The organism is Actinomadura sp. NPDC048394 (genome assembly GCF_040651755.1).
GTDB lineage: Bacteria > Actinomycetota > Actinomycetes > Streptosporangiales > Streptosporangiaceae > Spirillospora > Spirillospora montaniterrae.
On the sequence record NZ_JBEZJL010000036.1, the window covers coordinates 1 to 57443 of the forward strand.

The following is a 57443-nucleotide window of genomic DNA, read 5'->3' on the forward strand; positions in this document are numbered from 1 at the left end:
CCCGGCGCGGCGGCGGGGCACCGGCCGCCCCCTGCGCAGACGCGGGGCGGCCCGCGCCGACGAGGTGACAGCGAGGAGCGCGCAGATGACGACCGTCGCGCGGCAGAAGAGCCCCGAGCCGGGGCCCGAGGCGTCCGGCTCGAGCAACGGGCGGCCCGCAGGGCGCCGGGCCAGGTCCCGGCCGCCGGGGGAGCCCCGCTCCGTCGGCTGGCTGTACGTGCTGCCGGCCCTGGTGGTGTACGGGGCGTTCCTGCTGTGGCCGCTGGTGCGGGGGGCGCAGTTCTCCCTCTACCACTGGGACGGCATCGGCCCGGCGACCTGGGCGGGGCTGTCCAACTACACCGCGACCTGGACCGACCCGACGCTGCGAGGCGCGTTCGGGCACCTGCTGGTCCTGATCGTGTTCTACGCGATCCTGCCGTGCTGCATCGCGTTCGTGCTGGTCGCCGTCATGTCCCGGACGAAGATCCGCGGCCTGACGTTCTTCCGCACCGTGCTGTTCATGCCGCAGGTCATCGCGATGGTCGCGGTCGCGGTGGCATGGCAGTGGGTGTACTCGACGCACGGGCCGATCAACACCGTCCTCGGCTGGCTGCACGACCTCGGCCTGCCGGACTGGCGGCACGGCTGGCTCGGCGACTTCACCTTCGCGCTGCCCGCCATCGGGCTCGTCGGCACCTGGGTGGAGATCGGCCTGGCGCTGGTGCTGTTCCTGGCCGGCGTGCAGAAGATCCCCCGGGAGCTGTACGAGGCGGCGCGGATCGACGGCGCCGGGGCGGTCCGGGAGTTCTTCACCGTCACCCTGCCGGGGCTGCGGCGCGAGCTGTCGGTCGCGCTGACGCTCACCACGATCATGGCGGTGCGCAACTTCGACCTCATCTACATGGCCACCGCCGGCGGCCCGGGCGACTCCACGAAGGTGCCCGCCTACGAGGTCTACAACCGCACGTTCAACACCGGCGAGGTCGGCCTCGGCTGCGCCATCGGCGTCACGCTGGCCGTGCTGGCGTTCGCGATCACCGCGGGCATCGGCCGCCTCGTCGAGGGGAAGGGCGAATGAACAGGCGTTACGAGCGGATCCTCAACCACGCCGTGCTGGCGCTGTTCGCGGTGGTCGCCCTGTTCCCGATGATCGGCATCGTCGCGCAGGCGCTGAAGCTGCCCGGGAGCCTGTCGTTCGACACCTTCCGGGTCGCCTGGAACGAGGGCCACTTCGCCGCCTACCTGCGCAACAGCGTGATCGTCACCGCCGTCACGGTGGTGCTGGCGAGCGTCTTCTCGATCATGTCCGGGTACGCGCTCGGCGTCATGCGCTTCCGCGGCGCGGGCGCGGTGTTCCTGCTGTTCCTCGCGGGCCTCACGATCCCCACCGAGGCCGTCGTCGTGCCGCTGTACTTCGACCTGCGCTCGGCCGGGCTGGACAACACCTACGCCGGGCTGATCCTGCCGCAGGTCGCCATGTCGGTCGCGTTCGGCACGTTCTGGATGCGCGCCTACTTCCGCAGCGTCCCCCCGTCGCTGATGGAGGCGGCCCGGATGGACGGCGCGTCGAGCTGGACGACCCTGTGGCGGGTGCTGGTGCCGATCGGCCGGCCCGCCATCCTCACCATGGTCGTGCTGATCACCATGTGGACCTGGAACGAGTTCCTGCTTCCGCTGGTGATCGTCAACTCCGACGAGGGGCTGCGCACCGCGCCGCTCGGGCTGTCGTTCTTCCAGGGCGCGCACAAGACCGACTACTCGCTGCTCATGGCGGGCGCGCTGATCATCGCGGCGCCCATCGTGATCGTCTATGTCTTCCTGCAACGGCGGTTCATTGCAGGGATGCTCTCGGGGGCCATCAAGGAGTAGGGAGTCCGGGGCCGCCCCCCAGCGGCCCCGCAACGGAACAGGAGAGTTCATGCGAAGACTCGCCCTACCCGCCGTCCTGTCCGCCGCGCTGGCGGGCTCGGCCATCGCGCTGGCCGGCCCGCCCGCGCAGGCGCGGACGGCACCGTCCGACCGCACGGCACCGTCGGAACAGGGCCGGTTGGACGTGCTGTTCGTCGGGGCGCACCCCGACGACGAGTCCGGAACCCTGTCGACGCTCGGCCAGTGGAACGAGTTCGACAAGGCGAGGACGGGCGTGCTGACCGTCACCCGCGGCGAGGGCGGCGGCAACGCCGCGGGGACGGAGGAGGGCCCGGCGCTCGGCCTGCTCCGCGAGGACGAGGAGCGCCGCGCGGTCGGCAAGGCGGGCGTCACCGACGTCCACAACCTCGACAAGGTCGACTTCTACTACACGGTGAGCGCCCCGCTCACCGAGGACACCTGGGGCCACGACGACACCCTCGCGAAGGTCGTGCGGATCGTCCGCGAGACCCGGCCCAAGGTGATCGTGACGATGAACCCGGCGCCGCTGCCCGGCCAGCACGGCAACCACCAGGAGGCCGCGCGGCTGGCGACCGAGGCGTACTACGCCGCCGCCGACCCGAAGGCGTTCCCGACCCAGTTGAGCAAGGAGGGCCTGAAGACCTGGGCGCCGGGACGGCTGTTCCAGGGCGGCGGGGCGTCCGGGCCGACCGGGCAGGAGTGCGCCGCCAAGGTCACCCCCAGCACGCCCGCGTCGGTGGCGTACGGGGTGTGGGGCGGCCGGACGTCGGCCCGCAACGGCGGCAAGACGTGGGCGCAGGTCGAGCGGGAGGCGCAGCGGCTGTACGTCAGCCAGGGCTGGGCCGGGTTCCCGGACGCGCCGTCCGACCCGTCCAAGATCGGCTGCGACTACGTCACGCAGATCGCGAGCCGCGTGCCGTTCACGCTCGGCAACACCGACCCGTCGGCTCCGCTGGAGGGCGCGGTCACGCCGGGCAAGGGCGGCCTGCCGCTCGGCACGCAGTTCTTCCTGACGGCGCAGTCGTACGGGGTGACGCCCGGCGGCGCGTTCAAGGTGACGGCGCATGCCAGCGCGCCCGAGCAGCTGAAGAACGCGCGGGCCGCGCTCTCCGTGCCGGCTGGTTGGAACGTGACAGGAAGCGGTGACCTGGGCAAACTCGGGTCGAGTGAGCGGACTGCGACGTTCACCGTGACGCCGCCCGCCGGCGCCTCCGTGGGCCGCGCGCAGATCTCCGCGACGCTCACCTCCGGCCGTGCCACCGGCCAGACCGCGACGATGGTGAACGTCCAGCCGCCGGTCACGGGCCAGCAGCAGCCGCTGCCCCGCGTCGACGACTTCGACACCTGGGCCACCAAGACCGGTGTGCCCGCGCTCATCGGCCAGATGAAGCGCGTCCTGACGGTCGGCTCGGGCAAGTCCCGCGACGTGCGGGTGGACCTGGTGAACACCACCTCGTCCGCGCAGTCCGGCACGGTGAAGCTGGACCTGCCGAAGGGCTTCTCCGCCGACGCCGCGTCCAAGCCGTACACGCTCGCGGCCGGCGCGAAGGGCACGGCCACCTTCAAGGTGACCAACACCGACGCCTCGCTGCCGACCTCCAACGAGGGCGGCTCCGGCGGCGACTACGACTACACCATCACCACCACCCCGTCGTCCGGCCCGGCCGACGTGGAGACGGCGGCGCTGGAGCTGGTCCCGGTCGCCGAGATCCCGAAGGCGTCCGCCGCCCCGAAGATCGACGGCAAGGAGGAGGCCGGCGAGTACACCGGCGCCGAGCTGAACCTGTCGCGGGTGTGGGAGGGCGACGCGTGCACGTCGGCCGCCGACTGCTCGGCGACCGGCAAGGTGACCTGGACCGACGACGCGCTGAACGTGCTGGTCAAGGTCCGCGACGACAAGCAGGGCACGGTCCTCGGCGCCGACGACTGCAAGCGGCACTGGCGCACCGACTCGGTCGAGATCGGGATCGACCCGCGCGGTGACTCGGAGAACACCTCGACCACCTTCAAGACCGGCATCTTCCCGCAGATGGCGGACGGCAAGCCGTGCTTCGAGCGCGACGCCGACGCCCACCAGGGCGGCGCGGACGCGGCGCCCGGCATGCAGGTGGCCGCGACGGTGAACCAGCCGTACGACGGCTACACCATCGAGGCGAAGATCCCGTTCAAGGACCTGCCGACCGCCGTGGACCCGGCGCGGATGGGCCTGAACGTCTTCGTCTACGACTCCGACACCCAGGACAAGACCGGCCAGACCCGCATCGGCTGGTCGACCTGGGGCGGCGTGCAGGGCGACCCGTACCGCTGGGGCCAGACGACCCTGCCCGGCTACACACCCGACCCGAGCCTGCCCACCACCCCGCCCGCGCCGGTGATGCCGACCGACGCGGCGGCCTCGGTGAACTCGCCCGAGTCGATCGAGCAGGCCGTCCGGACCGGGATCCCGCTCGCGGGCGGCCCGGCGGCGCCGCGCTCCGACAGCGCGGGCATCTCCGGCACGCCGAAGGTGTCCGGCGGTTCGACGACCTTCCGGCTGCGGGCGACCGGCCCCGGCACCGCGCACGTGACGGTCTGGGACGGCAAGGTGCTCGGCACGAAGACGGTCGAGGTGAAGCGCGCCGGCTCGCAGTCCGTGACGGTCACGGGCGCGAGCGGCCTGCTCGCCGTCGCGTTCGAGGCGGCGAAGGGGGGCACGGCGAGCAGCATCGCCCGGCTGAGCCGGTGAACGAGCGCCGCCGCGCCGGGTTCGCGCCCGGCGCGGCGGCGTCCGCCCGCGGGCCGGGCCGGGCGCGCCGGGGGACGCGTCCGGCCCGGTCAGCGGCCGACGAGCGTGTGGGAGAAGGAGTACCGGTCGGCCCGGTAGACGTGGTCGCCGTACTCCACGGCGGTGCCGTTGTCGTCGAAGGCGGTGCGGGTCATGGTGAGCAGCGGGGTGCCGCTCCGCTCGTCCAGCAGCCGCGCCTCCGCGGCGGTCGCGGCCCGCGCCCCGATCGTCTGGTGCGCGATCCGCAGGTTCACGCCGGCCGCGCGCAGCGTCTCGTACAGGCCGTGCTCGGCGAGGTGCTCGGCGGTGACGTCGATCAGCCCGGCGGGCAGCACGTTGGTGAGCAGCGCCAGCGGCTCGCCGCCGGTGAGCCGCAGCCGGCGCAGCCGCAGCACCTCGGTCCCGGCGGGGACGCCGAGCCGCTCGGCGGCCTCGTCGCCGGCCGGGGCGGGGCCGAACTCCAGGACGCGGGTGCGCGGCTCGGCGCCGGCCGCGGCGAGGTCGTCGTGCAGGCTGGTCAGCTCGATCGGGCGGCGGACCTGCGCCTGGACGACCTGGGTGCCGACGCCGCGCTTGCGGACGAGGAGCCCCTTGTCGACCAGGTGCTGGATCGCCTGCCGGACGGTCGGCCGGGACAGCCGGTACCGGGCGGCGAGGTCGAGCTCGTTGTCCAGCCGGGCGCCGGGCGGCAGCTCGCCGGACCGGATGGCGGCCTCGAGCTGCTGGGCGACCTGGAAGTACAGCGGCACCGGGCTGGCGCGGTCCAGCGTGACCGTCGGTCCGTGCACGCGCGGCTCCTTTCACGGGGTCGCGACGCAGCTTAGTCCACCGGCCGTCCGGAGATATTTAAGTCCTTATGTCAGGACATAGTGTTGACAGATGTTGGATCGTTCCATGAGACTCGGTCGCGATTCACGGCCGGAAGGGGTGCGATGAGGATCGGGCTCGCTGGAGCGGGACGGATCGGGACCGCGCACGCGGAGACGCTGCGCGCGCTGCCCGGGGTCGCGGAGGTCGTCGTCGCCGACGCCGACCCGCGCCGGGCCAGGGAGGCGGCCGCCAGGCTCGGCGTCCGGGCCGCCGACGACGTCGGCGCGCTGTTCGCCGCGGGGCTGGACGCGCTGGTCGTCGCCGCCCCGACGGACGCGCACGCCGGCCTGGTGGTGCGCGCCGTCGAGGCCGGGACGCCGGTGTTCGTGGAGAAGCCCGTCGCCCCCGACCTGCCGGGGACGATCGAGGTGCTGGAGGCGGTCCGCGGCGCGGGCGTGCCCGTGCAGGTGGGCTTCCAGCGCCGCTTCGACCCCGGCCACGTCGCCGCGCGGGACGCGGTGCGCTCGGGCCGGCTCGGCTGGGTGCACACCGTCCGATCCTGCACGCTGGACCCGGTGCCGCCGCCGGACGCCTACATCCCCGGCTCCGGCGGGCTGTTCCGCGACTGCTCGGTGCACGACTTCGACGCCGTCCGGTTCGTCACCGGACGCGACGTGACCGAGGTGACCGCGACCGGCGCCAACCGCGGCTCGGCCGCCTTCGCCGAGGCCGGCGACGTCGACACCGGCGCGGCGACGCTGACCCTGGACGACGGGACGCTCGCGCTCGTGTCCGCCACCCGCTACAACGCGGCCGGCTACGACGTGCGGCTGGAGGTCCTCGGCTCGGAAGGCGGCGTCGTCGCCGGGCTGGACGACGGGACGCCGCTCTCCCCGGCGGCGGGCGGGATCCGCCCCGCCGGGCCGGCGCACACCGGGTTCCTGGAGCGGTTCGCCGGTGCCTACGCGGCCGAGCTGGCGGCGTTCGCCGAGATGGTCGCGGGCGGCACGGCCAGCCCGTGCCCGCCCGAGGAGAGCCTCGAGGCGCTCTACATCGCGGAGGCGTGCGAGATCTCGCGCCGCGAGCGCCGCACCGTCACGATCGAGGAGGTGCGCCGATGACGCCCGCGGGCGGAGCGCCCCACGACCTGGTCACGATGGGCCGCGTCAGCGTCGACGTCTATCCGCAGCAGGTGGGCGTGCCGCTGGAGGACGTCGAGACGTTCGGCAAGTACCTCGGCGGCAGCCCCACCAACGTGGCGGTCGCCGCCGCCCGGTACGGGCGCCGCACCGCGGTCGTCACCCGCACCGGCGCCGACCCGTTCGGACGGTTCGTCCACACGGCGCTCAAGGGCTACGGCGTGGACGACCGGTTCGTCACCGAGGTGCCCGGCCTGCCGACGCCCCTGGCGTTCTGCGAGATCTTCCCGCCGGACGACTTCCCGCTGTACTTCTACCGGTACCCGAAGGCGCCCGACATGGAGATCCGCGCCGGCGAGCTGGACCTGGACGCGATCGCCGCCGCCCGGATCTTCTGGGCGACGGTCACCGGGCTGTCGCAGGAGCCGAGCCGCGAGGCGACGGTCGCCGCGCTCGCCGCCCACCCCGGCACCACCGTCCTCGACCTGGACTACCGGCCGATGTTCTGGGAGTCGCCGGAGGAGGCCCGCGCGCGCGTGCAGGACGCCCTGCGGCACGCGACCGTCGCGGTCGGCAACCTCGACGAGTGCGAGGTCGCCGTCGGCGAGCGCGAACCGCGCGCCGCCGCCCGCGCCCTGCTGGACCTCGGCGTGTCGGTCGCCGTCGTCAAGCAGGGCCCGCGCGGCGTCCTCGCCGCGTCCGCGGACGGCGCCGTCGAGGTCCCGCCGACGCCGGTCGAGGTGGTCAACGGTCTCGGTGCCGGGGACGCGTTCGGCGGCGCGCTCTGCCACGGGCTGCTCAGCGGCTGGGACCTGGAACGGATCGTGCGTTTCGCCAACGCGGCCGGGGCGATCGTCGCGTCCCGGCTGGCCTGCGCCGACGCCATGCCCACCGCCGGCGAGGTCGAGCGGCTGCTGGCCGCCCGGCCCGCGCCGGACCCCGGCAAGGAGGTCACCGCGTGAGCGCGGGAACGTTCGCCGAACGCTACGCCGCCCTCGCCGAGATCAGGGCCGCGCACCCGGAGGCGGTGGCGCGCGCCGCGGCCCGGCGGGTGCGGCCGTCCGGCCCGCCCGGCGCGTCCGGCCCCCTGATGATCATCGCGGCGGACCATCCGGCGCGCGGCGCGCTGCGCGCCGGATCCGACCCGCTGGCCATGGCCGACCGCCGCGACCTGCTGGAGCGGATGTGCGCGGCGCTCGCGCGGCCGGGCGTGAACGGCGTCCTCGGCACCCCCGACGTGCTGGAGGACCTGCTGCTGCTCGGCGCGCTGGACGGCAAGCTCGCCGTCGGCTCGATGAACCGGGGCGGCCTCGCCGGCGCGTCGTTCGAGATCGACGACCGGTTCACCGCCTACAGCGCGCCCGCGATCGCGGCCGCCGGGCTGGACGGCGGCAAGATGCTGCTGCGCGTCGACCCCGCCGACCCCGCCACCGCCCGGACGCTGGAGGCCTGCGGGCGCGCGGTCACCGACCTCGCCGCGCACGGGCTGATGGCGATGGTCGAGCCGTTCATGTCGGCGCGGGGCGAGGACGGGCGCGTCCGCAACGAGCTCACCGCGGAGGCGATGATCCGCGCGATCGCGATCGCCTCCGCGCTCGGCGCCACGTCCGCCCGCACCTGGCTCAAGGTGCCGGTCGTGCCGGACATGGAGCGGGTCATGGCGGCCTCCACGCTGCCCGCGCTGCTGCTCGGCGGCGAGGTGTCCGCCGACCCGGACGCCGCGCTCGCCGGCTGGCGGAAGGCCCTGGAGCTGCCGACCGTCCGCGGCCTGGTCATCGGCCGCAGCCTGCTGTACCCGCCGGGCGGCGACGTCGCGGCGGCGGTCGACGCCGCGGTGGCGGCGCTGTGAACACCCGCGAGGAGGATCGGATGACCGTGGACGTGGCGCCGGCGGACGCCGGATGGACCTACTCGGGCCTGCGCGTCCTGACGCTCGGCCCCGGCGAGGAGACGACCGTCGGGACGGGGGACGCCGAGACGCTCGTGCTGCCGCTCGCCGGGTCGTGCCGCGCCGCCGTCACCGTCCCGGGCGAGGAGGCGGTGACGTTCGACCTGCGGGGGCGCGCCGACGTCTTCTCCCGCGTCACCGACTTCGCCTACGCGCCGCGCGACGCGACGGTGGTCGTGTCGTCGCGGGACGGCGGCCGGTTCGCGCTGCCGTCCGCCCGCTGCGAGCGCCGCCTGCCGCCGCGGTACGGCCCGGCCGAGCAGGTGCCGGTCGAGCTGCGCGGTGCCGGGACGGCGAGCCGCCAGGTGAACAACTTCTGCACGCCGGACGCGTTCGAGGCGGACCGGCTCATCGCCTGCGAGGTGCTGACGCCCGGCGGGAACTGGTCGTCCTACCCGCCGCACAAGCACGACGAGCGGACGGCGACCGAGTCGGTGCTGGAAGAGATCTACTACTTCGAGGTCGCGGACGGCCCCGGCGGCCGTCCAGGCATGGGCTACCAGCGGGTGTACGGCACCGCTGACCGCCCCATCGACGTGCTGGAGGAGGTCCGGACCGGCGACGTCGTGCTGATCCCGCACGGCTGGCACGGGCCGTCGATGGCGGTGCCCGGCTACGACCTCTACTACCTGAACGTGATGGCGGGCCCGGGGGAGGAGCGGGCCTGGCGGATCTGCGACGACCCGGCGCACGCGTGGGTCCGCGGCACCTGGGCGGACCAGGCCGCCGACCCGCGCCTGCCCATGACGTCGGCCGCCGGCCGCGAAAGCTGAGGCGACCGCGGCCGGGGGCTTCGCCGGGGAAACGGAAAAGCACCAGCGTCCCTTGATCCGGACCGCCGTGACGGCGTTTCCGGAGTTCTCGCATGGTGGTGACAAAAACGCCCGCGAGAAATGTGCCCGGAGGGCCAAGTGGCGGCGCGCGGGCGGCGGCTAGCTTCCAATCCTTGCGTTTTCCGAGACGACCGCGAGGTGACGGATGACAGCTGCGCGCCGGGCCGACGGAACTCCCCGGGTGGTGGTCACCGGGTTCGGCGTGAAGAGCCCGGCGGGCGGCACCCCGGACGAGGTCGTCGCCGCCGTCTTCTCCGGGAAGTCGCAGGCCGTCCACGTCCAGGAGTTACTGGAGGCGGGGACGGCGGTCTCCTACGGGTGCCCCGCGCAGCCGTTCGAGGAGGAGCGCTACTTCACCCGCCCAGAACTGCGGCGACTCGACCGCATGACACGCCTCGGCGTCGCCGCCGCAGAGGACGCGCTCGCCGACGCGGGCCTGCGCGGGCCGGACGCCCCCGCGCCCTGGCGGCGCGGCGTGTACGTCGGGACGGCCGCCGCGAACCTCGCCTCGGTGGTCGCGCTCGGCGGGCACGAGCACGCCGGGACGCTGCACCGCGTCCCGGTCCCCGCCGTCCCGATGATCATGCCGAACGCTACCGCCGCGAACATCTCGATCCGGCACGGGTGCGAGGGCCCGTGCCCGACGTACTCGACCGGCTGCGCCAGCGGCGCCACGGCGATCGGCGAGGCCGCCCTCGCGATCCGCGCCGGCCGGATCGACGCCGCCGTCGCGGGCGGCGTCGACGCGATCCTCACGCCGTTCGTGATGGCGGCGTTCGCGCGCATCGGCACGCTCGCCCGCCGCGACGACGCGCCGCACTCCGCGAGCCGCCCGTTCGACGCCGGCCGGGACGGGTTCGTCGTCGGGGAGGCCGCCGCGTTCCTCGTGCTGGAGCGCGCCGACCATGCCGCCGCCCGGGGCGCCCGCGTGCACGGCGAGATCGCCGGGTACGCCGCCGCGAGCGACGCCGCGCACATCGTCGCGCCGCGCAAGGACGGCCGGGTCGCCGCCCGCTGCATGGCGGCGGCGCTCGCCGACGCGCGCCTCGGCCCGCGCGACATCGGACACGTCTCCGCGCACGCCACCGGGACCCGGAGCAACGACGGCGCCGAGGCCCTCGCGATCGACCGCTGCTTCGGCGGCGACGCCCCGCCCGTCACCGCCACCAAGGGCGTGACCGGCCACATCCTGGGCGCGGGCGGCGCCCTGGAGGCCCTCGTCGCGCTGCGCTGCGGCGCCGCCGGGCTCGTCCCGCCGACCGCGAACTTCGCCGGGCCGGACGCGGAGACCGGGCGGATCGACGTCGTCCACGGGGAGGCGCGCACGATCCCCGCGTCGGCGCCGGTGCTGTCCAACTCGTTCGGTTTCGGCGGCCACGACGCCGCGCTCGTCCTCACCCCCGCCTGAGCACGCGCCGGAGCGGGGCGCGCCCGACACGGGGCGCGCCCCCACGAAGCAGGGCCGCCGTCAGCGGCCGGGGTTCTCCAACTGGAAGAAGTTGCTCTGCGCCCCGTCCTTCTTGTGCTCCTGGAAGATGAAGTCGAGCTCGCGCTCGTCGAAGGTGCGGAACCAGTCGTCCCAGGAGATGTGCTCCAGGTTCTCCCCGCCGTACCCCGGGAAGTCGAACAGCAGCCGGCCGGGCCTGCCCCCGTAGTCGCTGCCGGGCACGCTGCACGGCTCGGCGCCGCGCTCGTCGGCCCACTGGCGGATCACGTCGTGGTCCGTGGTGACCAGGCTCTGGCCGGGGCGCTCCTCGTGCTGGTCCGGTGCGGTGATCCGCCGGTCGTACTTGTGCTCGCCGCGGATCGGATGGTTCTGCCCGCCCATCGGGTCCCCCTTCCCTCACGGATGTGCGGCCGGCCCCGTGGACCGGGCCGGCCCGGGCGTCCCAGGGGACGTACCCATACATCTCGGACTTAACGGGCAGGTCAGCGGGTGGTGGCGAGCGGCTCGCCGCGCTGCCGGCTGCGCGGCGGGCGCCGGCGCCCGGTCCGGCCGACGACGGCCCCGGCCGCGAGCAGCACCGCGCCGACCGCCGCCGCGCCGACCGGGACGGCGATCCGCAGCAGGTTGATCTTCGACGCGCCGTCCTCCGACTTGTCCTGCAGGGACTTCTGCGACTCCGGCGTCATCCGCAGGTCCATCTGCCCCACCACGAGGCGGCCGGGGCCGCTCTTCGGCTGCAGCGTGGACAGCACCTTCTGCTCCTGGTCGATCGGGTTGCCGGTGCGCGGATCCACCCAGTACGTGGCGTCCGCCTGGTAGTAGCGGTCGACCGGGACCGCGGGGCTTCCCTTGGCGCGGCCGAGCAGCTCGCCGGGCACGTCCGGCAGGGGCTTGCCCGCGACCTTGGTGTTCGGGATGTGCTGGACGAACCGCCACGCGTCGATGCCGTGCACCCGCTCCTTGCCGACGTAGACGGCCGGCCAGGCCCGGCGCGTCGCGGGGTCGTAGACCGGCTTGTCCTTCTTGGTCGCGTTCACCGGCCAGAACAGCCCGAGCCCCGACTGGCGCGCGGACACGTTGCCGTCCACCGACGCGCCGCAGCAGGCGGTGAGCAGCCCGGTGCGGCGGTCGAACGCGACCCGCTGGTTCTGGATCTCGATCGTGGTGCCGCGCGTGACGTCCTGGATCATCGTCGCCGAGTCCCAGACGGCGACGTCGCCGTGCGAGGACGTCACGTCGCCCCGGACGGTGTTGGTGGCGACGACGGTCGCGCCGGTGACCTGCCTGGCGGACGCGGCGTCGAAGTAGGTGGCGTTGTCGGCGCGCAGCCGGGTGACCTGGTAGACGTCGGTCGGCGCGGCGATCAGCCGGGGGGCGACGTAGAAGCGGACCAGCACGGCGGTGATCAGGAGGAACGCGCCCAGACCTGTGAGCACCATGCCGATGACGTTGCGCAATGCCGCCTCCTCGTCGTTCCCTGCTCCCTCGTCCCCGATCGCCGGGCGGTGCGCCCGGTCCGCACATCGTCCGCCAAGAAGGCGACGAAATGAATGCATATGGACGGGAAACCGAAAATTTGTGCGGACGCCCAGCGCCGCCCGCCCGCGTTTGTGCCCCCGCGAAGGACCCGGATCCGGTCCGTCCGGACGCCGCCCGCGCCGGAGGCCCGCCCGCCTGACCTCGGCCTCGGGTGTGAGCGCCAGTTAACGCGGGGGTGACGTTCGGGACCCATACGAGAAATAAGCCTCTCCGAGGATCAAGGCATGGAAGCCCGCAACGAACCGGACATGCACCTGGTCGTGGTCGGCCACGGACCGGCCTCGCACCGGCTGGTGGAGGCCCTGCGCGAGCGCGACGCCGCCGGGACGTGGACGGTCACCGTCATCGGCGAGGAGCCGCGCACCGCCTACGACCGGGTGGCGCTGACCACCCACCTGGAGGGCGCCGACCTCGCCTACCCGGCGCACGGCGGCGAGGTCTCCGTCGTCACCGGCGAGCAGGTCACCGCGATCGACCGCGCCGCCCGCACCGTGACGACCTCGGCCGGACGCACCGTCGGCTACGACGCGCTGGTGCTGGCCACCGGGTCGGCGCCGTTCGTTCCGCCGGTGGAGGGCCGGGACCTGCCCGGCGTGTTCGTCTACCGGACGATCGACGACCTGGACGCCATCCGCGAGTACGCGCGCGGCCGGGAGACCGGCGCGGTGGTCGGCGGCGGCCTGCTCGGCCTGGAGGCGGCCCGCGCCATCCAGGGACTCGGGCTCCGCAGTGGCGTGGTGGAGGTCGCGCCGTGGCTGATGCCGCGCCAGCTGGACGAGGGCGGCGGCGCGATGCTGCGCCGCCACATCGAAGCCCTCGGCATGGCCGTGCACGCCGGGGAGCCGATGGAGCGGCTGGAGGCGGGCGCGGACGGCGCCGTCGCGGGCATCGCGCTCGCCGGCGGGCGGCGGATCGACGCCGAGGTCGTGGTGTTCTCCGCGGGCATCCGGCCGCGCGACGAGCTGGCCCGCGGCTGCGGGCTGCCGGTGGGGGAGCGCGGCGGGATCGTCGTCGACGCGTCCTGCCGCACCGAGGACCCGGCGATCTGGGCGATCGGCGAGTGCGCGCTCGTCGGCGGGACGGTGTACGGCCTGGTCGGGCCGTGCTTCTCGATGGCGGAGGTCGTCGCCGACCGGCTGCTCAACCCCGAGAGCACCGCGGCGTTCGAGGGCGCCGACATGTCGACGAAGCTGAAGCTGATGGGCGTGGACGTCGCCAGCTTCGGCGACCCGTTCGCCGGCCCCGACCAGGGCGCGCTCGGCGTCACCTACACCGACCCGGTCGCCGGCGTCTACAAGAAGCTCGTGGTCAGCGACGACGCGAAGACCCTGCTCGGCGGCGTGCTGGTCGGCGACGCCGAGTCCTACGGGACGCTGCGCGCCTACGTCGGCGGGGACCTGCCCGGCGCCCCCGAGCAGATGCTGTTCGGCGGGACGGAGGCGGCGGGCGGCGACCTGCCCGGCGCGACCGTCATCTGCTCCTGCAACAACGTCACCGCCGAGACGATCCGCGGCGCGATCGCGGCGGAGTCCCTCACCGACGTGCCCGCGGTGAAGGGCTGCACGAAGGCCGGGACGAGCTGCGGCAGCTGCGTCCCGCTGGTCAAGCGGATCCTGGACGCCGAGCTGACCGCCGCCGGCATCGAGGTCAGCAAGGCGATCTGCGAGCACTTCGACTACAGCCGCGCCGAGCTGTTCGACATCATCCGGGGCGGGCGGGTCACGAGCTTCACCCAGCTCGTCCAGGAGCACGGCCGCGGCCGGGGCTGCGACATCTGCAAGCCCGCCGTCGCGTCGATCCTCGCCAGCCTCGGCAACGGGCACATCCTGGAGGGCGAGCAGGCCGCGCTGCAGGACACCAACGACCACTTCCTGGCCAACCTGCAGAAGAACGGCACGTACTCGGTCGTCCCGCGGGTCCCCGGCGGCGAGATCACCCCGGAGAAGCTGATCGTCATCGGCGAGGTGGCGCGCGACTTCGGCCTCTACACCAAGATCACCGGCGGGCAGCGGATCGACCTGTTCGGCGCCCGCGTCGAGCAGCTCCCGGAGATCTGGAAGCGGCTCGTCGACGCCGGGTTCGAGTCCGGGCACGCCTACGGCAAGGCGCTGCGCACGGTGAAGTCCTGCGTCGGCTCCACCTGGTGCCGCTACGGCGTGCAGGACTCGGTCGCGATGGCGATCCGGCTGGAGCTGCGGTACCGGGGGCTGCGCGCCCCGCACAAGCTGAAGTCGGCCGTGTCGGGCTGCGCCCGCGAGTGCGCGGAGGCGCAGAGCAAGGACTTCGGCGTCATCGCCACCGAGAACGGCTGGAACCTCTACCTCGCCGGCAACGGCGGCATGCGGCCCCGGCACGCCGACCTGTTCGCCTCCGACCTGTCCGACGAGGAGCTGATCCGCACCATCGACCGGTTCCTGATGTTCTACATCCGCACCGCCGACCGGCTGCAGCGCACCGCGAGCTGGCTGGAGGCCCTGGACGGCGGCGTCGACTACCTGCGCGAGGTGATCGTGGACGATCGGCTCGGCATCTGCGCCGAGCTGGACGCCGCGATGGAGCGGCACGTGGCCGCCTACTCCGACGAGTGGCGCGACACCCTCGCCGACCCCGACCGGCTCCGCCGGTTCGTCTCGTTCGTCAACGCGCCGCAGACCCCCGACCCGAGCATCGAGTTCGAGGTCGAGCGCGAGCAGATCAAGCCCGTGCTCCTCCCGCTGGAGGTCAAGTGAACCGCGAACGGATCGTCGTCGTCGGGAACGGGATGGCCGGGGCCCGGTTCGTCAGCGAGCTGCGCTCCCGCGACCCGGGCGTGCCCGTCACGGTGTTCGGCGCCGAGACGCAGCGGCCCTACAACCGGGTGCTGCTCTCGAACGTCCTCGCCGGGATGACCAGGCCCGACCACATCAGCCTGGTCGACGCGGCCTGGTACGCCTCGCACGGGGTGGACGCCCGGCTCGGCGTGGAGGTCGTCCGCGTCGACCGGGAGGCGCGCGCCGTGCACGCCTCCGACGGCACCGTCACCCGCTACGGCACGCTCGTGCTGGCGACGGGCAGCACCGCGTTCGTCCCGCCGATGCCGGGTCTGGAGGACGGGCTGCCCGGCGGCGCGCTCGTGTTCCGCACGCTCGACGACTGCCGCCGCATCTCCGAGCTGGCCGAGTCGGCGAAGAGCGCGGTGGTGGTCGGCGGCGGCCTGCTCGGGATCGAGGCGGCGCGCGGGCTGATGGGCCGGGGGCTGGAGGTCACGGTCCTGCACCTGGCCGGGCACCTGATGGAGCGCCAGCTCGACCCCGCCGCGGGCAAGGTGCTGGCGCGGACGCTCGCGAGCCTCGGCATCGGCACCCGCGTGCAGGCGAACGTCGCCGGGCTGCGCACCACCGGCGCCGGCGACGACCGCAGGGTCACCGGAGTCGAGCTGGCGCTGCCGGACGGCGGGCGGGAGGTCCTGGACACCGACCTGGTCATCCTGTCGTGCGGGGTCCGGCCCGAGGTGTCGCTGGCCCGGGACGCCGGCCTGGCGATCGGCCGGGCGGTGGTCGTGGACGACGAGCTCCGCTCGGTCACCGACCCGTCCGTCCGCGCGATCGGGGAGTGCTCGGAGCACCGCGACGAGGTGTACGGCCTGGTCGCGCCCGCGTGGGAGCAGGCGACCGTGCTGGCCGGGCTGCTCGCCGGCACCGACCCGGCCGCGCGCTTCACCGGCGCCCGGCAGATCACCCGGCTGAAGGCGGCCGGGATCGAGCTGGCGTCGATGGGGGAGACGCACTTCGGCGACGACGACGACGGCGTGGAGGTCGTCCGGTTCAGCGACATGGCGCGCGGCACCTACAAGAAGGCGGTGATCCGCGACGGCCGGCTGATCGGCGCGATCCTGCTCGGCGAGACGTCCGCGGCGGGGACGCTCACCCAGCTCTACGACCGGGCCTCGCCGCTGCCGTCCGAGCGCCTCGACCTGCTGTTCCCGGGGCTCGGCGGCGCGCCCGAGGCTGCCTCGCCGGTCCGGATGCCGGACGCGGCGACGGTCTGCAACTGCAACAACGTCAGCAAGGGGCAGATCCGCGCCTGCTGGCAGGACGGCGCCCGCACCGCCGACGAGGTCTCCCGGCGGACCCGCGCCGGGACCGGCTGCGGGAGCTGCCGCGACGCGCTGGAGGGCATCGTGTCCTGGCTGGACGAGCAGGAGTCGGTGGACGCCTGAGGAGCTAACTCGAACAAACTTGTTCAAATTTCACGCTGAGCGGGCTACGCTAACCCGAACAATGGTGTTCGAGTTAGGAGTTCGCCGTGCACGACCATCCGGCCGCGCCGCCCCCCGCGCCCATGCACGCGCCGCACACGCACCCGGGCGCGCCGCCCGCCGATCCCCGCCGGTGGCGGGCCCTTGTCCTGCTGTGCGTCGCCCAGTTCATGCTGATCATCGACGTCACCGTGGTGAACGTCGCCCTCCCGTCCGCCGCCGCGGACCTGCACCTCGGACGCGGCGCCCAGACCTGGGTGGTCACCGCCTACTCGCTGTGCTTCGGCGGCCTGCTGCTGCTCGGCGGGCGGCTCGCCGACGCCATCGGCCGCAGGCGCGCCTTCCTGCTCGGGCTCGCGCTGTTCACCGCCGCGTCCCTGGTCTCCGGCCTCGCGGGGACGGGCGGGGTGCTCATCGCCGGGCGCGCCGCCCAGGGCGTCGGCGCGGCGCTGCTGTCCCCGGCCGCCCTGTCGATCGTCACCACGACCTTCCACGGCGCCGAGCGCAACCGGGCCCTCGGCGTGTGGGCGGCCGTCGGCGGCACCGGCGCCGCGGTCGGCGTGCTGGCCGGCGGGCTGCTCACCAGCGGCCCCGGCTGGGAGTGGGTGTTCTTCGTCAACGTCCCGGTCGGGCTCGCCGTGCTGGCGCTGCTGCCGTCGGCCGTGGCGCACGTCCCGCCGGTGCGCCGCCCGCTGGACCCGGGCGGCGCGGCCGCCGCCACGCTCGCCGCCGGATCACTCATCGACGGGCTGGTCAAGGCGGGCGAGGACGGCTGGGGATCGGCGCAGGCGCTCGTCCCGATCGGGGCCGCCGTGGTGCTCGCCGCCGTGTTCGTGGTGATCGAGCGGACCGTCCGGTCCCCGCTCGTCCCGCTCGGACTGCTGCGGCGCCGGACGGTCGCGTCCGGCAACGTCCTCATGGTGGCCGCGTCCGTGCTGCTGCTGTCGGGATTCTTCCTCTGCTCGCAATACCTGCAGAACCTGCTGGGCTTCTCCGCGGTGGAGACGGGCCTGACGTTCCTTCCGGCCGCCGTCGGCACGATCGTGGGCGCCCACCTCGCCTCGCATCTGGCCGGCAAGGCCGGCGGACGCCCCGTCGCCGCCGCCGGGTTCGCGATCGCGGCGGCGGGCGTGCTGCTGCTGGCGCGGGTCCCCGCCGGGGGCCACGCCTGGCCGGACGTCGTGCCGGGCTTCGTTCTGCTGGCCCTCGGCGCGGGCGCCGGGTTCGTCAGCGCCACCACGACCGCGATGAGCGGGATCGGCCACGAGGAGGCCGGGCCGGCGTCCGGCGTCGTCAGCACCGGCCACGAGATCGGCGGCGCCCTCGGCGTCGCGCTCGCCACCGCCCTGGCCGGCGCGAGCGTCGGCGGGCACGGCGCCGGCGGGTTCCACACCGCGTTCGCGGCCTTCGGCGTGCTGGCCGCCGCCGTCGCGCTGCTCGCGCTCGTCCTCGTGCCGCCGGGTCGTCCCGGCCCCGGCGACGGCCCCGTGTTCGCGCACTGACGGCCCGTACGCTGATCCCATGACCTCCGCGACCCGCCGCCGCGCCGACGCCGAGCGCAACATCGAGGCCATCCTCGACGCCGCCCTCACCCGCCTCGGCCGCGACCCCTCGGCCAGCATGACCGAGATCGCCCGGGCCGCGGGGGTCGGGCGGGTCACCCTCTACGGGCACTTCCCGTCCCGGGAGGCGCTCGTGGACACCCTGTTCGACCGGTCGCTGGCCGACGCCGACGCCGTCCTCGGCGCCGTCGACGTCGACGCAGGGCGTGCGGACGAGGCCCTCGCCCGCCTCGTCCGCTCGTCCTGGCGCGTCCTGGACCGGCAGCGGACCGTGCTGACGGTCGCGCTGCGGGTGCTCGGCCCCGAACGGGTCCGCGGCCGGCACGCGGACGTCCTCGCCCGCGTCGAGCGCCTCCTGCGGCGCGGCCGCGACGAGGGCGTCTTCACCGCCGCCGCGCCCCCCGGATGGCAGGTCACCGCCGTCTACACGCTGATGCACGCGGCCGCGCAGGAGGTGGACGAGGGCCGCCTGGACGCCGCCGACGCCGCGGAGACGCTGGTCTCGACGATCTTGGGCGCCCTCGGCGGCGGCCCGCCCGGGAGCGGCCGGTAGGCTCCGCCGCATGGCCGTCTACGCGCTGGGAGACCAGGTCCCCGACATCCATCCGACCGCGTACGTCCATCCGGGCGCGACCGTCATCGGGTCGGTGACCCTCGGCGAGGGCGCCACCGTCTGGCCCGGCGCCGTGCTGCGCGGCGACTACGGGACGATCACCGTCGGCGCCCGCACGTCCGTCCAGGACGGCACGGTCGTGCACACCACCGAGGAGTGGCCGACCGTCATCGGCGCCGACTGCGTCGTCGGCCACAACGTCCACCTGGAGGGCTGCGTCGTCGAGGACCGGTGCCTGATCGGGTCCGGCTCCGTCGTACTCAACCGCGTCCGGGTGGGGACCGGGGCCGTGGTGGGCGCCGGGGCCGTCGTCACCGAGGACGCCGTCGTCCCGCCCGGGCACACCGCCCTCGGCGTCCCCGCCAAGCCCAGGCCCGGTGGGATCGACGAGAAGTGGCACGCGGAGGCGGTCGCGATGTACGTCGCCAACGGCCGCCGCTACGCCGCCGAGCTCAAGCGGATCCGGGACTGACGCGGGGGAGGCGCACATGCTCGACGGACATCCGCTCATCGACGCCCACGTCCACACCGCGCGGCTGCCGACCCTGCCCCCGGCATGGCGGCAGTGGGCCGAGGAGTTCGGCTCCGCGCACCCCTGGCAGGACCTCTACGACGACTCCGGCACGCTCGTCCCCGAACGGGTCGACGCCTACTTCGAGGCCGAGGGCGTGGACGTCGCGCTGCTGCTGTGCGAGTACAGCCCCAGGACCACCGGCTACCAGCCCATCGAGGACCTGGTGCCGCTGCTCAAGCACAACCCGCGCCGCTTCAAGCCGGTCGCCAACGTCAACCCGCACCTGCACTACCCGATCGACGCCGAGCTGGAGCGCCAGCTCGGCTTCGGCGCCGTCGCGCTCAAGCTGCATCCGGTGCACGGCGGGTTCTCCGTCGCCGACCCCGAGCTGTACCCGGCGTACGCGCTGTGCCGGGACGCGGGCCTGCCGGTCGTCGTGCACTGCGGCACCAGCTCCTTCCCCGGCTCGGCCAACCGGTACGCCGACCCGACCCCGATCGACGACGTGCTCCGGCTGTTCCCCGGGCTGACGTTCGTGCTGGCGCACGGCGGGCGGGGCTGGTGGTACGACGCGGCGGCGTTCCTCGCGCTGTCCCGCGAGGAGGTGTGGATCGAGCTGTCGGGGCTGCCGCCCCGCCGCCTCCCCGAGTACTACGCGCGGCACGACCTGAAGCGGCTGGCGCGCAAGTTCGTCTTCGGCACCGACTGGCCCGGCGTCCCCGGCATCGAGCGCAACGCGCGGGCGATCGCCGGCCTCGGGCTGGACGAGGAGACCGTAGCGCTCGTCCTCGGCGGCAACGCGATGCGGGTGTACCGCGGCCTCGCCGACGATCCGGAGCCAGGACAGGTCGCCGGCGGCTGATTCGGGCGTCCGAAACCGGGACGCCGTTTCGCGGGCGCCCGAACGGTGATCGGGACGGTACCCGCGGGACGCCCGGCGCGTCCCGAACCCCCAACCGGAGGACGCCATGCTCGCGATCGTCGCCGCGATCGTCTTCGCCCTCGCCCTGCTGTTCGACCTCGCCGACGTCTCGTCGGACGCCATCAACAACGGGACGCTGACCGTCCTCGGCCTGCTGCTCCTGTCGCTGCACTTCGCGGGCGTCGGCACCGGCCGCGACTGGCGGCACTACACGCGCCGCCGCCGGCGCCGCTGACCTCCTCCTCCGCCGCTCGCCGCCCGGCGCCCCGCCCGGCGTCTTTGTGATCTACAACGTAAAGGCGCCGGGCCGGTCACTCGGCGGGGTCGCGCGCGAACGCGCGGAGCGCCCCCGGCGCCACCACGGTGATCCGCCGGCGGCCCGTCCGGACCAGGCCCGCGCGGCGCAGCACCGCCAGCGCGCGGGCGACGGTCTCGCGCGAGGCGTCCATCCAGCTGCCCAGCTCCTCCTGCGACAGCGGCGGCCCGATGTCCACCGACCCGTCCGGGGCCGGCGGCGCGTACGCCGCCGACAGCTCGGCGAGATGCGCCAGCAGCATCGCCAGCCGCCGCGGGCCCTGCGCCGACACGTTCGCCTGCACGCGCCGCCCCGCCTCGTCGAGGCGCCGCACGAACGTGCCGCTGACCAGCCGCCACGCCGCCGGGTGGGCGTCCAGGAACGCGGTGAACCGGGCGGCCGGCACCACCAGCCCGCGGACGGGGGTGAGCGCGGTCACCGTCGCCGACCGGTGCCGGCTGCCGAGCACCGCGCTCTCGCAGACCAGGTCGCCGGGGCCGCGCACGGCCAGCACCACCTCGTGGCCGTCCGGCGTCGTGGACGTCACCTTCGCCCAGCCCGACCGGATGACGATGATGTGGTCGGAGTCCTCGCCCTGGTAGCACAGCGGCGCCCGCGCCGGGTAGTTGCGCGGGCGGGCCGCCGCCTGCAGCGCGGCGCGCTGGACCGGGTCGAGCTCGGCCCAGAAGCCGTCGCCGCCGGGCGGGGAGGGCGCGGCGAGGCCGCGGGGTGGGGTCCTGGTGTTCACGGGGTGCCGGCTTTCCGAGCCCCGCGGGGCTCACGGTTCGGGACGGACGGGCGCGCGCCGGTGCGCGCCGCATGGTGAACCGGTACCCGCGGCAGATGGGGGGAGTGGGGCGGTGAGGCCCAGTGCCGCGGATACCGGTCCGCTCGTGCGGCCGCCGCGGCCGGACCCGGTGCCCGGTCGACGGCCGTCATCGCCCGTCCCGCGGCGGCGTGCGTGCTCTCCGCATGTCCCTAGGAGAACCCCTCATTGATCCACATGCTGCGCGCGCGGGCGCACCGCGTCTGCGTCATCTGACACTTTCGGGGAAAATTGCAGCCGAGAATTCTCCGCCCCGAGACCCGCGCGCATTCCGGGACCGGGCGCGGCGGGCGGGCTAGCGGGACAGGGCGTTCAGTAGCCGGTTGACGGGGCTGGAGAGGTTCCACGTGTCGGCGAGCTCCACGAGCGCCTCGGCGTCCCGCGGTTCGGCGGGCAGCCGGTCGTCCAGCTTCGCCAGCTCCGGCGCGTCGATGTCGGTGACGACGCGCACCACGGTCTCGGCGGACGCCAGGTAGTCGCGCGCCGCCTCCATCCGCTTGCGGGCGCCCGCCGGGAACCCGTCGGTGATCCCCGCGTCCAGCGCCGCCAGGATCCCGTCGACCGACCCGAACCGGGTGATCAGCGCGGCGGCGGTCTTGTCGCCGACGCCCGGCACCCCGGGCAGCCCGTCGCTGGGGTCGCCGCGCAGCGTCGCGTAGTCGCCGTAGCCGCGGCCGGGGATGCCGTACTTGGCCGCCACCTCCGCCTCGCCCATGACCTGCAGGTTCCGGATGCCGCGCGCGGTGTACAGCACCGACACCGGGCCGGCGTCGTCGACGAGCTGGAACAGGTCGCGGTCGCCGGTGACGATGTCGACCGGGCCGTCCGCCGCGCCCCGCACGGCGAGGGTGCCGATGACGTCGTCGGCCTCGTAGCCGGGGACGCCGGCGCGGGCCAGCCCGAACGCGTCCAGCACGGCGTCGATGACGGGCAGCTGCGCCTCGAGCGCGTCGGGGGTCTGGTCGCCGCCGTCCTCGGCGACGCGGTGCGCCTTGTACGACGGCAGCGCCTCGACCCGGAACGCGGGCCGCCAGTCGGCGTCCATGCAGCAGACGAGGCGGTCGGGGGAGCGGTCCTGGACGAGCCGGGCGATCATGTCGATCAGCCCGCGGACGGCGTTCACCGGCGTGCCGTCCGGCGCCGTCACCGACTCGGGCACCCCGTAGAAGGCGCGGAAGTACAACGACGGCGTGTCCAGCAGCATCAGCCCGCTCATGGCCTCATGCTCCCACGCGCCCCCGACATCCCGGCGGCGCCACGGCAGGACGCCCGGACGCGCCGCCCGAGCCGCCCGAACGGCCCAGGCGGCTCGGGCGGTTCACGTGACCTGGACGGCGAGCACGCACGTGTCGTCGTCGGGGTTGGCGGCGCCGAGCGAGCGCAGCACGTGGTCGATGACGGCGTCCGGCTCGGCGCCCGGCCGCGCCGCGGCAGCGGCCAGCAGCATCCGGAACCCGTCGGCGAGGTCGCGGTCGCGGCGCTCGACGAGCCCGTCGGTGTAGAACAGCAGCAGGTCGCCGCGGTGCAGCCGGGTGATGACCGACGCCAGGTCCGGGGCGTCGTGCGCGCCGAGCAGCACGCCTTCGGGGGCCTCCAGCAGCGCGGCGGCGCCGTCGCGGACCAGCAGCGGCGGCGGGTGCCCGGCCCGCGCCCAGGTCAGCACGCGGGGGCCGGGCTCGTAGCGGGCGGCGACCGCGCTCGCGGTCGGCGGCCGGTCCCGCCCGCGCGCGGGCCCGTCGAGCGGCGTCCGGTTCAGCAGCATCCGGTTCAGCGCCGCCAGCAGCCGGTCGGGCGCCGCGCCGGTGCAGGCCAGGCCGCTGAGCGCGTTGCGGACGCGCGCCATCCCGGCCGCGGCGGGCGGGCCGTGCCCGGCGACGTCGCCGATCGCGAGGAAGACCTCGCCGTCCGACAGTGCCGCCGCCTCGTACCAGTCGCCGCCGACCCGCGTCCCGCCGCACGCGGGCAGGTAGCGGACGGCGGCGCGCAGGCCCGGCAGGTCGCGGGGGCCGCGGGGCAGCGGCAGCAGGGCGCGCTGCAGCTCGACGGCGGTGCGCCGCTCCTCGGCGAGGCGGAGGTGCTGCCGCGTCAGCCGCAGGCGGGTCGCGGCGAGCAGGTCGTCGCGGCGGCCGCGCGCGGCGTCCTGGAAGACGACGCGGAGCGCGGCCGGCTCGCCACCGGCGTCCAGGACGGGCTCGGCCATCGCCCGCAGGTGCCGGACGGCGCCCCCGGCGCGGACGCGGAGCTCCACGTCGGCGGGCTCGCGGCGGCCGAGCAGGGCGCGCGTGAAGTGCTCGGCGTGCGGCAGGTCGGCGGGGACGACGTGCTCGGCGAGCCGGTCCAAAGCCACCGGCCCGGCGGCGGGGTCCCGCCCGAACAGCTCGTACAGCCCGGCGGACCAGCGGGCCTCGCCGGTGGCCAGGTCCCAGCGGGCCCAGCCGAGGCCGCCGAGCCGCTCGACGAGCGCGAGCTGCGCGGCCGGATCGGCGTCGTCGGCCGTGTCGGCGGCGTCGCTCCGCGGCGCGGCGCGCGGAAGCGGCACCTCGCTCCGCCCGGGGAGCCGTCCGGGCGCCGGAGCGGCCGGGAGGCGGTCTCGGCACGGGGTGTCCGGGACGGCGCCGAGCAGCAGCGCGGCCGCCGTCTCCGGCTCGACGCCCGCGCCGGCGGCGAGCTCCAGCAGCCGGTCGTAGGCGGTCTCCACGTCGCAGCCGAACCGCTCGGCCAGCACGCCCTTCGCTTGTTCGACGGTCGCCTGCTCGACGGTCGCCTGCTCGACGGCGGCCTGCCCGGCGGGAGCGGGGGCCGGGGCGGGGACGCGGGCCGCCGCCGTATCCTCGCGTCCGGCGGTGTCTCGGGTGCGCCGCATCGGCTCAGCCGCGGCGCCGCGCCGCGGGCGGGCCGGGGCGGCGGCGGGACGGCGTTGTTGGGATCCTGGTGCGGTATCCGAGGCGGTGCGAACTGTGTCGGAGCACGGACAGAATGTAACAGGAGCAGGTCACAGGGGAGGAGGAAGCGGTGATCCGCGGCGCGGCCCACGCCCGGCGGCGGGGCGGCCCGGCACCGCGACCGGTATGGAGACGGATGTGACAACGGAGTTGTATCCGCGCGAGCGGCTGGGGCGGGTGCGCGAGGCGACCGCGAAGGCGGGCCTCGGCGCGGTCCTGCTGACGCCCGGCCCGGACCTGCGCTACGTCACCGGCTACGACGCCAAGCAGCTCGAGCGGCTCACCTGCCTGGTGGTGCCGGCGGACGGCGAGGCGTTCCTGGTCGTGCCGCGGCTGGAGCTGCCGGCGGCGCAGGAGTCGCCCGCGGGCTCGCTCGGCGTGGAGCTGGTGCCATGGGACGAGACCGACGACCCGTACGCGCTGGTCGCGCGCCGCCTGCCGGGCGGCCTGGCGTCGGTGGGCGTGGCGGACCGGATGTGGGCGGTGATGGCGCTGCGGTTCCGCGCCGCGATGCCGGGCGCCGAGCAGGTCGCGGCGGGCGGGGTGCTGCGGGAGCTGCGGATGCGCAAGAGCGCCGCCGAGGTCGCGGCGCTGCGCGAGGCCGGCGCGGCGATCGACCGGGTGCACCGGCGCGTCCCGGAGTTCCTGCGCGCGGGCCGGACGGAGCGGGAGGTCGGCCGGGACATCGCCGACGCGATCATCGCGGAGGGCCACGAGGCCGTCGACTTCGTCATCGTCGGGTCGGGCCCGAACGGCGCGAACCCGCACGCCGAGCTGTCGGACCGGGTGATCCGGGCCGGTGAGCCGGTGGTCGTCGACATCGGCGGGACGATGCCGAGCGGCTACTGCTCGGACTCCACCCGCAACTACTGCGTGGGCGAGCCGCCCGCCGACTACGCCGCGTACTTCGCGGTGCTGGAGGAGGCGCAGCGGCTGTCGCGGGAGGCGGTCCGGCCGGGCGTGACGCCGGAGGCGGTGGACGCGGCGGCCCGCGACGTCATCGCGGCGGCGGGGCACGGCGAGCACTTCTTCCACCGCACCGGGCACGGCATCGGCCTGGAGTCGCACGAGGACCCCTACATCGTGGCGGGCAACCGCGAGCCGCTGGAGCCGGGAATGGCGTTCTCGATCGAGCCGGGCATCTACCCGGGCCCGCACGGCGCGCGGATCGAGGACATCGTCGTGTGCACCGAGGACGGCTACGAGGCCATGAACGTGACCGAGCGGGGATTGGTGGTCGTCGGCTGAACCACCGGCCCCCGGGGCCGTCCGGGAGATGAGGGCGCGAAGGCGCGGGCGTTTTTCGTCCGCGCCTTCGGCTTGTTTTCGGTTGGCGGAAAATGACCCGGAAACGGGTCGGTAACGATCTCTGCACCAAATGCGTCAGGCGGTGCCGCGCGTATTGCGGTCCGGCCGCCCCGCCCTGTACCACCTTGTTTCAAGTTACGCCGGGGTAGCGCTTGTCAAGCAGAGGAGACGCCGTGGCAGAGGTCGACCTGACCAGCGTCGGGAAGGTCTATCCCGACGGGACGCGGGCCGTGACCGACCTGAACCTCAGCATCGCCGACGGCGAGTTCCTGGTGCTCGTCGGGCCGTCGGGGTGCGGCAAGACGACCGCGCTGCGCATGGTCGCCGGCCTGGAGGACATCTCCGAGGGCACCGTCACGATCGGCGGCCGCGCCGTCAACCGGGTCCCCGCCCGCGACCGCGACGTCGCCATGGTCTTCCAGAGCTACGCGCTCTACCCGCACCTGTCGGTGCGCGACAACATCGGGTTCGGGCTGTCGCTGCGCAAGCTGCCGAAGAAGGAGATCCGGGAGAAGGTCGACCACGCCGCGGAGATCCTCGGCCTGACCGACCACCTGGACCGCAAGCCGCGCAACCTGTCCGGCGGCCAGCGCCAGCGGGTCGCGATGGGCCGCGCGATCGTCCGCGAGCCGCAGGCGTTCCTGATGGACGAGCCGCTGTCCAACCTCGACGCCAAGCTGCGCGTCCAGATGCGCGCCGAGATCGCCCGCATCCAGCGCGACCTCGGCGTCACCACGATCTACGTCACGCACGACCAGACCGAGGCGATGACGCTCGGCGACCGGGTCGCGGTGATGAAGAAGGGCGAGCTCCAGCAGGTGGCACCGCCGCAGGAGCTGTACGACCGGCCGGCGAACCTGTTCGTCGCCGGCTTCATCGGCTCACCCGCCATGAACCTGCTGCACGGCACGCTGTCCGGGGACGCGGCGAACCCGCGCCTGGAGATCGGCGGCCAGACCCTGGCGCTTCCGGCCGCGGTGCTGCACGAGCGCCCCGGCCTCGCGTCCTACCTCGGGCGCGACGTCGTCGTCGGCATCCGCCCCGAGGATATGGAGGACTCCGAGCTGGTGGAGGCGCCCGAGGGGTCCGGGCTGTCCTCCACCGCCGACCTCGTGGAGGCGATGGGCTCGGACGTGCTGGTCCATTTCGCGGTCGAGGCCGCCCAGGTCGTCACCGAGGACACCAAGGAGCTCGCCCGCGACGCGGGGACCGACGTGCTGGGGCACATGGAGCGGCCCCGCACGGACCTGGTCGCGCGGTTCAGCCCCCGCACCCGCGTGAAGGTCGGCGACCCGGTGACGATCCGCGTCGACACCGGTCGCCTGCACTTCTTCGATATCGAGTCCGGCGCGTCGATCTGGGGATCGGACGCGGCCGGTTCGCCCAGGAAGGATGAGGGATGAGGGTCAGCAGAGGGATGGGCCGCCGGACGGTGGGCGCCGCCGTCGCGGCGGGACTGCTGGTGTCGGCCGCGGCCGCGTGCGGCGGTGGCGACGACGACAAGGGCGGCGGCTCGAAGACCTCGGCCGGGGGGACGGAGCTCAAGGGCGTCACCGTCTCGGTGGCCGCCAAGTGGACCGGGACGGAGGAGACCAACTTCCGCAAGGTCCTGCAGGCGTTCGAGAAGCAGACGGGCGCGACCGTCCAGTACGCCTCGACCGGTGAGAACACCGACGCCTACCTCGGGCCGAAGCTGGCCGCGCACAACCCGCCGGACGTGGCGATCCTGCCGCAGCCGGGCCTGATGCAGCAGTACGCCGCGAAGGGCCAGCTGAAGCCGCTGGCGAGCGACGCCGAGGCGGAGGTGACGCAGAACTTCTCGCCGTACTGGAAGGACCTCGGCTCCTACCAGGGCAAGACCTACGGCGTGATCGCCAAGGCGGCCTACAAGTCGATCATCTGGTACCGGCCGCAGGCGTTCTCCGACGCGGGCGTGCAGCCCCCGGCGGCGTGGGCGGACCTGGTGAAGGACGCCGGCACGCTGCAGGACTCGGGGACCACCCCGTTCACGCTGGCCGCCGGCCCGCAGGACTCGTGGACGCTGACGGACTGGTTCGAGAACGTCTACCTCTCGCAGGCCGGCCCGGACAACTACGACAAGCTGGCCAAGCACGAGATCAAGTGGACCGACCCGACGGTCGCCAAGGCGCTGCAGACGCTCGCCGAGATCTGGGGCAAGCCGCAGTTCCTCAACGGCGGCGTCGCCACCGCGACCAAGACCAAGTTCGACGAGTCGATCACGCAGGTGTTCGGCCAGAACAAGGCCGCGATGGCCTACGGCGGCGACTTCGCCGCGGCCAACATCGCCACGACGAAGGCCAAGGTCGGCACCGACGCGAAGGTGTTCGCGTTCCCGAAGGCCGGCGACACCGCCCCGGCGATCCTCGGCGGCGACGTCGCGGTCGCGATGAAGGACGGCAAGGGCGCGCAGGCGCTGATGAAGTTCCTCGCCTCCCCGGAGGCCGGGAAGGTCTGGGCCGGGCTCGGCGGCTACCTGACGCCGAACAAGTCCGTCCCGCCGGACGCCTACTCCGACCCGATCGCCAAGCAGCTGATCCAGCAGATGCAGCAGGCCGGCGACGCCGCCCGCTACGACATGTCGGACCTCGCGCCCGCCGCGTTCGGCGCGACGCCGGGCGCCGGCGAGTGGGAGGCGCTGCGCCAGTTCGTGAGCAAGCCGACCGACGTCAAGGGGACGCAGGCCAAGCTGGAGGCCGCGGCCGCCAAGGCGTTCAAGTAGGGGAGCGGACGACCCCGGATGAAGCCTTCGAATGAGGGGGTGCCGCCGGCCGCCACGGCCGGCGGCGCCGCCGCCGTCACCGGCCCGGCCGCGCCGCGCCGCGGGCGCGGCGCGCGAGAGCGGCTGACCCCGCCGTCCTGGCTGGCGCTGCTGTTCCTGCTGCCCGCGCTGCTGCTGCTCGGCTTCCTGGTCGTGTACCCGATCGTCTACTCGGTGATCCGCAGCTTCTTCGACGCCTCGGGCGGCTCGTTCGTCGGCTTCGACAACTACACCGGGGTGTTCCAGGGGCACGACGACCTCGTCGCGGTGCGCAACACCGTGGTGTGGGTGGTGGTGGCGCCCACGCTCGTCACGATCATCGGGCTGTTCTTCGCCGTCCTCACCGAGCGGATCAGGTGGGCGACGGCGTTCAAGCTCGTGGTGTTCATGCCGATGGCGATCTCGTTCCTCGCCTCCGGCGTCATCTTCCGGCTGGTCTACCAGCAGGACCCCGACCAGGGCGTGGCGAACGCGGCGCTGGTCGCGATCCACGACACCTTCAAGTCGGGCACGACCTACCCGGGCGCGGGCCCGCGCACCGGCGGCGACCAGCTCGTCCACGAGCAGGGTGGCGCGGTGCTCGGGTCCAGCCCGGTATCGGCGGGGCAGACCGCGCTGCTGCCCCTCGTCAAGGTCAAGCCCGAGTACCTGCCGAAGGACGCGAAGCCCGCCGCGCAGCCACCGGCGGCCAAGGCCGGGCAGGTCACCGGGACCGTCTGGTTCGACTTCACCAAGGGCGGCGGCGGCGAGCTGAACAAGCCGAACGCCGGCGAGTCCGGGCTGCCGGGCGTCAAGGTGGAGGCGGTGCGCGGCGGGAAGGTCGTCGCGACGGCGACCACCGGCAAGGACGGCACGTTCACGCTGAAGAAGGTGTCGGGCGCCGTCACGGTGCGGCTGCCGAAGAGCAACTTCACCGCCTCCTACGGCGGCGCCGAATGGCTCGGCAGCACCCTCATCACGCCCGCGATCATCGGGTCGTACCTGTGGGTGTGGTCCGGGTTCGCGATGGTGCTGATCGCCGCGGGCCTGGCCGCGATCCCGCGCGACGCGCTGGAGGCGGCCCGGGTGGACGGCGCGACCGAGTGGCAGGTGTTCCGGCGGGTGACGATCCCGCTGCTCGCGCCGGTGCTGATGGTCGTGCTGGTCACGCTCGTCATCAACGTGCTGAAGGTCTTCGACCTGGTGTTCATCATCGGCGGCGGCGATCCGAACGCCAACGTGCTGGCGCTGGAGATGTGGACCAAGTCGTTCGGCGGCGGCAACGACCCCGGGGCGGGCAGCGCGATCGCGGTGCTGCTGTTCCTGCTGGTGCTGCCCGCCATGCTGTTCAACATCCGGCGACTGCGGCAGGAGCGGAAATGAGCACCGCGGACGGCACTGACGTCACCCCGGACGGCGCGCCGGGCGGCGACGGCGGCACGGGCGCCGGGACCGCCGCCGCGCCGGACAAGAGCGGCCCCGCCAACGGCGCGGCGGGCGCGCCGCGCCGGAGCCTGGCGTCGCGCCTGGTGGGCCGGGCCGGCGGCACCGTCGCGCAGGTGCTGCTGGTGCTGGTCGCGCTGTTCTGGCTGGTGCCGACGTTCGGCCTGTTCGTGGAGTCGCTGCGCTCCACCGAGGACAACAACGCCGGCGGCTGGTGGAAGGTGTTCTCCCACCCGTCCCAGATCACGACCAGCGCCTACAGCTCGCTGCTGGACAAGCCCGACTTCGTCGACTCGTTCTGGAACACCGTGCTGATCACGGTGCCGGCGACGGTGCTGGTCGTCGCGATCGCCTCGCTGGCGGCGTACGCGTTCGCGTGGCTGGAGTTCCCCGGCCGCGACTGGCTGTTCCTGATCGTCGTCGCGCTGCTGGTGGTGCCGGTGCAGGTCGCGCTGCTGCCGGTCGCGAAGCTGTACGGGAACATCGACGTCGGCGGGTTCAAGATGTACGGCTCGATCACCGGCGTGGTGCTGTTCCACGTCGCGTTCGGCCTGCCGTTCGCGATCTTCCTGCTGCGCAACTTCTTCGCCGCGATCCCCCGGGACCTGCTGGAGGCCGCCCGGATGGACGGCGGCTCGGAGTGGACGATCTTCCGGCGGGTGATCTTCCCGCTGGGCGGCCCGGCGATCGCGTCGCTCGGCATCTTCCAGTTCCTGTGGGTGTGGAACGACCTGCTGGTCGCGCTGGTGTTCGCCAACACCGGCGCGCAGCCGATGACCAAGTGGCTGCAGTCGCAGATGCGGCAGTTCACCGGCAACATCGACATCCTCGCGCCCGGCGCGTTCCTGTCGCTGCTGGTGCCGCTGGTCGTGTTCTTCGCCTTCCAGCGCTACTTCGTGCAGGGCGTCCTCGCCGGCTCGGTCAAGTAGCGGACGCACCGCCGCCGCAAAGCGGAGATACGAGAAGGCCCGTGCGGGACGATCCCGCACGGGCCTTCTCGCGTCGTCAGCGAAGGGGCCGGGTCAGCCGGCGGCCTTCTTCAGGTCGGGCGCGGCGGCGGCCGCGGCACCCGGGTGCCCGATCGCGAGGCCGCTGGCCGGGTCGAAGAAGTGCAGCCGCTTGGTGTCCACGGCCAGGTCGATGTCCTGCCCGGGCCGCACGTGCGACCGGGAGTTGACGCGGGCGGTCCACAGCGCCTTGTTGTCCACCAGCGGGATCGCCATGTCGGCGTCGCCCTCGGCGGCGTCCTCGGCGAGGTCGGCGGTGTCCTTGTGCTCGACGGGCGGGGCGTCGATGGTGAAGATGACGTTGATCTCGCTGCCGAGCTCCTCGGTGACGCTGCTCTTCACCGACATCGGCGCCCAGTCGGGGTTGGCGTGCGCGGCGTCCTCGAAGTCCGACGGCCGGACGCCGAGGATGACCTCGCGGCCGATGTAGTCGCGCAGCGCGGGCCGGTCGTTGAGGATCGCGTCCGGCACCGGCAGCGTGAAGCCGGCGAACGAGACCTGCGCGCCGCCGTCGCCGCCGCCGAGCTGCGCGGTGACGAAGTTCATCGCGGGCGAGCCGATGAACCCGGCGACGAACATGTTGACCGGGTTGTCGAACAGCCGCTGCGGGGTGTCGACCTGCTGCAGCTTGCCCTCGCGCAGCACGCACACCCGCGAGCCGAGGGTCATCGCCTCGATCTGGTCGTGGGTGACGTACACGGTGGTGACGCCGAGCCGCTCGTGCAGCTGGCTGAGCGAGGCCCGCATGGACACGCGGAGCTTGGCGTCCAGGTTGGACAGCGGCTCGTCCATCAGGAACGCCTGCGGCTCGCGGACGATCGCGCGGCCCATCGCGACCCGCTGGCGCTGGCCGCCGGACAGGGCGGCGGGCTTGCGGGACAGGAACTGCTCGAGGCCGAGCATCTTCGCGGCCTCGCGCACCTTCTGCTTGATCTCCGACTTCGGCGTGCCGCGCAGCTTCAGGCCGAACGCCAGGTTCTGCTCGACGGTCATGTGCGGGTAGAGCGCGTAGTTCTGGAACACCATCGCGATGTCGCGGTCCTTGGGCGCCAGGTCGTTCACCACCTGGCCGCCGATGGAGATCTTGCCGCCGCTGATCTCCTCCAGGCCGGCGATCATCCGCAGCGCGGTCGACTTGCCGCAGCCGGACGGACCGACCAGCACCATGAACTCGCCGTCCTCGATCGTCAGGTCCAGGCCGTCCACCGCCTTGACCCCGCCCGAGTAGATCTTGTCCACCCGGTCCAGCTTGATCTCGGCCATCCCGCCCCCTCTTGGAAACGTTTCCCGTCCACCCCTGTCCAGCAGGGCTTTCGCTCAATGGCTGGAGTAAACATCATGGAATCGTTTCCATGGGAGAGTTGATCAGGATAAGATCCGAGATCTGCGGATATGGAGGGGCGGTCAGCCGGTGGGGGACGGACGGTCGGCGACGATCAAGGACGTGGCGGCCGCGGCGGGCGTCGGCATCGCCACGGTCTCCCGGGTGTTCTCCGGCGGCTCGGTCAGCGCGGCCACCCGCGAGCGAGTGCTCGCCGCCGCCGCCGAGCTCGACTACCGTCCGAGCGCCCTCGGCCGCGGCCTCAAGCTGCGCCGCAGCGGCGGCATCGGGCTCGTCCTGCCCGGCGTCACCGACCCGTTCCACGCCGAGCTGCTCGCCGGCGTGCTGGCCAGCGCCCGCACGCTCGGCGGGCACGTGATCGTGGAGGCGTCGGACGGCGACCCCGAGCGGGAGGCCGAGATCGTCGACCGGCTCGTCGAGCAGCGGGTGGACGGGATCATCGCGCTGCCCGCCGGGGACGCGGCCGACTGGCGCGCCGCCGTCCGGGTCTGCTCCAGCGTGGTGTTCGCCGACCGGGTGCTGCCCGGGCTGCCCGAGATCCCCGCCGTGCTCGCCGACGACGCCGGCGGCGTCCGGTCCCTGGTGGAGTACCTCGCCGGGCTCGGGCACCGGCGGATCGCCTTCCTCGGCGGCGCCGCGCCCGGCGAGCGGCCCGGCGTGCGCGAGCGCGCGTTCCGCGACGCGCTGGCCCGGCTCGGCGTCCCGGTGGAGGAGGACCTGGTCGTCGCGGCCCGGCCCGCGCGGGACGCCGCGTACGCCGCCGCGGCGGGCCTGCTGCAGCGCCGCGCGGACGTCACCGCGGTGCTGGCCGCCGGGCACCTGCTGGGCGAGGCCGCCGTGCTGGTCGCCCGCGAGCTCGACCTGCGCGTCCCCGCCGACGTGTCGATCGCGATGGTGGACGACGTGGCGTGGGCGGAGCTGTGCGACCCGCCGCTGACGGCGGTGGCGCGGCCGGGCCGCGACATCGGCCACCGGGCGTGCGAGCTGCTGCTGCGCGACCAGGCCCGGCGTGGCCGGGGCCGCCCGCTGCTGCTGCCGACAGAGCTGGTGGTGCGGGGGAGCTGCGGCGCGCTGCGCGGCTCCCGGCGCTGACCCCGGGCCCGGCTGGGCCCGCTCCCTCCGGGGAACGGGCGATTAGAGCTGATCTGTGATCTGCCGGGGTCACGTCCACCGGCCGCGGCACGCTAGATTTCCCGCGTGGAGGAGATCGATCGTCAGATCATGGCGCTGCTGGCCGACGACGGGCGGATGAGTTTCACCGATCTGGCCAAGCGGACGGGCCTGTCGGTGTCGGCGGTGCACCAGCGGGTGCGGCGGCTGCAGAAGCGCGGCGTCATCCGGGGCTTCACCGCCCAGCTCGACAACGAGCAGATCGGGCTGCCCCTCACCGCGTTCGTGTCGATCAAGCCGATCGACCCGGCGGCGCCCGACGACGCCCCCGACCGGCTGGCGCACCTGGAGGCGATCGAGGCCTGCCACTCGGTGGCGGGCGACGAGAGCTACATCCTGAAGGTCCGCGTGGCGTCCCCCAACGAACTGGAGGAGCTGCTGCAGCAGATCCGGGCCGCGGCGAACGTCGCCACCCGGACCACCGTCGTGCTCAGCACCCCGTGGGAGGGGCGCCGCCCGGCGCTGTGAGGACGCGCGCGGGCGGCCGCCCCCGACGGCGGCGGCGCGCGCTCACGAGCGCGGGGCGAAGGCCTCCAGCGCCTCGCGGGCCAGGTACATCGAGTCCCACGGGTCGGCGTCCGGGCCGGTCAGCTCCGGGTCGAAGTTCAGGTCGACGAACAGCTCGGTCACGCCCTGCTCCTCCAGCGCGGCGAAGTCGGCGATGATCTGCTCGTAGGTGCCGGTGAGGGGGCGCCGCTCGTCCTCGGGCGGCGCGGCCTCCTCGGTGCGCACCCGCACCGCGCCCCGGCAGACGAACCGCAGCGCCGCGGCGTCCCGGCCGGCCTTGGCCGCCGCGTCCCGGACGATCTCGATCGAGCGGCCGATCGCGGCGAGGTCGGCGCGGCTGGAGCTGACCCAGCCGGCCGCGAGCCGCCCGGCGCGGCGCAGCGCGCCCTCGGACGCCCCGCCGAGCAGGATCGGCGGCTCCGGCTGCTGCAGCGGCCGCGGGTCCATGGTGACGGGCGGGACGTCGTAGAACTCGCCGTGGAACTCGCTGACCTCGCCGGGCTCGCCCGTCCACATCGCGCGCAGCGCGGCGAGGAACTCCTCGGCGCGGGCGCCGCGCCGCTCCATCGACGCGCCGACCGCGGCGAACTCCTCGGGCATCCAGCCGTTGCCGAGCCCGAGGTCGAGCCGCCCGCCGGTGACGTGGTCGAGGGTGATCGCCTGCTTGGCGAGCATGGCGGGGGAGTAGAACGGCATGTTCGCCACGGCGACGCCCAGCCGCACCTGGCTGGTGTAGCCCGCGAGGTACGCGAGCGTGACCAGCGGGTCGGGCACGTTGCGGTAGGTGTGGTCGGCCGAGCCGGCCGGGTTGACGACGCGCTGGAGCGTCCACAGGGAGTGGTAGCCGAGCTCCTCGGCCCGCTGCGCGATCAGCACCTGGTTGGCCGGGGTGGACCACGCCCCCGTCACCGGTACTGCGAACCCGATCTGCACGGCGCTCCTCCTCCTCGTCGGGCCGCACCTTACAGCGTCAAGGGCGGGGCCCGGGCGCGGCTTGGTCAAAGCGCCGAATCTACCGGACTCGCGGCCGCCGGAACGCCTCCCGCAGCGCCGCGTGCGCGGCGGGCGGGGCGGCGAGGTGGTCCAGGCCGAGCAGCGCGGCGCCGAGCAGCGGCGGATCGTCCGGGACGATCAGCCGGGCGTGCGGCGCGAGTTCGGCGTAGCGCTCGGCGACCGCGTCCATCAGCAGCGGCCGGCGGGCGGCGAGCACGCCCCCGCCGAGCACCACGTCGGCGGGGGAGTCCAGCAGGCCGAGGCGGCGCAGCGCGACCGAGCCGAGAAGGGCGATCTCCTCGGCCAGCCGCAGCACGACCCCGCGCGCCACCGCGTCGCCCGCCTCGGCGGTGCCGATCAGCACCGGGGCGAGGCCGGTGAGGCGGCCCTCGTCGAACTCGCCGAGGTGGACGCCGAGCCCGACGTCGATGGCACGGTCCACGCCGAAGTGCTCGGCGACCGCGCCGGTCAGCGCGGTGCGCGGGCCGCGGCCGTCCTCGCCGCGGACGGCGTGCCAGAGCGCGGCGCGGCCGAGCGCCCCGCCGCCGCCCCAGTCGCCGGTGTGCTCGCCGAGCGAGGGGAAGCGGGCGGTGCGGCCGTCGGGCGCGACGCCGGCGCAGTTGATGCCGGCGCCGCAGACGACCGCGACGCCCCAGCCCTCGCTGACCGCGCTGCGCAGCAGCGCGAACGTGTCGTTGCCGACGACTGCGGTCGGCGCGATCCCCCGGGCCAGCAGCAGCCCCTCGAGGCGCTCCTCCTCGCCCGGCAGGTCGACGTTGGCCATGTACGCGGCCAGGTGCACGACGTCGCCGGGCGGGACGCCCGCCTCGGCGAGCGCGGCGCCGATGACGGCGGCGAGCGCGTCCACGGCGCCGTCGAGCCCGGCGGCCTGCGGCCGGAACCCCGCGCCGCGCGCGGTCGCGAGCAGCTCCCCGTCCGTCCCGGCGACGGCCGCGTCGATCTTGCTGTTGCCGCCGTCGACGGCGACCAGCACCCCGCGCCGGCGGCGCGCCGGCACTGCCGCCATCAGGCGGCCCACGGCAGGTGGGCGCGGTTCGCGGCGACCAGGTCGCGGGCGAGCCGGTCGGCGAACTCGAGCTGCCCGACGAGCGGGTGGGCCAGCAGCGCGTCCGCGACCCGGTCCACACCGCCGCGCAGCGCCGCGTCCAGCGCGAGCTCCTCGTAGCCGGACACGTGCGCGACCAGCCCGGAGAACAGCGGCTCGAGCGGCGGGACGGGCAGCGGCACCGGCCCGGACGAGGTGATCCGCGCGGGCACCTCGACCACCGCGCGGTCGTCCAGGAACGGGAGCGCGCCGTTGTTGCGGACGTTGACGACCTGCACGTCGCCGCGGCCGGTGAGCAGCGACACGGCGAGCTGCACGGCGGCCTCGGAGTAGTAGGCGCCGCCGCGCTCCTCCAGCCGCGCGGGCTTGGTGTCCAGCGCCGGGTCGGCGTACATGGCGAGCAGGTCGCGCTCCAGCGCGGCGACCTCCTCCGCGCGCGTCGGCGCGCCGCGCTGCTCGCGCACGACGCGGTCGTGCTCGTAGAAGTAGCGCAGGTAGTACGACGGGACGGCGCCGAGCCTGCGGACGAACGGCTCGGGCAACCCGCTCATGGCGGCGAGCTCCCCGGCGTGCCGCTCCAGCAGCTCGGGCAGGACGTCGCGGCCGTCCAGCGCGATCGAGCGCACCCAGGTCAGGTGGTTGAGGCCCGCGTGGCCGAGCGCGATCCGCTCGGGCGCCGCGTCCAGCAGCGCTGCGGCGCGGCGCTGCACGCCGATCGCGACGTTGCACAGGCCGACGGCGCGGTGCCCGGCGTCCAGCAGCGCGCGGGTGACGATGCCGACCGGGTTGGTGAAGTCGATGATCCACGCGTCCGGGGCGCGGGCGGCGACGCGCTCGGCGATGTCCAGCACGACCGGGACGGTCCGCAGCGCCTTGGCGAGCCCGCCCGCCCCGGTGGTCTCCTGCCCGACGCAGCCGCACTCCAGCGGCAGCGTCTCGTCGACGCGCCGGGCGGCCTGGCCGCCGACGCGCAGCTGGACCAGTACGACGGCGGCGCCGTCCACGGCCTCGTCGAGGTCCCCGGTCGTCACGACCTTCGCCGGGTGCCCGGCGCGGGCGAGCATCCGCGCGGCGAGCCCGCCGACGAGCTCCAGCCGCCGCGCGTCCGGGTCGGCGAGGACCAGCTCCGACACCGGAAGCGCGGCGCGCTCGCGGGCGATCCCGTCGACCAGCTCCGGGGTGTAGGTGGACCCGCCCCCGATGACCGTCAGCTTCAACCCTTCACTCCCGTCAACGTCACACCCTGGATGAACACGCGCTGGGCGAGGAAGAACACCACCAGCACCGGCATGATGGTCAGCAGCGTCGCCGCCATCGTGAGGTTCCACTCGACGTGGTGTGCGGCGCGGAACGTCGCGACGCCGATGGCGAGCGTCCAGTTCTCCGGCTTGGCGTACACCAGCGGCCCGTAGTAGTCGTTCCAGCAGTAGAAGAACTGGAACAGCGCGACGGCCGCGAGCGCGGGCTTCGCCATCGGTAGCACGACCCGCAGCATGGTCCGCAGTTCACCGCAGCCGTCGACGCGTGCGGCGTCGGCGTACTCGCGCGGGATCGTCACCAGGAACTGGCGCAGCAGGAAGATGGAGAACGCGTCCCCGAACGCCTGCGGGATGATCAGCGGCCAGAGCGTCCCGGTGAGGTGGAAGCGGGACCACACGATGTACAGCGGCACCATCGTCACCTGCGGCGGCAGCATCATCGCCGAGATGACCACGACGAGCGCGAGGTTGCGGCCGCGGAACCGGAAGCGGGCCAGCGCGTAGGCGACCGGGACGCTGGACACCAGCATCAGCGCCGTCGACAGCGCCGCGTACACGGTGCTGTTGACCGTCCACCGCACCATGTCGCCGCTGAAGGCGCGGCGGAAGTTCTCGAAGTGCCATTCCTTCGGCCACAGCGAGGTGCTGAGCGCCTGCGAGTCGCTCATGACGGCGGTGAGGAACATGAACGCCAGCGGCGCCAGGAACATCACCGCCAGGACGATCGCGGCGGCGTGCGTGGCGATCCACATCAGCGTGCGGCGGCCGCGCCCGCCGTAGGCAAGGGAGGTCACTGCGCCTCCTCTCCGGCGAACGCGCGGAACCGCCGCAGCAGCAGGAGCGTGAACGCCATCGCGATGACGAACATGACCAGCGCGAGCACGCACGCGTAGCCCATGTTGAACTGCCGGAACCCCTCGTCGTAGAGCCACTGCGGGAACGTCAGCGTCGACCCGCCGGGGTAGCCGGGCGCGAACTGGGTGCCGGGCAGGTCGGCCTGCCCGGCGGCGACCTTCCCGGCGACCATCGCCTGCGTGAAGTACTGCAGCGTCTCGATCACGCCGGTGACGGCGGCGAACGCCAGCACGGGCGAGACGGTCGGCAGCGTGATGTGCCGGAACCGCGCCCAGGCGCCGGCGCCGTCGATCGCGGCCGCCTCGTACAGCGAGCGCGGCACGTTCAGCAGCGCCGCCAGCAGGATGATCATGACGTCGCCGACCGCCCACAGCCCGAGCAGCGACAGGCCGGGCTTGGCCCACGCGGCGTCGTTGAAGAAGTCCGGCAGCGAGAACCCCAGGTGCCGGGCGATCACCGGGAACGGGCCGGTGCCGGGGTTCAGCACGAACACGAACGCCACGGTCGCCGACACCGGCGGGATCAGGTACGGGACGTAGAACACCGCGCGCAGCAGGTTCCCGCCGCGCCTGATCCGGGTGAGCAGCTGCGCGACGCCGAGCCCGAACAGCACCCGCAGCGGGACGAGCACCGCCACCAGCCACAGCGTGTTGCGCATCGCCGTCCACGCGTCGCCGTCGTGCAGCAGGTACCGGTAGTTGTCCAGCCCGACGTACTTCAGCGTGAACAGGTTGTAGCGGGTGAAGGAGAAGTAGACGGTCGCGGCGAGCGGGTAGGCGAAGAACAGCCCGAACCCGGCCAGCCACGGCGACAGGAACGCCAGCACCCTCAGCCGCCGGCGGCGGCCGGCCCGGGACACCGTCCCGAGCCGGCCGCGCCGCAGCGGCAGGCGCAGCGAGCCGGAGGCCACGGCGTCAGCCCCCGGCCAGCTTCAGCGACGCGTCGACCTTCCCGTCGAGGTCCTTCAGCGACTTGTCCAGGTCGCCCGCCTTGCCGGGCTCCCACTGGTCCTGGACGAACTGCTGGAACTTCACGACGTAGTCGTTGCCGTTCGGGGTGGGCGGCGTCGTGGCGCTCGCCGGGTTCTTGAAGACGTCCAGGAACGTCTTGAACTGCGGCGGCAGCGTGAGGCCGGGCGAGGACAGCGAGGCGATCGTGGTGGGGACGTTCCCGAGCGCGTTGGCGAAGGTGACGAGCGCGCCGGTGTCGGTCGTCAGGTACCTGATGAACTCCCATGCGGCGGCGCGGTGCTTCGCGCCGCGCGGGATGCCGATGACGGTGCCGGTGACGAAGCCGCTGCCGTAGCGGGCGTCCTGCCCGTCGGGGACGGGCGCGGGGGCGGTCCCGTAGTCGACCTTCGGCGCCTCCTCCTGCATGAACTTGGTGCGCCACTCGCCGTCGACGGCCATGGCGACCTTGCCCTTCTCGAACGGGTTGGACGACTCGAACTCCTGGCCCATCGAGTGGAGGAACTTCTTGACGTTGTCGTAGCCGTACCAGTCGATGAGGCTCTTGTCCCACTGCAGGTAGGCCTTGACGGCGGGGTCGGCGGCGAAGGCCGCGTGCCCGTCGGGGGTGAGCCACGTCGCGCCGAACTGGGTGGCGAGGTGCTGCACCTGGTGCTCGTAGTACTGCGCGGACGGCATGAACCCGGCGACCTTGATGGTCCCGTCGGGGTTGCGGACGGTGAGCTTCTTGGCCAGCGCGGTCAGCTCGGAGAACGTCCGCGGCGGCTGCTCGCCCTTCATCAGCGCCTTGTTGTAGTAGAGCCCGTAGGCGTCGGCGAGCAGCGGCATCGCGCACCGGCGGCCCTTGTACTGGGTGTACTGCTGCACGGGTTTGGGGAACTGGTTCAGGTCGAGCTTGGAGCCGGCGATGTCGCCGGACAAGTCCTGCCACGCGCCGCTCTGGCACCACTGCCCGACGCTGTCGGTGGTGAACGACGACACCACGTCGGGCGGGTTGCCGCCGCGGATCGCGTTGGTGATGCGGTCGTCGGTCTGGTCCTTGACGAGCTTGACGGTGATGTTGGGGTGCAGCTTGTGGAAGCCCGCGACGGCGTCCTGGAACGCCTTCACCTCGTGCGGGGCGCTCCAGCCGTGCCAGACCTCGATGGTCTGCTTCTCCCCAGCCTTCGGGCCGCCGGACTGGCCGCCGCTGCCGCCGGCCGTGCAGGCCGTGAGGCCGAGCCCGGCGGCGGCCAGCGCCGCGGCGAGCCGGCGCGTTGTCGATGTGCGCACTCCGGTTCTCCTTCGGGGGAGGGGACGGCCGGTGCCGCCGTCCGCTGTGGGGGAGCGGGGGGATGGGCGCCTGTCAGGGATGGGCGCGTGTCAGGAACGGGGCGTGTCGGGGACGGTGGTGGAGAACACCTCGTCGCGGGTCTCCTGGAGCGCCTGCTGGAGCGCGCCGGCGAGGACCGGGTTGCCCTCCAGGGAGCTGAGCCGCACCGCGGGGCGCGGGATCGTCAGGCTGTGCAGGTGCTGCTGGACGCGCGCGCGCAGCGGCTCGCCGCCGGCGCGCAGGACGTCGCCGGTGAGCACGACCAGGGCCGGGTCGAGGACGGCGACGACGGTGGCGAGGGTGGCGCCGAGCCGGGTCGCCAGCTCGGTGAGGGCGCGTTCGGCGCGGGCCCCGGCGTCGGCGGCGGTGCGCGTGCCCGCCCGGCCGGTGCCCGCCTCGCCGGCCTCGCCGACCTCGGCGGCGGCGCGGCCGAGCGCGGTGGCCGCGTCCCGGCCGCGGAACCCGTGCTCGCGCATCAGCTTCAGCACCGCCGCGCCGCCGGTCAGGCTGTGCACGCCGCCGGTGTGGGTGCGGCGGACGTCGCGCATCAGCGGGGCGCCGACGGCGGGCGCGTACCCGATCTCGCCGGCGCCGCCGGTCGCGCCGCGGTGCAGCGCGCCGTCCAGCACGACGGCCATGCCGACGCCGTCGGCGACCCACAGCAGCACGAAGTCGCGGGCGCCGGCGGCCTGCCCGCCGGCGCGCTCGGCGAGCGCGGCGAGGTTGACGTCGTTCTCGATGGCGACCGGGACGCCGAGGCCGCCCGCGAGGGTGCCGGCGAGGTCGGGGATGTGCCAGCCGGGGATGTGCGCGGCGTAGCCGAGCCGTCCGGTGGCGGGGTCGATCGCGCCCTGGATGCCGATGACGGCCCGGTGCAGCGCGGTGCGGGCGAGGCCGGCCGCCGCGGCGGCCTTGTCCAGGGCCTCGGCCATCCGGGCGACGACGTCCACGCCGGTGCGGGAGGGGGTGGGCAGGGTGTGCTCGCCGACGACCGTCCCGGTCAGGTCGGCGACGCTGACCCGGATGCGGGCCGGGGTGACGTCGGCGCCCGCCACGTGCGCGGCGGCCCCGTTGATCCGGTACAGCTCGGCGGTGCGTCCGGGCAGCCCCTCGCGCACGCCGTCCCGCACGACGAGGCCGGCGTCCTCGAGCCGGGCGAGCAGCTGCGAGGCGGTCGGCTTGGAGATGCCGGTGAGGTCGGAGATCTGCGGGCGGGTCAGCGGGCCGCGGGCGAGCAGCGCCTCCAGCGCGGCGCGGTCGTTGATGGCGCGCAGCAGGCTCGGGGTCCCCGGGACGGGCGCGGGCACGGCGGCTCCCTGTGGTCCGGCGCGGAGTTAAGAAGGTTTCCTAACTTGGAGGAGAAAGTAAGGACTCTTAACGAACACGTCAAGACCCTGGGAGCGGCCGGTTCCGGGCCGCGGGTACGGAAGGGCGCCTCGGGGCGGCGCCGGTAGGGGCGCTTAGGGGGCGCTGAAGGCGGGGTGGGGCGTCAGGGGGCGGCGACGATGAAGCCGACGTTGCCGAACCCGATCTCGTCGCCGGGCCGCACGCGGGCCGGGCCGGTGAGGCGCCAGCCGTTCACCCGGGTGCCGTTCATCGACCCGAGGTCGGACACCATCCAGCCCTCGTCTGCCTGGTACAGCTCGGCGTGGAAGCGGGAGACCGTCAGGTCCGTCAGCACGAACTGGCAGGCGGGCGCGCGGCCGACCACGATCCGGGACGACCCGGCGGGCGGCAGCACGAAGCGCGGCAGCCGGGGGCCCCGCCACGCCGCCTCGATCCGCGCGGTCACCTGCGAGACGGTCGCCACCAGGCCGGTCAGCCGGCCGACGACGCGGCTGGTCGGCGGCAGGTCGTGCACGATGTCGTCGAGCTCGGCGCGGCTGCGCGCCTGCAGCACCTGGTCGACGCGGCGTTCGAACGTCTCGTGCGACATCCGGCCCTCGGACACGCGGTCGCTGAGGACGCGCAGCACCCGGTCCCGCTCGGTGTCGGACGCTCGCACCGGGTAAGAGGAGGGCTGACCGTCCATGGCTGTGAGTATCCAGTCCCCGTCGTCGGCTGTCCAGAAAGGCCGTCAGGTGGAGGGCGGGCGATCGCCCTCACCCGCCCTCCACCTTTTCGATGCCCCTGGGCCGCCGGAAGTTCGGGAACGTTCCGTGGATTTCCCGCGGCGCGTGCCGGCGGGAGCTCCGGTGCCGTGCCGGGTCAGCGGGACAGCAGGTCCCGCGCGATGTGGGTCACCTGGATCTCGTCGGTGCCGGCGTAGATCTGGAACGACTTGGCGTCGCGGGCCAGCTGCTCGACCCGGTACTCGCTCATGTAGCCGTTGCCGCCGAACAGCTGCACCGCCTCCTGCGCGACCTCGCTGGCGGCCTGCGCGGCGTACAGCTTCATCGCCGACGCCTCGGCGAGGGTCGGGGTGCGGCCGGAGCGCTGCATCTCCACGTGCCGGAACACCAGGTTCTGCACGTTGAGGCGGGCGACCTCCATCTTGGCGAGCTTGAGCTGGATGAGCTGGAAGTCGCCGATCCGCTGCCCCCACAGCTCGCGGGTCTTGGCGTACTCGACCGACAGCTTCAGGCATTCCTCGATGACGCCGAGGGCCATCGCGGCGACGCCGGCGCGCTCGGTGACGAAGTTCTGCTTGGCCGACTCTTTGCCGCCCTGCGAGCCGGACGACAGCAGCCGGTCGGCGCCGGCGCGCACGTCGTTGAGGAACAGCTCGCCGGTGGGGGAGGAGTGCAGGCCCATCTTGCGCAGGGGCTTGCTCTGCTCCAGGCCCTCCATGCCGCGGTCGAGCACGAAGGTGAGGATCTCGCGGTCGCGGGGGTCGCGGCCGTCGTCGAGCTTGCAGTAGAAGACGATCGTGTCGGCGTAGGGGCCGTTGGTGATGAAGGTCTTGCTGCCGTTGATGACGTACTCGTCGCCGGCCTTCTTGGCGGTGGCCTGCATGCCGCCGAACGCGTCGGACCCCGAGTTCGGCTCGGTGATGGCCCAGGCGCCGACCTTCTCCATGGTGAGCAGCGGCAGCGCCCAGCGCTCCTTCTGGTCGGGCGTGCCCCGCTTCATGATCGTCCCGGCGGCGAGGCCGAGGCCGACGCCCATCGCCGAGACCATGCCGGGGGCGACCTTGCACAGCTCGATGACCGGCAGCATCGTCATCGCCGCGTTGCCGCCGCTGTCGCCGTCCTTCTTCCCGGCGTCCTTCTCGCCGCCGCCCTCGCGCTCCTTGGCGATCCGGGCCTGGAAGGACGAGCGCGCCATCTCGTCCATCCCGAACGTCTTGTACAGGCTCCGGAGCAGGTCGTAGGGCGGCAGCTCGCCGGAGTCCAGGGCGTCCAGGTTCGGCCGGACCTCCGCGTCGATCCAGCCGCGCACGGCGTCCCGGATCATCAGGTCTTCCTCGGACCACTCGATCATGCTCAGCCTCGCCCTTTCCGGTTCCCGCAGGTTGCGGCACCATCCAAGCAGATCTGGCAAGCGAGCGCTTATTCGGGTAGCCGGACGACGTCGGCCAGCACGCCGCCGCCCGCGGTGAGCCGCTTGGGCGACGGGCTGTCGTACACGACCATCAACCGCGCGCCCTCCCCGTGCAGGCCGTCCAGGACGGCGAGGCCCTCGGGGTGGTCGTCGCCGTCGCCGTAGGGCACGTCGCCGAGGCGGGGCAGCTCCTCGGCGGGGACGACCTCGGGCGCGTCGACGTCCGCGATCCCCGGCCAGCGGTGCACCCGCACCGGGCCGTCCAGGTCCATGCTCGGGCCGGTGAGGATCAGCAGGTCGTCGCCCTGCGGGCACAGGTCGCGGATGCCGAGCCCGCCGAGGTCGAGGAAGTGCGTGCGGTACAGGGCCTTGCCGTCGCCGACCGGCAGCAGCCGCAGCCGGCGCGGGTCGTCGGGGTGGGTGTCGGGGCGGATCTCCAGCAGGACGGCCCAGCCGCGCAGGACCGGCCCGCGCAGCCCGATGTAGAGGCGGTCGCGGTGCGCGGCGATGCCCTCGATGTCGATGCCGTTGTCCTTGCTGGGGATCGACAGGAACGGCGCCAGGTGCGGGTCGTCCTCGAGCAGGTCGGTGACGGAGTCGCCGCGCAGGCCGAGCACGGCGGCGGTGCGGTCGCCGTCCTCGCGGACGACCTCGGGCAGCCCGTCCGCGCCGGCGGCCAGGGGGAGGCGGGCCAGCACGAAGCGGTTGTCCTCGCGGACCACCGACGCCAGCCGCTTGCGGGCCTTCGACCCGGACTGGCCCGGCTTGATCTTCTTGCGCTTGAGGCTGTGCGAGCCGATCGCCCACAGCCAGCCGTTGCTGCGCGCCAGGCCCTCGATGTCGGCCTCCTCGTCGGGGCCGGCGGGCAGGTCGACCAGGTCGGCGAGGGCGACGGTCGTGTGCCCCTCGTAGCCGGTGACGAGCCCGTCCGCGTCGAGCGTCGCGGTGAGCCGCTCGATGGTGGCGGTCTCGTCGCCTGCCACCCACAGGCAGCGGCCGTCCTGGCGGACGGCGGACAGGTTGGTGTGCGTCCCGGCTTCCCGGCTCTCGAGCCCGAAGCGCAGCTCGACCTGGCGTTCCACGATCATGAGCGGAATGTTCCCATAAAACGGGTGCCGCTCAGCGCCGCCGCGCCCGCGCCGCCGCGGCCGCTACCGGTCCCACAGGACGTGCAGGTGCGGCGGCTTGCGGAAGACCAGCCCGTGCGCGCGCGCCGGGCGGGACGGGTCGAGCCGCAGCCCGGGCAGTTCCAGCAGCGCGGCGACCGCCGTGCGGGCCTCCAGCCGGGCGAGGTGGGCGCCGAAGCAGAAGTGCGGCCCGTGCGCGAACGCCAGGTGCTCGCCGGCGTTGGCGCGCCGCACGTCGAACCGGTCGGGGTCGGGGAACGCGGCGGGGTCGCGGTTCGCGCCCGCGATCGACACCCGCACCAGGTCGCCCGCGCGCACCGTGACCTCGCCGAGGACGGTGTCGCGGGTGGCGTAGCGGTCGACGACCGAGGCCGACGGCTCCAGCCGCAGCGACTCCTCGATCGCGGCGGGCAGCAGCCCGGGATCGTCCAGGACCAGCCGCAGCTCGCCGGGATGCGAGAGCAGGTGCATGACGGTGTTGGCGATCATGCCCTCGGTGGTGTCGATGCCGCCGAACATCAGGATCGCCGCGTTCGCCACGACCTCGGCGGTGCTCAGGCCCGCCTCGTCCGCGGCGGCCTCGGCCAGCAGCGACCCGGGCGCGTCCGCGGTGATCGCCTTCTCGACCGCCGCGCGCAGCAGCGCGTACGCCTCGTCCGCGCGGGCGGGCGCGTCCCCGCCGGCGGTGATGGCGGAGACGGCCTCGACGAACGCCCCGTACCAGGACCGGACCGTCGCGGCGTCGACGCCCTCCAGGCCGAGCGCCTCGGTGACGACCGCGACGGCGAGCGGGCCGGCCAGCTCGCCGCGCAGCTCGGCGCGGCCGGCCGGCGCGAGCCCGCCGGTCAGCCGCGCCACCTCGGCCTCGACGAACGCGGTGAACCGCTCGCGGGTCCGCGCGGGCCGGAACGGCCGGGCGAAGGGGTCGCGGTGCCGGGTGTGGACGGGCCCGTCCAGCGACAGCATGCTCGGCCCGACGACCCGCGCGGTGGAGAAGCGCGGGTCGTCGACCGTGAACGCCGCCGCGTCCCGCATCACCCGCTGCGCCAGGTCGCGCGAGGTGACCAGCCAGCCGCCGAGGGCGGGCAGCCAGGACACGGGCTCGGCGGCGCGCAGGCGGGCCAGCAGGGGATGCGGGTCGTCCTCCAGGTCGGCCACCGTCGCGGTGGCGCCGACCGGGAAACGGGACGTCGGCTCGAAGGTCACCCGTCCAAGGATATTCCGCCCGATCGGCCCCGTAATAGATCTACTTTGTAAAGGCGCCGGGCGGTCATGCCGCCTCGGCCCGCTCCCGCCACCATTCCCGGCCGCGATCGGGCAGCGTGTAGATCGGGTCGTAGTACTCGTACTGCCGCGTCAGCGCGTCCGGGTCGGACAGTTCCAGCCCGGTGCGGTAGTTCTTCGTCCAGTAGGACACGCCGCGCTCGCGGTCGTAGTCCGACAGCTGGTGCACCCAGCGCTTGCCGACGTAGGGGACGTCGCACACGATGCGCGGGGTCGCGAAGCCGGGCAGGTACCCCATGATCGCGTGCTGCAGCTCCTGCGCCTCCCAGACCGCGAGCCGCCAGTGCTCGCTGCCCGGGATCATGTCGCACATGTAGAGGTAGTACGGCATGATGCCCGCCTCGTCGAGCAGCGCGAACGACAGGTCGAGCAGCGCGTCGGGGGAGTCGTTGACCCCGCGCAGCAGCACGCCCTGGTTGCGGACGTCGCGGATGCCGGTGTCGAGCATCGCCCGCGCCGCCCTCGCGACCAGCGGTGTCACCGACGAGGCGGCGTTGACGTGGGTGTGGATCGCGATCTGCGCGCCGCGCTCGTGCGCCTTGGCCGCCAGCCGCTCCATGCCGGCGCGGACCTCGTCCTGCAGCCAGTGCTGCGGCAGGCCCATGAGCGCCTTGCTGGCCAGCCGGATGTCGCGGATGTTGTCGATGTCCAGCAGCGCGCCGACGAACGACTCCAGCCGCGGCCAGGGCAGGTTCGCCACGTCGCCGCCGGACACCACGACGTCGCGGACGCCGGGCGTGCGGCGCAGGTAGTCGAGCATGGCCTCGTGCCGGTCCGGCGGCCGGATGGTGAACTTGTGCTTGTCGACGTTCGGCGTGGAGTTGCCGACCAGGTCCATCCGGGTGCAGTGCCCGCAGTACTGCGGGCAGGTCGGCAGCAGCTCGGCCAGCACCTTGGTGGGGTAGCGGTGGGTCAGCCCCTCGACGGCCCACATCTCCGCCTCGTGCAGCGAGTCGCGGGTGGCGTAGGGGTGCGACGGCCAGTCGGTGCGCCGGTCGCTGAACACCGGGAGCATGTACCGGCGCACCGGGTCGGCGTAGAACGCCTCGGTGGACGAGGCGTCCATCGTGTTGAGCATCTGCGGCGGCAGCAGCATCGACATCGTCGCCCGCTCTGCCTGGTCGCGCTCGAGGTCGGCGTAGAACGACTCGTCCAGCAGGTCGCCCATGACCGCGCGGAGCTGGCGGATGTTCTTCACGCAGTGCGCGCGCTGCCACTGCGCCGACTCCCACTCCGCGTCCGTGACGTCCTTCCAGCCGGGCAGCCGCCGCCAGTCGGGCTCCTCCAGCGGCCGGCGCCGGTAGGCGTAGGGCTGGCGCGCCGCGTCCCGGTGGGCCGCGCCGCCGCGGACGGCCGCGTCCGGGTCCGGATGCAGGGCAGTGGTCATCGTCGACCGCCTCCTCGCGTCACATCGATCGCATAAAAGTCTTGTATGGAGCCGACGTTACGGGAAGACTTCCACTGAAACCAGGGGTGCTCGGTATATCTTCCGGGGCATCACCATGGATCACACGGGACACGGACGTTGCGAAGGGGCGCGGGGATGAGCGGAGCCGGGACGGCGGCGGGGACGGCGGCCGGGACCGCGGTGGGCCTGCACCGGGTGCTGGAGCCCGCGGGCGTGCTGCCGCAGGCGGCGGCGCGGCTGGACACCGACCCGGCGATCCGCCCCGACGAGGTGCGCGTCCGGGTCGAGCGGCTCAACCTGGACGCCGCGTCCTACCGGCAGCTGCACACCGCGCACGGCGGCGACCCGGACGCGATCCGCGCCGAGGTGCTGCGGATCATCGGCGAGCGCGGCAAGATGCACAACCCGGTCACCGGGTCCGGCGGGATGCTCGTCGGCACCGTCGAGGAGGTCGGGCCGGACTCCCCGCTCGGGCTCGAGCCCGGCGACCGCGTCGCCACCCTCGTCTCGCTGACCCTGACCCCGCTCGCGATCACCGACGGCCTGGCCCGCTGGGACGGCCGGTCCGAGCAGGTCCCGGCCGACGGCCACGCGATCCTGTTCGCCCGCTCCATCGCCGCCGTCCTGCCCAGTGACCTGCCCGTGCCGGTCGCGCTGGCCGTCATGGACGTGTGCGGCGCGCCCGCGCTCACCGAGCGGGTCGTCGCGTCGCGCGAGCGTCCGGTCGTCGCGGTGCTGGGCGGCGCCGGCAAGAGCGGCTCGCTGTCGCTGGCCGCGGCGCGGCGCGCGGGCGCGTCCCGCACCATCGGGCTCGTCCCCACCGCGGAGGAGGAGGAACGGCTCGCCGCGACCGGCCTGGCCGACACCGTCGTGCGCGCCGACGCCCGCGACCCCGTCGCGGTCGCCGCGGCGATCGGCGAGCCCGCCGACGTGACCGTGGTGTGCGTGGACGTGCCGGGCTGCGAGCACGGCGCGATCCTCGCCACCGCGCCCGGCGGGACCGTGGTGTTCTTCTCGATGGCGACCTCGTTCTCCGCCGCCGCGCTCGGCGCCGAGGGCCTCGCCGCCGACGTCACCATGCTCATCGGCAACGGCTACGTCCCGGGCCACGCCGAGACCGCGCTCGGCCTGTTGCGGTCGGAACCGGCCCTTCTCCCGCTGTTCACCGCCCGGGCGGGAGCCGATTCGGCAGAATGATCGTCGAATCCCCCGTAAGCGGCGGGATCAGGTGATCATCGAGGGAGAGAGCATGGCGAGCGTCATCGGGGAACTGCACGGGCGCGATCCGAAGGAGCGGCAGACCCAGATCGTGGACGTGCTGGTCCAGGCGTTCGCGGACCTCATGGAGCGCAGCCCCGCCGAGTTCCGCCGCCGGTTCCGCAAGATGGCGTCCGACCCGTTCGCGTTCTACCGCGGCAGCGCCTGCCTGTTCTACGCCGACGTCCAGCACGACGACGACCCGTGGGCCGACGAGCGCACCAGCCGCGTGTGGATCCAGGGCGACCTGCACGCGCAGAACTTCGGCACCTACATGAACGACGACGGCGTGTTCGTGTTCGACGTCAACGACTTCGACGAGGCCTACGTCGGGCACTTCACCTGGGACGTCAAGCGGCTCGTCGCCAGCCTGGCGCTGCTGGCCTGGCAGAAGGCGATCTCCGACGCCGACATCCGGCGGCTCATCGAGACCTACGTGCGCGCCTACGTCGACCAGGTCCGGCAGTTCGCGGCGCACGCGGGCGACGAGAAGTTCGCGCTGACCCTCGACAACTCCGACGGCTACGTCCGCGACGTGCTGGTCGAGGCGATGGGCGGCACCCGGATCGGGCTGCTGGACGGCATGACGGTCGTGGACGGCCCCGACCGGCGGTTCCGCGACCGCGCCGGCGTCCGCCGCCTCGACGACGCCGAGCGCGCCAAGGTCGAGGCCGCCTACCAGGACTACCTGCGCACCATCCCGACCGAGAAGCGGTTCGGCAGCCTCACCTACGAGGTGAAGGACATCGTCGGCGCGTCCGGCTTCGGGATCGGCTCGGCGGGGCTGTCGGCCTACAACATCCTGGTGGAGGGCAACACGCAGGCGCTGGAGAACGACGTCATCCTGTCGATGAAGCAGGGCAACGTCGCCGCGCCGAGCCGGGTCGTCGACGACGCCCGCATCCGCGAGTACTTCCAGCACCACGGGCACCGCACGGCGGTGTCGCGGCGGGCGCTGCAGGCCAACACCGACCCGTGGCTCGGCTACACCCAGATCGACGGGGTCGGCTACGTGGTGCAGGAGCTGTCGCCCTACGAGGAGGACCTCGACTGGGGCGGCCTCACCGAGCCCGAGGACATGCTGTCGGTCCTGGACGACCTCGGCCGCGCCACCGCCAAGGTGCACTGCGTGTCCGACACCGACTCCGACCACACCCTGGTCGGCTTCCAGGTCGAGGACGCCATCAACGCGGTGATCGGCGCCGACGAGTCGGCGTTCGTGGAGGACATGGTCGCGTTCGGCACCGGCTACGCCGAGGTCGTCCGCCGTGACCACGAGTACTTCGTCGACGCCTTCAGGAACCACCTGATCCCCGGCCTGTAGCGGCCGCCGGTCCGGTCAGCCGGTCCCGCCGCCGGGTTCGCCGGTGCCGGGGCCGGTGCCGGGGCCGGTCGCGCGGACCAGGAGGAGGGCGATGTCGTCGTGGCCCTGCTGGTCGGCCAGCAGGGTCAGCACGCCGTCGGCGGTCGCGTCCAGCGACGTCGACTGCGAGGCGACCAGCGCGGACGCCAGCCGGGCGATGCCCTCGTCGACGTTGCGCAGCCGGCTCTCCACCAGCCCGTCGGTGTAGAACGCCAGGGTCGCGCCCGCCGGGATGACCGCGGAGACCTGCTCGTACTCGGGCGGGTGCGCCGGGTCCGACACCCCGAGCGGCAGCCCGTGCGGGACGGCGAAGTGCCGGGCCGTCCCGCCGGCGAGGGCCAGCAGCGGCGGCGGATGCCCGGCGCACGCCAGCTCGCACCGCATCGTCGCCGGGTCGCAGACCAGGCACAGGCAGGTGGCGAACTGCGCGGCGTCCAGGCCCTGCGCGATCGTGTCCAGCCGGGTCAGCACCTCGGCGGGCGGCAGCTCGCTGCCCGCCAGGGTGTGCGCGGCGATCCGCAGCTGGCCCATCGCGGCCGCCGCGGTCACGCCGTGCCCGACCGAGTCGCCGATCACGATGGCGACCCGGTCGTCCGGCAGCGCCACGACGTCGTACCAGTCGCCGCCGACGTCGCCGCCCGCCGGGACGTACCGGTGCGCGATCTCCAGGCCGGCGGGCGCGGCGACGCGGCCCGGCTTCAGCCCCGCCTGCAGCGCGGCCACCGTGCGGCGCTCACGCCGGTACAGGCACGCGTTGTCGACGCACGTCGCGGCGCGCGAGGCCAGCTCGGCGGCCAGCGCGGTGTCGGCGGGCGCGAACGGCAGCCGGCCGCGCTTGCGGCTGAACACCGCGAAGCCCAGCACCCGGCCCCGCGCCACCAGCGGCACAGCCAGCAGCGACACGTGGTCGAGCAGCCCGTCCACGGCCGGGCCGGCGCGGTGCACGATCGCGTCGGGGATGGCGTCGCTGCCGAACTCGACCATCCGCGCGGTGTTGACGCACCGGGCGTACGGGGTGTCGGGCGGGTAGACGATGACCTCGTTGACGGGGAAGTCGCGCGCCCAGGAGCCCGGGTCGTCCTCGGCGAAGGCGATCGCGAGCCGCCGGACCACCGCCGCGCCTCCCGCGGGCGGCGCGGGCCGCCCGTCGGCGAGCAGCGCCTCCAGGACGTAGATGGCGCCCGCGTCGGCGAACCGCGGCACCGTCACCCCGACGATCTCGGCGGCGGTGCGGTGCAGGTCCAGGGTGGAGCCGATCCGGCGGCCGGCCTCGTTCAGCAGCTCCAGCCCGCCCGCCCACGGCGGCGCGACGGTCAGCGCCACCAGCGTCCGGCCGGAACCGGCCGCCATCGGGTCGCACGAGACCTCCATCGTCGCGCCGGCGAGCGGCAGCGTCCCGCGCCACGGGCGCCCGGCCGCGGCCTGCTTGAGCGCGCCCGCCAGCGGCTCGGCGCAGGCCGGGCCGAGCAGGTCGGGCAGCAGCGCGCCCACGGCGGCGGGCGCCGGGCAGCCGAACAGGCGGGCGGCGCCGTCGCCGCAGGCGGTGACCGTGCCGTCCGGGGCCAGCAGGACGGTCACCGGGCCGGCGTGCGCTGCGAATGGCTCTGACATCGGTCCTTCACGGTCGGCTGCGTCAGGGTCGTCCCGGTGTGATTCGCGTTACGCTGAATCCCCCGCGGACGACGGCCCTCGGCTGAAAAGGGAGACGATGCATGGACTCCGAGTGGATCCCACCCGAGGTCGACGGTCAGAGGCCAAGCGTCGCACGGGTGTACGACTTCCTGCTCGGCGGAGGGCACAATTTCGCGTCCGATCGTGACCTCGCGACCGGGCTGCTGCGGATCGAGCCGCAGGCGCGGGAGTTGGCGCACGCGAACCGGGCGTTCCTGCGCCGCGCGGTCCGCGCGGCGGCGCGGGCCGGCGTCGACCAGTTCGTCGACATCGGGTCGGGGATCCCCACACAGGGCAACGTGCACGAGGTCGCACAGAGTGTCAACCCGGACGCACGCGTGGTGTACGTCGACAACGACGACGTGGCGGTCGCGCACAGCCGCTCGATCCTGGCGGGCAACGACCGCGCCACGGTCATCCAGGCGGACATGCGCCGGCCCGCGGAGATCCTGGAGCACGCGGAGCTGAACCGGCTCGTCGACCTGGCCAAGCCGGTGGCGTTCCTGCTCGTTGCGGCCCTGCACCTGGTGAAGGACGACGAGGACCCGGCCGGGATCGCCGCGGCGCTGCGCGACGCGGGCGCGCCCGGCAGCCACCTGGTGCTGTCCCACCTCACCCACGAGGCGCAGCCGGGCAAGACCGCAGCGATCGGCAAGCTGTACGACCGGGCGACGTCCCCGGCGGTGTCGCGGTCGCACGCGGAGATCCTGCGTTTCTTCGACGGCTGGGACCTGCTGGACCCGGGCCTGGTGTACGTGCCGCTGTGGCGTCCCGACGACGATGACGAGGTGAAGGACCCCGAGCGGTTCCTGGTGTTCGGCGGGGTGGGCCGCCGCCCCTGACCTGCGGGGACCGGCGCCGGACCGCGGCGGCCGGCCGGTAGTGTGCTGATCATGCAGGCCGCCGACGACCCGTTCGTGCGGGTGCGCGGCGCCCGCGAGCACAACCTGCGCGGCGTGGACGCCGCGATCCCGCGCGACGCGCTGGTGGCGTTCACCGGCGTGTCCGGGTCGGGCAAGTCGTCGCTGGCGTTCGGCACGCTGTACGCCGAGGCGCAGCGCCGCTATCTGGAGTCGGTCGCGCCGTACGCGCGGCGGCTGCTCCACCAGGTCGCGGCGCCCGCCGTCGACGAGGTGACGGGGCTGCCGCCGGCGGTGGCGCTGGAGCAGCGCCGCTCGGTGCCGTCGTCGCGGTCGTCGGTCGGCACGGTGACGACGCTGTCGAACTCGCTGCGGATGCTGATGTCGCGGGCGGGGGAGTACCCGCCGGGCGCGGAGCGGCTGGACTCGGACGCGTTCTCGCCGAACACCGCCGCCGGCGCGTGCCCGCACTGCCACGGCCTCGGCGAGGTCCACGAGGTCACCGAGGACTCGCTCGTCCCCGACCCGTCGCTGAGCATCCGCGACGGGGCCGTCGCGTCGTGGCCGGGCGCCTGGCAGGGCAAGAACCTGCGCGACATCCTCGACGCCCTCGGCTACGACATCGACCGGCCCTGGCGGGACCTGCCCCGCGAGCAGCGCGAGTGGATCCTGTTCACCGACGAGCAGCCGGTCGTGACCGTCCACCCGGTCCGGGAGGCGCACCGGATCCACCGCCCGTACCAGGGCACCTACTCCAGCGCCAAGCGGCTGGTGCTGCGCGCCTACGCCGACTCCAAGAGCGAGGCGCGCCGCCGCCGCGCCGAGTCGTTCCTGGTCGCGGCGGTGTGCCCGGTGTGCGGCGGGCGGCGGCTGCGGCCCGAGGCGCTCGCGGTCACCTTCGCCGGCCGCACCATCGCCGAGCTGGCCGCGCTGCCGCTGTCGGCGCTGGCGGGCGTGCTGCGCCCGAACCTCGCGGGGGACGGCCCCGCCGCCGTCCTCGCCCGCGACCTGACCGCCCGGATCGAGGTGCTGGAGGAACTCGGCCTGGGGTATCTCGCCACGTCCCGCCCGGCGCCGACGCTGTCGGCGGGGGAGCTGCAGCGGCTGCGGCTGGCGACGCAGCTGCGGTCCGGGCTGTTCGGCGTGGTGTACGTGCTGGACGAGCCGTCCGCCGGGCTGCACCCCGCCGACACCGAGGCGCTGATGACGGTGCTGGAGCGGCTGAAGGCGGCGGGCAACAGCCTGTTCGTCATCGAGCACGACATGGAGGTCGTGCGCCGCGCCGGGTGGGTCGTCGACGTCGGGCCCGGCGCGGGCGTGCACGGCGGCCGGGTGCTGCACAGCGGGCCCGTCGCCGGGCTGGGGGACGTCCCGGAGTCGGTGACGCGCCGGTTCCTGTTCGGGGAGCGGGCCCGGCCGCCGAGGGAGCCGCGCGCGCCGTCGGGGGCGCTGGAGCTGCGCGGCGTCACCCGCCACAACCTGCGCGGGCTGGACGCCGACGTCCCGCTCGGGGTGTTCACCGCGATCACCGGTGTGTCCGGGTCGGGGAAGTCGACGTTCGCGGACGTGCTCGCCGAGCACGCCGAGGCGAGCGGCGGCGTGCAGCGGGTGGTGCGGGTCGACCAGCGCCCGATCGGCCGCACGCCCCGCTCCAACCTGGCGACCTACACCGGCCTGTTCGACGCCGTCCGCAAACGGTTCGCCGCAACGGACGAGGCGAAGGCGCGCGGCTACGGCGCGGGCCGGTTCTCCTTCAACGTGCCGGAGGGCCGGTGCGAGAACTGCCAGGGCGAAGGCTACGTCTCGGTCGAGCTGCTGTTCCTGCCGTCGACCTACGCGGTGTGCGAGGTGTGCCACGGCGCCCGCTACAACCCCGAGACGCTGGAGGTCACCTGGCACGGCGCGAGCATCGCCGGCGTGCTGGCGATGACGGTCGAGGAGGCCGCCGGGTTCCTCGCCGAGGTCGCCCCGGCCGCCCGCGCCCTGGCGGCGCTGCGCGACGTCGGCCTCGGCTACCTGCGGCTCGGCCAACCGGCGACGGAGCTGTCGGGCGGCGAGGCGCAGCGCATCAAGCTCGCGACCGAGCTGCAGCGCGCCCGCCGCGGGCACGTCCTGTATCTGCTGGACGAGCCGACGACCGGCCTGCACCCGGCCGACACCGAGCTGCTGGACCGGCAGCTGCACGCGCTGGTGGACGGCGGCGCCACCGTCGTGGTCGTCGAGCACGACATGGACGTGGTCGCGTCCGCGGACCACGTCATCGACCTGGGGCCGGGCGGTGGCGGCGAGGGCGGCCGCGTCGTCGCCGAAGGGACGCCCGAGCGGGTGGCGGCCGCGCCCGGGAGCCGCACCGCCCCGTATCTGAAGGCGCGGCTGCGTATCTGAAGGCGCGGCTGCGCTGATCCGTGCGGGGCGGGTCGGTGGGGCGCGTCCCCGCCCGACCCCGGCGCGGCGGGACGGGCGGGGACGCACCGGCCGGCGGCCCCCTGCGGGTCGACCAGGGCGGCGGGCCCGCCGGGTCAGCGGGCGAACGCGATGGCCGTCCCGGCGCTGACGACGACCGCGATGACCACCAGGACCAGCGAGGTGCTGAGCGGGTCGCGGCGCCGCTCCAGCGCCTTCGGCTTGGACGTCGCGGCGCGGTTGACCGGGTGCGGCGAGGCCGACGGCTTCGGCCTCCTCGGCGGCGCGTGCGGAGCGGCCGGGACCGCGGGGGCCGCCGCGCGCGCCGGGTGCGGTGCGGGCGGCGGCGGGGTCGGCACCGGTTCGGGCGCGGGCGCCTCGGGGACGTGCACCGGCGGCGCGGCCTGGGGCGGCGGCTCCTCGGCCGGCGGCGCGGGTTCGGTCTCCGGCGGCGCGGGCGTCTCGGGCGGCGGGGCGTGCGTCTGCGGCGGGGCGGGCTGGGGCGGCGGCTCGGGGGTGGCGGCGGGCGGTTCCGCGCAGCCCGGCGCGCCCGGCCCGACGTTCACGTGGACCTGCCCGTCGATGCAGACGCTCACCCCGCCGCCGCCCTCCCCGGTGACCGTGACCGAGGACGACGGGTCGGGCGCCGGATCGGCGAGCGCGCAGGCCGGCAGCGCGAGGGCCCCGGCGAGCGCCCCGCCGATCGCGGCGGGGAGCAGCGGCAGCCGGCGCATGCTCAGCCACCTCCGGAGATGCGCCGCAGTTCGGCCGCCGCGCCGGTGTAGGCGTCGGGGTGGACGGCGAGGCCGCCGCGGAACACGTGCGCGATGTCGAACACCAGGTAGACGCCGGCGGCCAGCAGCCCGGCCATCATCGCGAGCGGGACCAGCGTCAGCCCGCGCGGCCGGGCGCCGGCGAACAGGGGCAGCAGCATGACGACGATCCCGGTGAGGACGGTGACGATCAGCAGCCCGGCGGGCGGGCTGGTCTTGGCGTCCATGGCCCGCTGGTGGCGGGCGGCGGAGATCTCGGTGAGGTGGTCCAGGACGCTGCCCTGGGCGTTCTGCAGCTCGTCGGTGCTCGCGTTGACCGCGATCACCTCGCGGCGCAGGCCGTCGAGCTTCGTCCATCCGGCGGCGCTGAGCCGGCCGTGGTCGCGCATCAGCCGCCATTCGGGGCCGCGGACGAGCTGCACGTAGTCGCGCAGCCCGGCCTGGACGCGCTGGGCGTCGGCGGGGGGCAGCCGGGAGGCGGCCCAGTACGCCTCGACGACCGCCTGGCTCTCGGCGTAGGTGTTGGAGCGGGCGGAGTCGGCCGAGGTCCACGGCACCACGATGGCGATGGCGAACGCGAGCAGGAACAGCGCCGACAGCATCGCCCCGGTGTGCGCGGTGGTGGGGCCGTCGGGATCGGGGTCGTCGACGCCGTGCCGCCCGCGCCGCACGAGCCGGCTCGCGAGGATCACGACGATGACGGCGCACACCGCGGCCGCAATATAAATGATCATGGCCCTCCAGGCGGAACCGGACTTGCGGCGGCCGGGGCCGGGTCCCCGCCCGCATGCGACTGTCGGTGATTCTAAGCTCACCAAGCGTGTCCGGTCCCTGGTTTCCCTTTGGTCGTCACCTGGGGGTGACGTGACCGGCCGGGGCGGGAAGCAAAGGCTGGCCCTGGACGGGCTTCCGTGCCGGGAGGGAGCGCGGTGGACGGAAGGGGAAGGAGTGATGGAGACGTGGGGCGTGCTCCCGTAACCGCAGGATCCGCTGTTAGTTCTTGCGATTTGTGGTTCGGATGCCGGAAGATCTCCGGTAGAGAACTCGCATAGAAGGACGATTGTCGGTAACCGGCCTGAGAGGGGCGGTAGCGTGAGGGGAGACGGCAATGGTGCCGCAGGGAAAGCTGGACCTCGATCCGCAGGTGGTGGCCGCCGCCCGGCGGCTCGCCGCCCGGGCCGCGGAACCGATCATCGAGATGGCCCGCTCCCACACCACCGTCTCGGTTGAGCGGGCGCTGCTGCGCCTCGCCGGGCTGACCGGCGCCGACGACGAGGGCCGGCCGTGGGCCAACCACCTCGCCGACGCCGTCCGCGACCAGGTCGGCCTCGAGCACGGTGTCGCGCTGCCGGTGTGGGACGCGCTGCTCGCCGGGCCGCACCGCACCCTCGGCGACCTCGCCCAGGCCGCCGCACGCGGGCGCGTGTCGTTCCGGCTGCCCGCCGGCACCGACGCCGCGCACGCCCGCGAGGCCGCGTCAGCCGCCGCCCGCACCGGCATCGCCCGCATCGACCGCCGCCGCGCCGAGCGCGACGCGCTGCTGGCCGAACTGCCCACCCCCGA

49 protein-coding genes (1 of these 49 running past the window's edge) are annotated in these 57443 nt (G+C 74.2%); 27 read left to right on the top strand and 22 right to left on the bottom strand.

Annotated elements, in window-relative coordinates; translation table 11 throughout:
* The 3 genes from AB0C78_RS25785 to AB0C78_RS25795 all read left to right on the top strand — a co-directional run.
* Window positions 1-1060 (top strand): sugar ABC transporter permease (locus AB0C78_RS25785; protein ID WP_360752263.1); only part of this gene is annotated, 1060 nt, incomplete at its 5' end.
* Window positions 1057-1851, top strand: a complete 795-nt coding sequence (locus AB0C78_RS25790; RefSeq protein WP_360752265.1) for a carbohydrate ABC transporter permease — start codon at window positions 1057-1059, stop codon at window positions 1849-1851. The genes AB0C78_RS25785 and AB0C78_RS25790, both read left to right, overlap by 4 nt.
* 49 nt (window positions 1852-1900) lie before the next feature.
* Window positions 1901-4597 (top strand): sugar-binding protein, encoded by a 2697-nt coding sequence (locus AB0C78_RS25795; RefSeq protein ID WP_360752267.1) that lies wholly within the window; start codon window positions 1901-1903, stop codon window positions 4595-4597.
* A gap of 89 nt (window positions 4598-4686) precedes the next feature.
* Here AB0C78_RS25795 and AB0C78_RS25800 read toward each other — a convergent pair whose 3' ends face one another.
* Window positions 4687-5424, bottom strand: a complete 738-nt coding sequence (locus AB0C78_RS25800; RefSeq protein WP_360752270.1) for a GntR family transcriptional regulator — start codon at window positions 5422-5424, stop codon at window positions 4687-4689.
* A gap of 144 nt (window positions 5425-5568) precedes the next feature.
* On the opposite strand from AB0C78_RS25800, the gene AB0C78_RS25805 reads away from it, so the two are divergent.
* The 5 genes from AB0C78_RS25805 (at window position 5569) to AB0C78_RS25825 (ending at window position 10774) form a co-directional block, all read left to right on the top strand.
* Window positions 5569-6567 (top strand): Gfo/Idh/MocA family oxidoreductase, encoded by a 999-nt coding sequence (locus AB0C78_RS25805; protein WP_360752272.1) that lies wholly within the window; start codon window positions 5569-5571, stop codon window positions 6565-6567.
* The gene (iolC, locus tag AB0C78_RS25810) at window positions 6564-7547 is read left to right on the top strand and encodes a 5-dehydro-2-deoxygluconokinase (protein ID WP_360752275.1); all 984 of its coding nucleotides are present in this window, start codon (window positions 6564-6566) and stop codon (window positions 7545-7547) included. The genes AB0C78_RS25805 and iolC overlap by 4 nt, the downstream gene beginning before the upstream one ends.
* Window positions 7544-8434, top strand: a complete 891-nt coding sequence (locus AB0C78_RS25815; protein WP_360752278.1) for an aldolase — start codon at window positions 7544-7546, stop codon at window positions 8432-8434. The genes iolC and AB0C78_RS25815 overlap by 4 nt, the downstream gene beginning before the upstream one ends.
* Window positions 8435-8454: 20 nt before the next feature.
* Window positions 8455-9306, top strand: coding sequence for a 5-deoxy-glucuronate isomerase (gene iolB / locus AB0C78_RS25820; protein WP_360752280.1), 852 nt, complete (start codon window positions 8455-8457; stop codon window positions 9304-9306).
* 205 nt (window positions 9307-9511) lie between these two features.
* On the top strand, window positions 9512-10774 hold the full coding sequence (locus AB0C78_RS25825; protein WP_360752283.1) for a beta-ketoacyl-[acyl-carrier-protein] synthase family protein: 1263 nt from the start codon (window positions 9512-9514) through the stop codon (window positions 10772-10774).
* Between the two features lie 60 nt (window positions 10775-10834).
* Here AB0C78_RS25825 and AB0C78_RS25830 read toward each other — a convergent pair whose 3' ends face one another.
* Window positions 10835-11194 (bottom strand): hypothetical protein, encoded by a 360-nt coding sequence (locus AB0C78_RS25830; protein ID WP_151546394.1) that lies wholly within the window; start codon window positions 11192-11194, stop codon window positions 10835-10837.
* A gap of 101 nt (window positions 11195-11295) precedes the next feature.
* On the bottom strand, window positions 11296-12270 hold the full coding sequence (locus AB0C78_RS25835) for a DUF3068 domain-containing protein (protein WP_360752285.1): 975 nt from the start codon (window positions 12268-12270) through the stop codon (window positions 11296-11298).
* 306 nt (window positions 12271-12576) lie between these two features.
* Between AB0C78_RS25835 and nirB the strand changes: the two genes are divergently transcribed.
* The 7 genes from nirB (at window position 12577) to AB0C78_RS25870 (ending at window position 20435) form a co-directional block, all read left to right on the top strand.
* Complete coding sequence (gene nirB / locus AB0C78_RS25840; RefSeq protein WP_360752287.1) at window positions 12577-15081, top strand: nitrite reductase large subunit NirB; 2505 nt, start codon at window positions 12577-12579, stop codon at window positions 15079-15081.
* The gene (locus tag AB0C78_RS25845; RefSeq protein WP_360752290.1) at window positions 15078-16550 is read left to right on the top strand and encodes an FAD-dependent oxidoreductase; all 1473 of its coding nucleotides are present in this window, start codon (window positions 15078-15080) and stop codon (window positions 16548-16550) included. Before nirB ends, AB0C78_RS25845 begins: the two co-directional genes overlap by 4 nt.
* A gap of 86 nt (window positions 16551-16636) precedes the next feature.
* The gene (locus AB0C78_RS25850) at window positions 16637-18091 is read left to right on the top strand and encodes an MFS transporter (protein WP_360752292.1); all 1455 of its coding nucleotides are present in this window, start codon (window positions 16637-16639) and stop codon (window positions 18089-18091) included.
* Window positions 18092-18110: 19 nt separating this feature from the next.
* Window positions 18111-18704 carry a TetR/AcrR family transcriptional regulator gene (locus AB0C78_RS25855; RefSeq protein ID WP_360752294.1) on the top strand — a complete coding sequence of 198 codons (594 nt, stop codon included), beginning with the start codon at window positions 18111-18113 and terminating at the stop codon, window positions 18702-18704.
* 10 nt (window positions 18705-18714) lie between these two features.
* The gene (locus tag AB0C78_RS25860) at window positions 18715-19236 is read left to right on the top strand and encodes a gamma carbonic anhydrase family protein (RefSeq protein WP_360752297.1); all 522 of its coding nucleotides are present in this window, start codon (window positions 18715-18717) and stop codon (window positions 19234-19236) included.
* Between the two features lie 16 nt (window positions 19237-19252).
* Window positions 19253-20140, top strand: a complete 888-nt coding sequence (locus AB0C78_RS25865) for an amidohydrolase family protein (protein WP_360752300.1) — start codon at window positions 19253-19255, stop codon at window positions 20138-20140.
* A 106-nt stretch (window positions 20141-20246) separates the two neighbouring features.
* Window positions 20247-20435 carry a hypothetical protein gene (locus AB0C78_RS25870; RefSeq protein ID WP_151546327.1) on the top strand — a complete coding sequence of 63 codons (189 nt, stop codon included), beginning with the start codon at window positions 20247-20249 and terminating at the stop codon, window positions 20433-20435.
* Between the two features lie 76 nt (window positions 20436-20511).
* Here AB0C78_RS25870 and AB0C78_RS25875 read toward each other — a convergent pair whose 3' ends face one another.
* The 3 genes from AB0C78_RS25875 to AB0C78_RS25885 all read right to left on the bottom strand — a co-directional run bounded on the left by AB0C78_RS25875 (window position 20512) and on the right by AB0C78_RS25885 (window position 24184).
* The gene (locus tag AB0C78_RS25875) at window positions 20512-21243 is read right to left on the bottom strand and encodes a Crp/Fnr family transcriptional regulator (RefSeq protein ID WP_360752303.1); all 732 of its coding nucleotides are present in this window, start codon (window positions 21241-21243) and stop codon (window positions 20512-20514) included.
* Window positions 21244-21616: 373 nt separating this feature from the next.
* Window positions 21617-22537: a 5'-3' exonuclease gene (locus AB0C78_RS25880; protein WP_360752306.1), complete on the bottom strand. Its 921-nt coding sequence runs from the start codon at window positions 22535-22537 to the stop codon at window positions 21617-21619.
* Window positions 22538-22639: 102 nt separating this feature from the next.
* Window positions 22640-24184: a SpoIIE family protein phosphatase gene (locus AB0C78_RS25885; RefSeq protein WP_360752309.1), complete on the bottom strand. Its 1545-nt coding sequence runs from the start codon at window positions 24182-24184 to the stop codon at window positions 22640-22642.
* Between the two features lie 217 nt (window positions 24185-24401).
* Here AB0C78_RS25885 and AB0C78_RS25890 point away from each other — a divergent pair, with 217 nt between their 5' ends.
* The 5 genes from AB0C78_RS25890 to AB0C78_RS25910 all read left to right on the top strand — a co-directional run bounded on the left by AB0C78_RS25890 (window position 24402) and on the right by AB0C78_RS25910 (window position 30701).
* Window positions 24402-25511, top strand: coding sequence for a Xaa-Pro peptidase family protein (locus AB0C78_RS25890; protein ID WP_360752312.1), 1110 nt, complete (start codon window positions 24402-24404; stop codon window positions 25509-25511).
* Window positions 25512-25744: 233 nt separating this feature from the next.
* Window positions 25745-26974, top strand: coding sequence for a sn-glycerol-3-phosphate ABC transporter ATP-binding protein UgpC (ugpC, locus tag AB0C78_RS25895; RefSeq protein WP_360752314.1), 1230 nt, complete (start codon window positions 25745-25747; stop codon window positions 26972-26974).
* Window positions 26971-28311 carry an extracellular solute-binding protein gene (locus tag AB0C78_RS25900; protein ID WP_360752318.1) on the top strand — a complete coding sequence of 447 codons (1341 nt, stop codon included), beginning with the start codon at window positions 26971-26973 and terminating at the stop codon, window positions 28309-28311. The genes ugpC (AB0C78_RS25895) and AB0C78_RS25900 overlap by 4 nt, the downstream gene beginning before the upstream one ends.
* 18 nt (window positions 28312-28329) lie before the next feature.
* On the top strand, window positions 28330-29712 hold the full coding sequence (locus tag AB0C78_RS25905) for an ABC transporter permease subunit (RefSeq protein ID WP_360752321.1): 1383 nt from the start codon (window positions 28330-28332) through the stop codon (window positions 29710-29712).
* Window positions 29709-30701: a carbohydrate ABC transporter permease gene (locus tag AB0C78_RS25910; protein ID WP_360752324.1), complete on the top strand. Its 993-nt coding sequence runs from the start codon at window positions 29709-29711 to the stop codon at window positions 30699-30701. The genes AB0C78_RS25905 and AB0C78_RS25910 overlap by 4 nt, the downstream gene beginning before the upstream one ends.
* Before the next feature lie 93 nt (window positions 30702-30794).
* On the opposite strand, the gene ugpC (AB0C78_RS25915) is transcribed toward AB0C78_RS25910, so the two are convergent.
* Window positions 30795-32042, bottom strand: a complete 1248-nt coding sequence (gene ugpC / locus AB0C78_RS25915; protein ID WP_360752327.1) for a sn-glycerol-3-phosphate ABC transporter ATP-binding protein UgpC — start codon at window positions 32040-32042, stop codon at window positions 30795-30797.
* 148 nt (window positions 32043-32190) lie between these two features.
* On the opposite strand from ugpC (AB0C78_RS25915), the gene AB0C78_RS25920 reads away from it, so the two are divergent.
* A complete protein-coding gene (locus AB0C78_RS25920; RefSeq protein ID WP_360752329.1) occupies window positions 32191-33213 on the top strand; it encodes a LacI family DNA-binding transcriptional regulator in 1023 nt (340 codons plus the stop codon).
* A gap of 105 nt (window positions 33214-33318) precedes the next feature.
* Window positions 33319-33759: an Lrp/AsnC family transcriptional regulator gene (locus tag AB0C78_RS25925; RefSeq protein WP_151545321.1), complete on the top strand. Its 441-nt coding sequence runs from the start codon at window positions 33319-33321 to the stop codon at window positions 33757-33759.
* A 42-nt stretch (window positions 33760-33801) separates the two neighbouring features.
* Here the strand turns inward: AB0C78_RS25925 and AB0C78_RS25930 are convergent, their stop codons facing one another.
* The 12 genes from AB0C78_RS25930 to AB0C78_RS25985 form a co-directional block, all read right to left on the bottom strand.
* Entirely contained in the window at window positions 33802-34731 is a 930-nt protein-coding gene (locus AB0C78_RS25930) for a TIGR03619 family F420-dependent LLM class oxidoreductase (protein WP_360752332.1), read from the bottom strand.
* 79 nt (window positions 34732-34810) lie between these two features.
* Entirely contained in the window at window positions 34811-35818 is a 1008-nt protein-coding gene (locus AB0C78_RS25935) for a BadF/BadG/BcrA/BcrD ATPase family protein (protein WP_360752334.1), read from the bottom strand.
* A complete protein-coding gene (locus tag AB0C78_RS25940; RefSeq protein ID WP_360752336.1) occupies window positions 35818-37074 on the bottom strand; it encodes a 6-phospho-beta-glucosidase in 1257 nt (418 codons plus the stop codon). Before AB0C78_RS25940 ends, AB0C78_RS25935 begins: the two co-directional genes overlap by 1 nt.
* On the bottom strand, window positions 37071-37910 hold the full coding sequence (locus AB0C78_RS25945) for a carbohydrate ABC transporter permease (RefSeq protein WP_360752339.1): 840 nt from the start codon (window positions 37908-37910) through the stop codon (window positions 37071-37073). The genes AB0C78_RS25940 and AB0C78_RS25945 overlap by 4 nt, the downstream gene beginning before the upstream one ends.
* A complete protein-coding gene (locus tag AB0C78_RS25950) occupies window positions 37907-38881 on the bottom strand; it encodes a sugar ABC transporter permease (RefSeq protein ID WP_360752341.1) in 975 nt (324 codons plus the stop codon). The genes AB0C78_RS25945 and AB0C78_RS25950 overlap by 4 nt, the downstream gene beginning before the upstream one ends.
* A gap of 4 nt (window positions 38882-38885) precedes the next feature.
* Entirely contained in the window at window positions 38886-40211 is a 1326-nt protein-coding gene (locus AB0C78_RS25955; RefSeq protein ID WP_360752344.1) for an ABC transporter substrate-binding protein, read from the bottom strand.
* 90 nt (window positions 40212-40301) lie between these two features.
* Entirely contained in the window at window positions 40302-41558 is a 1257-nt protein-coding gene (locus AB0C78_RS25960) for an ROK family transcriptional regulator (protein ID WP_360752347.1), read from the bottom strand.
* Window positions 41559-41740: 182 nt separating this feature from the next.
* Window positions 41741-42283: a DUF1707 and FHA domain-containing protein gene (locus tag AB0C78_RS25965; RefSeq protein ID WP_360752348.1), complete on the bottom strand. Its 543-nt coding sequence runs from the start codon at window positions 42281-42283 to the stop codon at window positions 41741-41743.
* A 176-nt stretch (window positions 42284-42459) separates the two neighbouring features.
* Complete coding sequence (locus AB0C78_RS25970; protein WP_360752351.1) at window positions 42460-43674, bottom strand: acyl-CoA dehydrogenase family protein; 1215 nt, start codon at window positions 43672-43674, stop codon at window positions 42460-42462.
* A 68-nt stretch (window positions 43675-43742) separates the two neighbouring features.
* Window positions 43743-44822: a DUF3616 domain-containing protein gene (locus AB0C78_RS25975; RefSeq protein ID WP_360752354.1), complete on the bottom strand. Its 1080-nt coding sequence runs from the start codon at window positions 44820-44822 to the stop codon at window positions 43743-43745.
* A 63-nt stretch (window positions 44823-44885) separates the two neighbouring features.
* A complete protein-coding gene (locus AB0C78_RS25980; RefSeq protein ID WP_360752356.1) occupies window positions 44886-46067 on the bottom strand; it encodes a cytochrome P450 in 1182 nt (393 codons plus the stop codon).
* Window positions 46068-46131: 64 nt separating this feature from the next.
* Complete coding sequence (locus AB0C78_RS25985; RefSeq protein ID WP_360752358.1) at window positions 46132-47532, bottom strand: lysine 2,3-aminomutase; 1401 nt, start codon at window positions 47530-47532, stop codon at window positions 46132-46134.
* 156 nt (window positions 47533-47688) lie between these two features.
* Between AB0C78_RS25985 and AB0C78_RS25990 the strand changes: the two genes are divergently transcribed.
* Both AB0C78_RS25990 and AB0C78_RS25995 read left to right on the top strand, forming a co-directional pair.
* The gene (locus tag AB0C78_RS25990; protein ID WP_360752361.1) at window positions 47689-48750 is read left to right on the top strand and encodes an L-erythro-3,5-diaminohexanoate dehydrogenase; all 1062 of its coding nucleotides are present in this window, start codon (window positions 47689-47691) and stop codon (window positions 48748-48750) included.
* Window positions 48751-48802: 52 nt separating this feature from the next.
* Window positions 48803-50134: a DUF2252 domain-containing protein gene (locus tag AB0C78_RS25995; protein WP_360752364.1), complete on the top strand. Its 1332-nt coding sequence runs from the start codon at window positions 48803-48805 to the stop codon at window positions 50132-50134.
* 15 nt (window positions 50135-50149) lie between these two features.
* Here AB0C78_RS25995 and AB0C78_RS26000 read toward each other — a convergent pair whose 3' ends face one another.
* On the bottom strand, window positions 50150-51784 hold the full coding sequence (locus tag AB0C78_RS26000) for a SpoIIE family protein phosphatase (RefSeq protein WP_360752366.1): 1635 nt from the start codon (window positions 51782-51784) through the stop codon (window positions 50150-50152).
* A gap of 101 nt (window positions 51785-51885) precedes the next feature.
* On the opposite strand from AB0C78_RS26000, the gene AB0C78_RS26005 reads away from it, so the two are divergent.
* Window positions 51886-52686, top strand: coding sequence for an SAM-dependent methyltransferase (locus AB0C78_RS26005; RefSeq protein WP_360752369.1), 801 nt, complete (start codon window positions 51886-51888; stop codon window positions 52684-52686).
* A 51-nt stretch (window positions 52687-52737) separates the two neighbouring features.
* A complete protein-coding gene (locus AB0C78_RS26010) occupies window positions 52738-55089 on the top strand; it encodes an excinuclease ABC subunit UvrA (protein WP_360752372.1) in 2352 nt (783 codons plus the stop codon).
* A gap of 134 nt (window positions 55090-55223) precedes the next feature.
* On the opposite strand, the gene AB0C78_RS26015 is transcribed toward AB0C78_RS26010, so the two are convergent.
* Window positions 55224-55841 (bottom strand): hypothetical protein, encoded by a 618-nt coding sequence (locus tag AB0C78_RS26015; RefSeq protein ID WP_360752374.1) that lies wholly within the window; start codon window positions 55839-55841, stop codon window positions 55224-55226.
* 2 nt (window positions 55842-55843) lie between these two features.
* Window positions 55844-56614 (bottom strand): hypothetical protein, encoded by a 771-nt coding sequence (locus tag AB0C78_RS26020; RefSeq protein WP_360752376.1) that lies wholly within the window; start codon window positions 56612-56614, stop codon window positions 55844-55846.
* 374 nt (window positions 56615-56988) lie between these two features.
* Between AB0C78_RS26020 and AB0C78_RS26025 the strand changes: the two genes are divergently transcribed.
* Window positions 56989-57443: the start of a lysine 5,6-aminomutase subunit alpha gene (locus tag AB0C78_RS26025; RefSeq protein WP_360752379.1), read on the top strand. Its footprint extends 1174 nt past the window's final position; 455 of the gene's 1629 nt are visible here — the first part of the coding sequence; the start codon lies at window positions 56989-56991; the stop codon falls past the right edge of the window.

Bases quoted from the DNA above. Each gene is read 5' to 3' on its own strand.
- AB0C78_RS25985 (WP_360752358.1), bottom strand. From the start codon at position 47,532: ATGACCACTGCCCTGCATCCGGACCCGGACGCGGCCGTCCGCGGCGGC.
- AB0C78_RS25795 (WP_360752267.1), top strand. From the start codon at position 1,901: ATGCGAAGACTCGCCCTACCCGCCGTCCTGTCCGCCGCGCTGGCGGGC.
- AB0C78_RS25880 (WP_360752306.1), bottom strand. From the start codon at position 22,537: ATGAGCGGGCTGATGCTGCTGGACACGCCGTCGTTGTACTTCCGCGCC.
- AB0C78_RS25830 (WP_151546394.1), bottom strand. From the start codon at position 11,194: ATGGGCGGGCAGAACCATCCGATCCGCGGCGAGCACAAGTACGACCGG.
- ugpC (WP_360752327.1), bottom strand. From the start codon at position 32,042: ATGGCCGAGATCAAGCTGGACCGGGTGGACAAGATCTACTCGGGCGGG.
- iolB (WP_360752280.1), top strand. From the start codon at position 8,455: ATGACCGTGGACGTGGCGCCGGCGGACGCCGGATGGACCTACTCGGGC.
- AB0C78_RS26010 (WP_360752372.1), top strand. From the start codon at position 52,738: ATGCAGGCCGCCGACGACCCGTTCGTGCGGGTGCGCGGCGCCCGCGAG.
- AB0C78_RS25970 (WP_360752351.1), bottom strand. From the start codon at position 43,674: ATGATCGAGTGGTCCGAGGAAGACCTGATGATCCGGGACGCCGTGCGC.
- nirB (WP_360752287.1), top strand. From the start codon at position 12,577: ATGGAAGCCCGCAACGAACCGGACATGCACCTGGTCGTGGTCGGCCAC.
- AB0C78_RS25805 (WP_360752272.1), top strand. From the start codon at position 5,569: ATGAGGATCGGGCTCGCTGGAGCGGGACGGATCGGGACCGCGCACGCG.
- AB0C78_RS26020 (WP_360752376.1), bottom strand. From the start codon at position 56,614: ATGATCATTTATATTGCGGCCGCGGTGTGCGCCGTCATCGTCGTGATC.
- AB0C78_RS25910 (WP_360752324.1), top strand. From the start codon at position 29,709: ATGAGCACCGCGGACGGCACTGACGTCACCCCGGACGGCGCGCCGGGC.
- AB0C78_RS25885 (WP_360752309.1), bottom strand. From the start codon at position 24,184: ATGCGGCGCACCCGAGACACCGCCGGACGCGAGGATACGGCGGCGGCC.
- AB0C78_RS25935 (WP_360752334.1), bottom strand. From the start codon at position 35,818: ATGGCGGCAGTGCCGGCGCGCCGCCGGCGCGGGGTGCTGGTCGCCGTC.
- AB0C78_RS25790 (WP_360752265.1), top strand. From the start codon at position 1,057: ATGAACAGGCGTTACGAGCGGATCCTCAACCACGCCGTGCTGGCGCTG.
- AB0C78_RS26015 (WP_360752374.1), bottom strand. From the start codon at position 55,841: ATGCGCCGGCTGCCGCTGCTCCCCGCCGCGATCGGCGGGGCGCTCGCC.
- AB0C78_RS25860 (WP_360752297.1), top strand. From the start codon at position 18,715: ATGGCCGTCTACGCGCTGGGAGACCAGGTCCCCGACATCCATCCGACC.
- AB0C78_RS25965 (WP_360752348.1), bottom strand. From the start codon at position 42,283: ATGGACGGTCAGCCCTCCTCTTACCCGGTGCGAGCGTCCGACACCGAG.
- AB0C78_RS25905 (WP_360752321.1), top strand. From the start codon at position 28,330: ATGAAGCCTTCGAATGAGGGGGTGCCGCCGGCCGCCACGGCCGGCGGC.
- AB0C78_RS26000 (WP_360752366.1), bottom strand. From the start codon at position 51,784: ATGTCAGAGCCATTCGCAGCGCACGCCGGCCCGGTGACCGTCCTGCTG.
- iolC (WP_360752275.1), top strand. From the start codon at position 6,564: ATGACGCCCGCGGGCGGAGCGCCCCACGACCTGGTCACGATGGGCCGC.
- AB0C78_RS25995 (WP_360752364.1), top strand. From the start codon at position 48,803: ATGGCGAGCGTCATCGGGGAACTGCACGGGCGCGATCCGAAGGAGCGG.
- AB0C78_RS25855 (WP_360752294.1), top strand. From the start codon at position 18,111: ATGACCTCCGCGACCCGCCGCCGCGCCGACGCCGAGCGCAACATCGAG.
- AB0C78_RS26005 (WP_360752369.1), top strand. From the start codon at position 51,886: ATGGACTCCGAGTGGATCCCACCCGAGGTCGACGGTCAGAGGCCAAGC.
- AB0C78_RS25865 (WP_360752300.1), top strand. From the start codon at position 19,253: ATGCTCGACGGACATCCGCTCATCGACGCCCACGTCCACACCGCGCGG.
- AB0C78_RS25870 (WP_151546327.1), top strand. From the start codon at position 20,247: ATGCTCGCGATCGTCGCCGCGATCGTCTTCGCCCTCGCCCTGCTGTTC.
- AB0C78_RS25825 (WP_360752283.1), top strand. From the start codon at position 9,512: ATGACAGCTGCGCGCCGGGCCGACGGAACTCCCCGGGTGGTGGTCACC.
- AB0C78_RS25975 (WP_360752354.1), bottom strand. From the start codon at position 44,822: ATGATCGTGGAACGCCAGGTCGAGCTGCGCTTCGGGCTCGAGAGCCGG.
- AB0C78_RS25900 (WP_360752318.1), top strand. From the start codon at position 26,971: ATGAGGGTCAGCAGAGGGATGGGCCGCCGGACGGTGGGCGCCGCCGTC.
- AB0C78_RS25990 (WP_360752361.1), top strand. From the start codon at position 47,689: ATGAGCGGAGCCGGGACGGCGGCGGGGACGGCGGCCGGGACCGCGGTG.